Raw genomic sequence first — 55602 nt, 5'->3', positions numbered from 1 at the left:
GTGCCGGTTCAGCTGCGATCCCGCCTCGCCCGACCCCGCCTGCCCGGACGGTCCGCACGGGGACGGGGGTTCGGACGCGCGGCCCGCGCGGATGGTCGAGCTGCCCGTGGGCGCCTCCGAGGACCGGCTCGTCGGGTCGCTGGACATCGAGAGGGCGCTCGCCGACGGGGTGAAGGCGTTCGAGCCGGGCCTGCTCGCCGACGCCCACCGGGGGATCCTCTACGTCGACGAGGTCAATCTGCTCCACGACCACTTGATCGACGTGCTGCTCGACGCCGCGGCGATGGGCCGGTCGCACGTCGAGCGCGAGGGCGTCTCCGTGCGGCACGCCGCCCGTTTCCTGCTCGTGGGGACGATGAACCCCGAGGAGGGCGAGCTGCGGCCGCAGCTGCTCGACCGGTTCGGGCTCACCGTGGAGGTCGCCGCCTCCCGCGTGCCCGAGGAGCGGGTCGAAGTGGTGCGGCGCAGGCTGGCGTTCGAGGACGACCCGGCCGGCTTCGCCGCCCGCTGGGCCGGCGAGGAGACCGCGCTGCGCGAACGGATCGTCACCGCGCGGGAGTTGCTGCCGCGCGTGGTCCTCGGGGACGCCGTGCTGCTCCAGATCGCCGCCACCTGCGCCGCGTTCGAGGTCGACGGCATGCGCGCCGACATCGTGATGGCCAGGACCGCGACCGCGCTCGCCGCGTGGGCGGGCCGGGAGGAGGTCACGAGCGAGGACGTGCGGCAGGCCGCGCTGCTGGCCCTGCCGCACCGGCGGCGGCGCTCGCCCTTCGACGCGCCGGGGCTCGACGAGGACAAGCTCGACGAGACGCTGGAGCGGTTCAAGGGCGAGGAGCCGGACGACGATCCGGACCCGGGCCCGGACGGGCCGGGGGACGGCGGTCCCGGTGGCGGTGGCGGCGTTCCGCCGCAGGGCGGCGAGGGGCCCGCGCCCGAGTCCGACGGCGTACCGGAGGAGGCACCGGCGCCCGCGCCCGCCCAGGCGCCCGCGCCTCAGGGCGCGGCCGGTGAGCGGGCCGCGGTGAAGGCCGCCGAGCCGTTCCGTACGAAGATGCTCAGCGTGCCCGGCCTCGGGGACGGGGCCGCCGGGCGGCGCTCCCGGGCCCGTACCGAGCACGGCAGGACCACCGGCTCGACCCGGCCCCGGGGCGCGCTGACCAAGCTGCACCTGTCCGCGACCGTACGGGCCGCCGCGCCGCACCAGCGGGCGCGGGGCCGGTCCGGGGCGGGGCTCGTGGTGCGCCGGGACGATCTGCGGCAGGCCGTCCGGGAGGGGCGCGAGGGGAACCTCGTGCTGTTCGTGGTGGACGCCTCGGGGTCGATGGCGGCCCGGAAGCGGATGGGCGCGGTGAAGGGCGCGGTCCTCTCGCTGCTGCTCGACGCGTACCAGCGGCGGGACAAGGTGGGCCTGGTGACCTTCCGGGGGCGCGGGGCCGAGCTGGCGCTGCCGCCGACGTCCTCCGTGGACGCGGCCGCCGCCCGTCTCGAGGAGCTGCCGACCGGAGGCCGTACGCCGCTGTCGGCCGGGCTGCTGAAGGCGCACGACGTGCTGCGGGTGGAGCGGCTGCGGGACCCCTCGCGCCGGGCGCTGCTCGTGGTCGTGACCGACGGGCGGGCGACCGGGGGCGGGCCCGACCCGGTGGGTCTGGCGGCGCGGGCCGCGCGGCTGCACGCCGCCGACGGCACGGCCGCCGTGGTCGTGGACTGCGAGGCCGGCCCGGTGCGGCTCGGTCTCGCCGGGAACCTCGCCCGTGATCTGGGCGGCACCGCCGTCACCCTGGACGAGCTGCGCGCCGACGCGATCGCCGGGCTCGTACGGGAAGCACAAGTCAACCGTTCTGTCAGGAGGGCCGCTTAATGCCGCAGGGACAGCCGACCGTCGTGCCCGACGACGGTCTCACGACCCGTCAGCGCCGCAACCGGGCGCTGGTGATGGTGCACACGGGCGTCGGCAAGGGGAAGTCGACGGCCGCCTTCGGGATGGCGTTGCGCGCCTGGAACCAGGGCTGGCCGATCGGGGTGTTCCAGTTCGTGAAGTCCGCCAAGTGGAAGGTCGGCGAGGAGAACGCCCTCAAGGCGCTCGGCGAGACCGGCAAGGGCGGCACGGTCACCTGGAACAAGATGGGCGAGGGCTGGTCCTGGATCCAGCGCGAGGTCGCCGAGGGCGAGCAGTCGCACGAGGACAAGGCGCGCGAGGGCTGGGAGCAGGTCAAGCGGGACCTGGCCGAGGAGAGGTACAAGTTCTACGTCCTCGACGAGTTCGCGTACCTGCTCCACTGGGGCTGGATCGACGTGAAGGAGGTCGTCGAGGTGCTGCGGGACCGTCCGGGCCATCAGCACGTCGTCATCACCGGGCGGAACGCGCCGCAGGAGCTGGTGGACTTCGCCGATCTCGTCACCGACATGTCCAAGGTCAAGCACCCGATGGACGCCGGTCAGAAGGGCCAGCGGGGCATCGAGTGGTAGCACGTCTCGTCATCGCGGCCCCGTCCTCGGGGGCGGGCAAGACCACGGTGGCGACCGGCCTGATGGCCGCGTTCGCCTCCCGGGGTCTGTCCGTCTCGCCGCACAAGGTGGGGCCCGACTACATCGACCCGGGCTACCACGCGCTCGCCACCGGCCGCCCGGGCCGCAACCTCGACGCGTACATGTGCGGGACGGGGCTGGTCGCCCCGCTCTTCGCGCACGGGTCGCGCGGCTGCGACCTGGCCGTGGTCGAGGGGGTCATGGGGCTGTACGACGGGGCCGCCGACCAGGGTGAGCTGGCGTCCACGGCGCAGGTGGCGAAGCTGCTGAAGGCGCCGGTGGTGCTGGTCGTGGACGCGTCCTCGCAGTCGCGGTCGGTGGCGGCGCTGGTGCACGGCTTCGCGTCCTGGGACCCGGAGGTGCGGATCGGGGGCGTGATCCTGAACAAGGTCGCGACCGACCGGCACGAGCACCTGCTGCGGGAGGCGCTCGGGGAGTCGGGGGTGCCGGTGCTCGGGGTGCTGCGGCGGGCGCCCGCCGTGGCGACGCCGTCGCGGCACCTCGGTCTGATCCCGGTCGCCGAGCGGCAGGCGCAGGCCGTGGAGGCGGTGGCGGCGCAGGCGGAGCAGGTGCGGGCCGGGTGCGACCTGGACGCGCTGCTGGCGCTGGCGCGGTCGGCGCCGGCCCTGGACACGGAGGCGTGGAGCCCGGCCGTCGTGGCGGCGCCCCCGGCGGGGCGGCGGCCGGTGGTCGCCGTGGCCGGCGGGGCCGCGTTCACGTTCTCGTACGCCGAGCACACCGAGCTGCTGCGGGCCGCCGGGGCCGAGGTCGTCACCTTCGACCCGCTGCGGGACGAGGCGCTTCCCGAGGGGACGCGCGGGCTCGTCATCGGCGGTGGGTTCCCGGAGATGTACGCGGCCGAACTGGCCGCCAACGAGCCGCTGCGGAAGGCCGTGGCGGAGTTCGCGGCGGGCGGGGCGCCGGTCGCGGCCGAGTGCGCCGGACTGCTGTATCTGGCGCGGTCGCTGGACGGCACGCCCATGTGCGGGGTGCTGGAGGCGGACGCGCGGATGTCGGAGCGGCTGACGCTCGGGTACCGGGACGCGGTCGCGGTGAGCGACAGCGTGCTGGCTCCGGCGGGGGCCCGGCTGCGCGGGCACGAGTTCCACCGCACGGTGATCGAGCCGGGGGCGGGGGCGGTCCCGGCCTGGGGGCTGCGGCAGCCGGAGCGCAGGGTGGAGGGCTTCGTGCGGGGCGGGGTGCACGCGAGTTACGTGCACACGCACTGGGCGGGGTCGCCGGAGGTCGCCGCGCGGTTCGTGGCGCACTGCGGGTGAGGTCAGTGACCGGAGAGTCCCACCACGAGCCAGATGAAGCCGACGCCCGCGACCGTGCAGAGCAGGGTGGAGAGGGCGGGGTGTTCGTGGTGGGCCTCGGGCAGGATCTCGGCGGCGGCGAGGTAGAGCAGGGCGCCGCCGAAGAAGCCGAGATAGGCGCCGAGAAGTTCCTCCGGAAGGGTGAACAGGAGGGTGGACGCCGCGCCGACGACGGGCGCGGCGGCGTCCGCGACGAGCATGGCGATCGCCTTGTGGCGGGCGTTCCCGTAGAGGCTCGTGAGCGTGTAGGTGTTGAAGCCGTCGGCGAAGTCGTGGGTGATGACGGCGAGCGCGACGGTGGCGCCCATGCCGCCGCCGACCTGGAAGGCGGCGCCGAGCGCGATGCCGTCCATGAGGCTGTGCAGGACCATGGCGCCGGCCGCGGTGAGCCCGACCTGGGGGACCCTCCCGCCCGTCTCCCGGCCGCCGCCCTTCGGGGGAGCGCCCGGCGTCGCCCCGTCGCGGTGGACGCCGTGGGCGGCGCTGCGGACGGCGAGCACGCGCTCCACGACGTGGGCGAAGAGGAAGCCGCCGACGAAGAGCAGCAGGGCCTCGGGGACGCCGAAGACCTCCGCCCCCGCGGCCTCCAGGGCCTCGGGCAGCAGGTCGAGTCCGACGACGCCGAGCATGAGGCCGCCGGCGAGTCCGAGGACGAGGTGCCGGCGGTCGGTGACGCGCTGCGCGACCCAGCCGCCGAAGAGCGTCATGAGGAACGCGCCGAGCGCGACGACCACTGCCATGGCCCCTTGCTATCGGATGGGGGGCCCGGTGTGCACATCGGTGTCGGGGCCCGGTCGGGTGCGTCGGAGGACGAGGTGCTGACGCTGGTGCGGGCGGCGCTCGCGGAGGTGGAGGTGCCGGGGCACGCGCGCGTGGCGGGTCTCGCGACGCTCGACGCCCGGGTGGGCGAGCCGGGGATCGTGGCGGCGGCGGCGCGGCTCGGGGTGCCGGTGGCGGGGTTCGCGGCGGAGGTGCTGGCCGGGGTGGCCGTGCCGCATCCGTCGGAGGTGCCGCTGGCGGCGACGGGGACGGCGTCGGTGGCCGAGGCGGCGGCGCTGCGGGCGGCGGGTCCGGGGGCGGTGCTGCTGGTGCCGAAGCGGAAGTCGCGGCGGGTGACGTGTGCGATCGCCGGTTTCGTACCGTTCTGTCCGGACGAAGTGACGTCTGTCGCACGGTTGTTGCCCTTGACGTGCGGGTACATCGCTGGCAAGCCTGACTCACCCCACATCCCCACCCCCCACACGACGGCGGACATGGACACCCACACGGACAGCCCCCACATGGGCAGGCACATCCACGACCTGCGTCATCACGGTGACGCCGAGGTCCGGGACGAGAAACTCATCGACCTCGCGGTCAACGTCCGGACGGCGACCCCGCCGGACTGGCTGCGGGAACGGATCGCCCACTCCCTGACGAGCCTGGCGCAGTACCCGGACGGGCGTGCGGCCCGCGCCGCGGTGGCCGAGCGGCACGCGCTGCCCACCGGGCGGGTGCTGCTGACCGCGGGCGCGGCGGAGGCGTTCGTGCTGCTCGCGCGGGCGCTGCCGGTGAAGCGGCCGGTGGTGGTGCATCCGCAGTTCACCGAGCCGGAGGCGGCGCTGCGGGACGCCGGGCACGAGGTGGCCCGGGTGCTGCTGCGCGAGGAGGACGGCTTCCGGCTCGATCCGGCGGCGGTGCCGGAGGACGCGGACCTGGTGGTGATCGGCAATCCCACCAACCCGACCTCGGTGCTGCATCCGGCGGAGACGATCACGGCGCTGGCGCGGCCGGGGCGGTACCTGGTCGTGGACGAGGCGTTCATGGACGCGGTGCCGGGCGAGCGGGAGGCGCTGGCCGGGCGGACGGACGTGCCGGGTCTGGTGGTGCTGCGGAGCCTGACGAAGACCTGGGGCCTCGCGGGGCTGCGGATCGGGTACGCGCTCGCGGAGCCGGAGACGATCGCGCTCCTGGAGCGGGCGCAGCCGCTGTGGCCGGTGTCGACGCCGGCGCTGGTGGCCGCGGAGGCGTGCGTGTCGCGGGCGGCGCTGGCGGAGGCGGAGCACGCGGCGTACCGGATCGGGACGGAGCGGGCGCATCTGCTGGCGGGGCTCGCGGAGTTCGACGAGGTGCGGACGGTGGCGGCGGCCGAGGGGCCGTTCGTGCTGATCCGGATCGAGGGTGCCGACGCGATACGGGAGCGGCTGCGGCTGCTCGGGTTCGCGGCGCGGCGCGGGGACACGTTCCCGGGTCTCGACCGGCACTGGCTGCGGCTCGCGGTCCGGGACCGGGCGACGACGAATCGTTTCCTCCAGGCGCTTGACCAGGCGCTGCTGCTGGGCGGCTGAGGCTTCGGGGTACTGCCGGGGCCCGTACCGCTGGAAGGCGGCCGAGGCTCCGGCGTACGGCTGGAGGCTTTCGGCGTACCGCTGGAGCGTGAACGGGCAGGGCGGGCGGTGTCGGTGCACCGCCCGCCCTGCCCGGTTCCCCCTGTCTCCCCCTCGGGCCGTCAGCCGCGGGCGCGGGCGCGGGACCGGGTCAGGGCCACGGCGCCGCCGCCGGCGAGCAGGAGCGCGAGAGCGCCGCCCGCGATGTACGGGGTGGCGGAGCTGCCGCCGGTCTCGGCGAGGTTCTGGGTCGGGGTGGAGCCGCCGTTGTTCGTGGTGATGCCGCCGTCGTCCTTCGGCTCGGTGGGCTGCGGCGAGGGCTCGGCCGGCTTCTCGGTGGGCTTCCCGGTCGGCTCCTCTGTGGGCTCCTGGGTCGGCCGCTCCGTGGGCTTCTCGGTGGGCTTCTCCGTGGGCTTCTCGGTCGGGGCCGGGCCGTCGGGGGTCTCGCAGGTGGCCTCGGCGAGGGTCACGGTGCCCTTGACCTTGGCGACGCCGAGGCTGAGCGGGTTCACCTCGACGTCGAGCTCCAGGGCGGTGGCGGCCGCGGTGCGGGTGGTGGTGCTGGTGCGGGAGAGGTCCAGGGTGATCCGGCCGACGGCGGGCACGTCGAGCTGGGTGCGGCCGCCCGCGGTGAGGGTGACCTTCTTGCCGAGGGCCTGGACGTGGCCGAGGACGTTGGACTCCGCGACCGGCTTCTTCCCGGCCTCGCAGACCGCCTTGGAGGTGACCTTCTCGACCTCGATGATGGCCAGGGAGGGGAGGCCGGGGACGTGGACGCGGGCCTTGGCGAGGTTGACGTACCCCTCGGCCTTGCGCTCGTCGACCGTGGCGGTCGAGGTGGCGACGTCGGCGGCGAGGATGTCGATCGGCTTGTCGCCCTCCGCGCCCTGCACCTTCACGCTGAGCGCGGTCTTGTTCTCGCTCTCGGGCGCCTGGACCTCGTTGAGCGTGGCGCGGACCGGGATCTTCACGGTCTCGCCGAGCAGGGAGACGTCGAGTCCGGTGCGGAGCACCACGGCGCCGGCCTTGCCCTCGCGGCGCTCGCCGTCCGTCGCCTGCGCGGCCGGGGCGGCGAGGAGGACGGGGCCGGCGGCCAGGGCGACGACGGTCGCGGCGGCCGCGGTGCGGCGGACGGGAACGCGGAAGGTGTTGCTGTTCAAGATGGTGGAACCCCCACAGAAGACATGGCGTCGCCGGCCGCTCACCACGGGGACGGTGGGTCTGCGCGGCGGCGGCGACTTGAGACACCGGAATCTTTACGCACGGAGAGTGAACCGACAGTCGCCTGACGTGAGTTCACTCCAAAGGGGGGTTTCCGTGTTCATTTTCGATTCTTTACGACACAACCGTTCCCGGTCGTCCCGCGTGTTTCGTACGGGGAGGTGCGTCCGGAGCGCGGAAGGCGTCCGCGCGGGCAAAAGAAACGATCCGCGCCCCGGTGGGGTCACGGATCGTCAACAGCCTGCCCGGACGGAACGGTTCAGCTCGCCCGCCAGTAGCCGAGCGCGTGGACCCGGTCCTTCGGCAGCGCCAGTTCCTTGCGGGCGTACGAGGCCAATGCGCGGGTGGTTGCGGTGTCGCAGGCGATCCACACGTACGCCTCGGGCCCGGCGAGCGCGGGCAGTTCGGCCCTGACCCGCTCGACGAGGGCGGCGCCGGCCCGCTGCCGGGGCACCCGGCGCAGCTCGTGGCGGTCCGGGTCGGTGCGGAAGGGCAGCTCCTCGTCGGAGGCGTGCTGGGTCTCGAACCAGATGGTGGCCGGGAGGTCCGGGTGCGCGTCGAGCAGCGAGTTCACGGCCGGCAGCGAGGCCGGGTCGCCGATGACGAGCAGCCGCTCGGGCCGGGGCTCGGGGGTCTCGAAGCCGGTGCCCTGGAGGGTGGCCTCGACGGTGTCGCCGGGGGCGCAGTCGCGGGCCCAGTGGCTGGCGGGGCCGTCGTGGAGGGCGAACTCCAGGCTGAAGGTGCCCGCCTCCGGGTCGGGGTCGACCAGGGTGTAGCCGCGCTGGTGCGGCTTGCCCGCGTTCTCGAACCAGATCCGGACCCACATCGTCGGGTGGACCCCGGCGGCGGCGAGCAGCCCGCCGTCCGTGAAGTGGACCCTCCGGTAGTCCTCGGTGACCTGCTCGGCCCCCGTGACCGTGAACGTGAAGTCCTTGGCGCCCATCAGCTTCAGGACGGCGCCCTGCCACCCGTGCCCCACCGCGTGCTCCTCCCCCTGACCCATGGGTTACTTTGGGTCGGCGATCAATTTAGGTCAGCCTAACCTAACGGCATCGGGAAGCACAGGACGGGATCGGATCGGGTGAGCATCGAGGTCTACCGGGACGCGTACGGCGTCCCCCATCTGCGCGCCGGGGACCCGGAGGAGCTGGCCTTCGCGCAGGGCCGGGTCACCGCGCGCGACCGCGCCTGGCAGCTGGAGGTCGAGCGCCACCGGGCGCAGGGCACCACGGCCGCCTTCCTCGGCGCGGCCGAGGCCGGCTGGGACGTCTTCGTCCGGCGGGCCCGGCTCGCCGACACCGCGCGGCGCTGCCTGGCCCGCCTGGAGGAGACCGACCCGCGGACCGCGGACTGGGTGCGGGCGTACGCGGACGGGGTGAACGCCGGACTGGCCGAAGGGGCCCGCCGGGCACCCGAGTTCGCCGCGACCGGACTGACCGCGGGGCGCTGGGAGGCGTGGACGCCGCTGGCCGTCTGGCTCTCCACCCACATCCTCTTCGCCGGCTTCCCGACCAAGCTGTGGCGCGAGCAGGTGGCGACCGGTCTCGGCGAGGAGTGGACCGAGCTGTTCGCCGCCGACGGGCCGGCCACGGCGGGCTCCAACGGCTGGCTGGTGGCCGGCGAGCGGACCGCGAGCGGGGCGGCCCTGGTGGCCGGCGACCCGCACCGGTTCATCGAGGCGCCGGGCGTCTACCAGCAGATCCGGCTGGCCTGCCCGGAGTACGACGTCGTCGGGCTCGCCGTGCCCGGCGTCCCCGGGCTCGCCCACTTCGGGCACACCGGGCCGGTCGCCTGGGCGATCACCAACGCGATGGCCGACTACCAGGACCTGTACCGGGAGCGGCTGCGGCGCACCGCCGACGGCGGCGTGGAGGCGTACGGCCCCGAGGGCTGGCGCCCGGCCGCCGCGCACACCGAGACGGTCGAGGTGGCCGGCGGCGAACCGGTCCTGATCGAGCTGGTCGAGACCGGCCGCGGCCCGGTGATCACCGGCGAGGTGCCGGACCTTCCCGGCGCCGAGGGCGAGGGGCTGAGCCTGCGGTACGTGCCCCGGGTCACCGGCCGGCTGGGCTTCGAGGTCCTGCCGCGCCTGCTCGCCGCCCGTACCGTCGCCGAGGTCGACACGGCCCTCGACGCCTGGGTGGAGCCGGTCAACGTGGTGCTCGCCGCCGACACCGCCGGCGGGCTGCTGCACCGGGTCGCCGGACACGTCCCGGTCCGCGACCGGGCCAACTCCCTGCGGCCCGTACCGGCCTGGGAGCCGGGGCACGCCTGGGCGGCGGAGCCCGCGCCGCTGCCCCGCGCCGAGGTGACGAGCGGGTACGCGGTGATGGCCAACGCGCGCGGGCTCGCCGCCCCGCTCGGCGTCGAGTTCGCGCCGGCGCACCGGGCCGACCGGATCGCCGCGCTGCTCGACGCCTCCGCCGCATGGACCGCCGAGACGACCACCGCCGTCCACCGCGACACCGACAACCGCGCGGCGGCCCGGCTGCTCGCCGCCGTGGCGGCCGCCTCCGACGGCCTCTCCCCCGCCGCCGGGGACGTCGGGCGGCGGCTGCTCGCCTGGAACCGGCGGATGGACGCGGACAGCGCCGACGCCGGGCTCTACGCGGCCGTGCGGGGCGCGGTGGTGCGGCGGCTGGCCGCGCACGAGGTCTTCGCGGGGCTGCGGGAGCCGGCGCCGTACCCGGAGGTGTTCCGGCCCTGGCTGTACCTCGGGCCCCGGGTCGGCCTCGCCCTGGAGACGCTGCTGGTGTCCGGGCCCGTCCCGGCCGGCGACGTGGCCCGGATCGTCCGGGAGGCGCTGGAGGAGACCGCCGCCGGCGAGCCGCCCGCCGCCTGGGGCGCCACCCACCGGCTCGCGCCCTGGCAGGCGCTGCCCCATGCCGACGACTCCCGCTGGCCCGGCCTCGGCGGCGACCACGACTGCGTGCTCTCCACCTCCAGCGCCCCCGGCTACACCGACCGCAGCGCCCGGGCCTCCGCGGCCCGGTACGTGTGGGACCTCGCCGACCGCGAGCGCAGCGGCTGGATCGTGCCGTTCGGCGCGTCCGGGGTGGCCGGGGACCCGCACCACGAAGACCAACTCCCCCTGTGGCTGCGGGGCGACCTCGCCCCCGTCACCACCGACTGGAACCGCCTCACCAAGGAGCAGGAATGACCGCCCCCGTCCACGTCCAGGCCGTCGAGGGCCTCGGCACCGTCACCGTCAGACCCCTCGCCCCGGACGCGGACGCGCCGCTCATCCACGCGTGGGTCAACGAGGAGCGGGCCCGCTTCTGGGGCATGAACGGCACCACCGTCGAGCAGGTCAGGGACGTCTACGCGCACCTGGACTCGCTCACCACGCACCACGGCTTCATGGTGGAGCTCGACGGGGAGCCGGTCGCGATCCTCCAGACGTACGACCCCGAGGCGGACCGGGTGAGCGAGTGCTACGAGGTGGAGGAGGGCGACATCGGCTGCCACTTCTTCATCGCCCCGAGCACCGCCCCCTCCCCCGGCTTCACGGCCGGCCTGATCTCGGCACTGCTCACCTTCTGCCTCCGGGACCACCGGCGGATCGTGGTCGAGCCGGACGCGGACAACGAGAAGGCCGTCCGCCGCATGGAGCGGGCCGGCTTCGAGCTCGGCCCGGAGGTCGTCCTCCCCGAGGTCGACCTGCCGGAGGTGTTCATCCCGGAGAAGAAGGCGCGGCTGGCCTTCCTCCGGAAGCCCGCCTGACGGGCGGAGGTACGGCCGCCGGGCGGCTGTCCCACGGGTGGCGGCACGGCTGCCGGGCCTTCCGGCGGGCCGGCTGACGGGCCGGCTGACGGGCCGCCGCCCTCCGGCGAGGCGGCTCGCTCGGCAGCGCGGGCGGTCGCCTCAGGCGAAGCCGCTCGCCCGGCCGCTCGCCCGACCGCTCGGGCGGTCGGCTCAGGCGAGGATCCGGCCGTTGACCACGACCCGGCGCGGGGCCGCGAGGACGCGGACGTCCGCGCGCGGGTCCTGGTCGTAGACGACGAGGTCGGCGGGGGCGCCCTCCTCCAGGGCGGGCCGGCCGAGCCAGGCCCTGGCCCCCCAGGTGGTGGCCGAGAGGGCGTCGAGGGCCGGGATGCCGGCCTTGGTCAGCTCCTCGACCTCCTCGGCGACCAGCCCGTGGGCGAGGGAACCGCCCGCGTCGGTGCCGACGAAGACCGGGATGCCCGCGTCGTACGCGGCGCGGACGGTGTCGTACCGGCGCGCGTGCAGCCGGCGCATGTGCGCCGACCAGCGGGGGAACTTGGCCTCGCCGCCGTCCGCGAGGTGCGGGAAGGTCGCGATGTTGACCAGCGTGGGGACGATCGCGACCCCGCGCTCCGCGAAGAGCGGGATGGTCTCCTCGGTCAGACCCGTGGCGTGCTCGACGCAGTCGATGCCCGCCTCGACGAGGTCGCGCAGCGAGTCCTCGGCGAAGCAGTGGGCGGTGACCCGGGCGCCGAGCCGGTGCGCCTCCGCGATGGCCGCCTCCACCTCGGCGCGCGGCCAGGACGGCGTCAGGTCGCCGACCTCCCGGTCGATCCAGTCGCCGACCAGCTTGACCCAGCCGTCACCGCGGCGGGCCTCCCGGCCGACGTACTCCACGAGGTCGGCGGGCTCGATCTCGTGCGCGTAGTTGCGGATGTAGCGGCGGGTGCGCGCGATGTGCCGGCCGGCCCGGATGATCTTCGGCAGGTCCTCGCGCTCGTCGATCCAGCGGGTGTCGGAGGGCGATCCCGCGTCGCGGATCAGGAGGGTGCCGGCGTCCCGGTCGGTGAGGGCCTGCTTCTCCGCCGTCGCCTCGTCGACGGGCCCGTGCCGGTCCAGGCCGACGTGGCAGTGGGCGTCGACGAGCCCCGGCAGCGCCCACCCCTCGACGGCCAGGGCCTCCCCGGCGGGCCGCTCGAAGGTGATCCGCCCGTCCACGCACCAGAGTTCGTCCCGTACGTCCTCCGGGCCGACGAGCACCCGCCCCTTCACGTGCAACACCTCGTGATCGCTCATGCCAGCACTGTACGAGGGCGCGCCGGAGCGGTGGGCGTACGCTGGCCGGGCCCGCACCACCGACCTGAGAAGGCACCACCGTGACCGTGACACATCCGCTGCTCGACCTGGCCCCGATGACCGCCTCGCACTTCGCGTCCATCGAGCGGCGGGTCGCCGCGCTGCTCTCCACCGAGCAGGACGTCGTGATCACCCAGGGCGAGGCGCTGCTGCCGCTGGAGGGGTGCATCCGCAGTGGGGCGCGGGCCGGCTCGACCGCGCTGAACGTGGTCACCGGTCCGTACGGGCAGACCTTCGGGAACTGGCTGCGCGACTGCGGGGCGACCGTGGTCGACCTGGCCGTGCCCTTCCACACGGCGGTCACCGCCGAGCAGGTGGAGCGAGCGCTGGCCGAGCACCCGGAGATCGACTTCGTCTCGCTGGTGCACGCGGAGGCCGCCACCGGCAACACCAACCCGGTCGCGGAGATCGGCGAGGTCGTGCGGGCGCACGGCGCGCTGTTCTACCTGGACGCGGTGGCGTCGATCGGGGCCGAGCCGGTGCTGCCGGACGCCTGGGGCGTGGACATGTGCATCATCGGCGCGCAGAAGGCGATGGGCGGCCCGGCGGGCGTCTCCGCGGTGTCGGTGAGCGCGCGGGCCTGGGAGCGGTTCGCCGCCAACCCGGCCGCGCCGCGCCGCTCGTACCTCTCCCTCCTGGACTGGAAGGAGCGCTGGATCGACGGTGGCCGCAAGGCGCTGCTGCACGCCCCGGCGCAGCTGGAGATGCTGGCCCTGGAGGCGTGCGTGGAGCGGATCGAGGCGGAGGGCCTGGACCGGCTGATGGCCCGGCACGCGTCGGCCGCGGCGGCGACCCGGGCCGGCGCGGTGGCGCTGGGCGGTGGTCTGGAGCCGTACGTGTACGAGGCGGCGGACGCGGCTCCGGTGGCGACGACGCTGCGGGTCCCGGCCGACCTGGACGCCGCCGACCTGGTGGCGAAGGCGCTGGCGGCGGACCCGTCGCTGCCGCTGATCGCGGGCGGCGGGGCGCTGGCGAAGGAGATGGTCCGGGTCAACCACTACGGGGCGGACGCGACGCCGAACGCGGTGCAGTCCTCGCTGGCCGCGCTGGGCGCGGTGCTCGGCGAGGCGGGCCGCGCGGTGGACCTGGAGGGCGCGCGCCGGGCGGTCACCTCCGCCTGGGCGGTGTAGCCGGCGCCGTCACGCGGCGGGGGCGGGGTCCGGGGTCCGGACCCCGCCCTCTCGCGTATCCGGGACCGGTCACAGGGCGGGGTAGTCGGTGTAGCCGCGGTGGTCGCCGCCGAAGAAGGTGGCGGGCTCGGGGGTGTTGAAGGGGCCGCCGGAGCGCAGCCGCGCGGGCAGGTCGGGGTTGGCGAGGAAGAGGGCGCCGTAGGCGACGAGGTCGGCGGTGCCGTCCTCGATCAGGGCGAGGGCGTCGGGGCCGGTGGGGCCGTCGGTGGCCGGGTTGAGGATGAGGGTGCCGGAGTAGCGCTTGCGCAGGGCGAGGGTGAGCTCGCGGACCTCGGGCGCGGGCTCGGTGATGTGCAGGTAGGCGATGCCGAGCGGCTCCAGGGCGTCGACGAGCGCCGGGTAGATCGCGTCGGTGTCGGTCTCGGCGATGTCGTTGTAGGTGTTGGCGGGGGAGATCCGCAGGCCGGTGCGGTCGGGGCCGATGGCGTCGGCGACGGCCTTGACGACCTCGACGGCGAAGCGGATGCGGTTGCCGACCGGGCCGCCCCACTCGTCGGTGCGGTGGTTGGAGCCGGTGGCGAGGAACTGCTGGATCAGGTAGCCGTTGGCGCCGTGGATCTCGACGCCGTCGAAGCCGGCCTCGACGGCGTTGCGGGCGGCCCTGGCAAAGCCCTCGACGGTCTCGTGGATCTCCTCGGCGGTGAGCTCGCGCGGGGCGACGAAGTCGATCAGGCCGGTGCCGGCGAAGAGCTGTCCGGCCGGGGTGACCGGGGAGGGGCCGACGGGGTGCAGGCCCTCGCCGAGGACCTGGGGGTGGCTGATCCGGCCCGCGTGCATCAGCTGGGCGAAGATCCGGCCGCCGCGCTCGTGGACGGCGTCGGTGACCTCACGCCAGGCGGTGACCTGCTCGGCGGAGTGCAGGCCCGGGGTGCCGGGGTAGCCCTGGCCGACGGCGGTGGGCTGCACGCCCTCGGTGATGATCAGGCCGGCGGAGGCGCGCTGGGCGTAGTACTCCGCGACCAGGGCGGTGGGGAGGCGGCCGTCGCCCTGGGCGCGGCTGCGGGTCATGGGGGCCATGGCGATGCGGTTGGCGAGGCGGGCGCCGGCGAGGTCGACGGGGTCGAAGGCGGTGGTCATGACGGTCTCCCGGGAAATATGTGGTCGGCCAAGTATGTGGCGTGCCGCCACTGTAACCCATTCCTTGGCCAGCCAATCAAATATCCCGGTCGCGGTAACCTGGGGGCGAGGAACCGCCCCCGAGGAGCCCCCATGACCACAGTCGAGCCCGTCTGTACCGAGCAGTCCCCGTCCGCCGCGCGCGGCGGCCCGGTCGGCCTGACCCTGGCCCGGGTCTCCCGGACGCACCGGATCGCGATGGGACGGCGGCTGCGCGAGCTCGGCCTCTACCCGGGCCAGGAGCTCATGATGATGCGGCTGTGGGACTGCGGGGCGGTCCGCCAGTCGGAGCTGATCCAGTCGCTCGGCCTGGACCCGTCGACCGTGACGAAGATGCTCCAGCGCCTGGAGCAGTGCGGACACGTGCGCCGCTCCCCCGACCCCGCCGACCGGCGGGCCGTGCTCGTCGAGGCGACGGAGTCGGGGCAGGCCCTGAAGGCCGGGGTCGAGGGCGCCTGGTCCGACCTGGAGCAGAGCTCACTGGCCGGTCTCGCCCCGGCGGAGCGGGCGGAGCTGGCCCGCCTCCTCGGCGTCCTGGCGGAGAACCTGCGCGCGGAGGCGGGCGACGCGGGCGAGTGCCCGCCGCTGAACTGCTGAACCGCTGAACCGCTGAGCCGCGGGGCTCCGTCGCGGGTCAGCCCGCGAGGACGTCCAGGGCGCGGTCGACGTCCGCCGCCGTGTTGTACAGGTGGAAGGAGGCCCGCAGGTTGCCGGCGCGGGCCGACAGCAGGACGCCGGCGTCACGGAGGGCGTCCGCGCGGTGGCCGAGGCCCGGCACGGCGACGACCGTGGAGTCGTCCATGACCGGCTCGTGCCCGGCGGAGACCAGCCCGGCGCGGAAGCGGGCGGCGAGCCCCTTGTCGTGGGCCTCGATCCGCTCGATCCCGATCTCCTCCAGGAGCTCCAGCGAGCGGAGCGCGCCGTGGTATGAGAGGAAGGCGGCGGGCTCGTCGAACCGGCGGGCGGAGCGGGCGAGTTCGCGCACCGGGCCGTAGCTGTTGACCCACATCTCCTCGCCGGTCACCCAGCCCGCGTGGATCGGCAGCAGGCTGTCCTGGGCCTCCTCGGTGACGGTGAGGAAGGAGGCGCCGCGCGGGCAGAGCAGGTACTTGTAGGCGCCGGCGACCGTGTAGTCCCACTCCCCCGCGGCCAGCGGCAGCCAGCCCGCGGACTGGGTGGCGTCGAGCAGGGTGCGGGCCCCGTGGGCCGCGGCGGCGGCCCGGACGGCGGCGAGGTCGGCGGTGCGCCCGTCCGCCGACTGCACGGCGGAGAGGGCCACCAGCGCGGTCTCCGGGCGGACGGACTCGGCGAGCCGCTCCAGCGGCACGAACCGGGTCTTCAGGTCGCCGCGGACCGTGAAGGGCGTGATGAGCGAGGAGAAGTCGCCCTCGGGGAAGAGGATCTCGGCGCCGGACGGCATCGACTGGGCAATCATCCCGCAGTGCACGGCGACCGCGCTGCCCACCGCCACCCGCCCGGGCGCGACCCCGGCGAGCCGGGCGTAGGCGGCGCGGGCCTCGTCGACGACGTCGAAGCTGCCGGCGCCGTCGGAGCGCCCGTCGGCGGTCTCCTCGGCGAGGCGGGTGACCGCCTCGACGGTCCGGCGCGGCAGCAGGCCGCAGGCGGAGGTGTTCAGATAGGTCCGCCCGGGGGCGAACTCGGAGCCGCCGAGCGGCTGTTCGAGGGAGTCCATGGCCCCAGCCTGCGCTGCGCGTGACGGCCCGTCAATGGCCACCGATCATGGACCTCCCCCAAGCGCCGCTTATCCGCGCAGGTCAGAGCGGTGCGACGGCGCCCGCCGGTCGGTGCGGCGGCACTCGCCGGTCGGTTCGGCGGCACTCGCCGGTCGGTGCGACGGCGCTCGCCGGTCGGTGCGACGCCGCGCGTCAGGCGCGCGGCGGCACCTCGCAGCCGTCCGGGCCGCACGCCTCGGCGTCCGGCGCGGCGGCGCCGACCGGCTGGAGGGCGCGGCCCTGCCACGCCTGCTCCAGGGCCTGCGTGAAGACCTCGGCGGGCTGCCCGCCGGAGACGCCGTAGCGGCGGTCGAGGACGAAGAACGGCACGCCGGTGGCCCCGAGTTCGGCGGCCTCCCGCTCGTCCTCGCGCACCGCGTCGGCGTAGGCGGCCTCGTCGGCGAGGACGGCCCGCGCCTCGGCCTCGTCGAGCCCGGCCTCCACGGCGAGGGCGATCAGCGTCTCCCCGTCGAAGACCGACCGCTCCTCGGCGAAGTTGGCCCGGTAGGCGAGGTCGAGGAGCTCGTTCTGCCGGCCGCGCTCCCTGGCCAGGTGCAGCAGCCGGTGGATGTCGAAGGTGTTGCCGTGGTCGCGGCCGTCGGTCAGGTACTCCAGGCCCTCGGCGTGCGCGTTGGACGCGACGTGCGCCTCCATGGCCCGCGCCTCGTCGAGCGTCCGCCCGTACTTCGCCGCCAGCATCTCCAGGACGGGCCCGGTGTCCCCCTTGGCCCGGTGCGGGTCGAGCTCGAAGGACCGGTGCACGACCTCGACGTCGTCGCGGTGGGCGAAGGCGGCGAGGCCCTTCTCGAAACGGGCCTTGCCGATGTAGCACCAGGGGCAGGCGATGTCCGACCAGATCTCTACGCGCATGGGTTCCTTCTCCGGAGGGGGTGGCTCGTGTGGTCTGTCCTGGTACGAACGCCGTCCGGTCCGGATTTCATTCCGTTTCCGCGCCGGATGTGACCCGGATCCCCTTCCGGTACCGGCCGGGGGCCGTGCCGTACGCGCGCTTGAACGCCTTGGCGAAGGCGAACTCGGAGGTGTAGCCGGCCCGCTGGGCGACCGCCCGCAGCGGCAGATCGCCGGTGCGCAGCAGCCGGCCGGCCGTGGTCATCCGCCACCAGGTGAGGTACGCGAGCGGGGCCCGGCCCACCAGGGCGGTGAAGCGGCGGGCGAAGGCGGCCCGGGAGAGCCCGCCGAGCGCGCCCAGCTCCTCGACGGTCCAGCTCCGCGCCGGGTCGGCGTGGAGGGCGCGCAGGGCGCGGGCGACGGCCGGGTCGCCCAGCGCGGCGGACCATCCGGTGGAGCGGTCGGCCCGTTCGGCGAGCCACCAGGTGCGGAGCAGGTAGACGAGGAGGGTGTCGAGGAGCGCGGGGACGAGGGCGTCGGACCCGGCCCTGGGCTCCTCGAGCTCGGCTCCGAGCAGGTCGATGGCGGCGCGCAGCCGGGGGTGGGCACCGACCCGGGCGGGGAGGTGGACGTACGGCGGCAGTTCGGTGAGGAGCGGGTGGGCGCGGTTCCGGTCGAGCTGGTACGAGCCGCACAGGAGCAAGGTCTCCGCCGGGCCGACCGGTCCCCGGTCGGAGGCTCCGGGCCAAGAGCCGTCCGGGGCGGGGACGGCGTCGGTGAGCGGGGTGTCGGGCCGGTCGGCGAGGCCGTGGCCGGTGCCGTGCGGGAGCAGCACGACGTCGCCGGGGCCGAGCCGGACGGGGGCGGCGCCGTCGGGCGGGAGGAGCCAGGCGGCGCCCTGGAGGAGGACGTGGAACCCGGCGCCCTCGCTGGGCGGGAAGCGGAAGCCCCAGGGGGCGAGGCGGACCGTGCGGGAGGAGTGGGGGCGGCCGGTGCGCATGACGGCGATGGCGTCGCTCAGTACGTCCATGGCCGGCACCGTACCGCTCCGGGCGGTGGCGAGACGATCGGACATGACCGGGAGCGAGAGGGACATGGATCGTCTCCGGGGCCGCTCCTACGGTCGGGTCCATGGGAGATCACATGACGACGAGAGCGGTCCTGTTCCACGAGCTCGGCGGCCCCGAGGTGCTGTCCGTCGAGGAGGTGCCGCTGCCGGCGCCGGGCCCCGGCGAGGTACTGGTCCGGGTCGAGGCGATCGGCCTCAACCGCGCCGAGGCGCTGTTCCGGGCGGGCACCTACTACTACCCGGCGCGGCTGCCCGGTTCGCGGCTCGGTTACGAGGCCGCGGGCACGGTCGAGGCGGTCGGCGCGGGGGTGACGGCCTTCGCGCCGGGCGATCCGGTCCTCGCGGCGGCCAACTTCGAGTTCGGCGAGTTCGGCGTGTACGCGGAGTGGGTGGTGCTGCCGGAGGAGTACCTGGTGGCCCGGCCGGCCGGGGTGGACGCGGTGACGGGCGCGGCGGTCTGGCTGACGTACTTCACGGCGTACGGCGGGATGGTGCTGACGGGCGGGCTGCGGCCCGGCGACCACGTGGTGATCACCGGCGCGTCGAGCGGGGTGGGCACGGCCGCGGTGCAGACGGCGCTGCGGGTCGGGGCGGTGCCGATCGCCGCGACCCGGAGCGAGGCGAAGCGGAAGGCGGTGCTGGCGCTGGGGGCGGCCCACGTGGTGGCGACGGAGACCGGGGACCTGGCCGCGGAGGTGCGCCGGATCACCGGCGGGAGGGGCGCGGACCTGGTCTTCGACGCGATCGGCGGGCCCGGGTTCGCCCGCCTCGGGGACGCGCTGCGCCCCGGTGGGACGGCGGTGCTCTACGGCTGGCTGGACCCGCGGCCGGTGGAGCTGTCCCGGAACTGGCCGCAGACCGTCCACGCGTACGCGAACGGGGAGCTGGCCCGGACCGAGGAGGGGCGCCGGCTGGCCGCCGGGTTCATCGGCTCGGGTCTGCGGGACGGCTCGCTGGCGCCGGTGGTCGCCGAGGTCTTCGACGGCCTGGAGCGGATCGCGGACGCGCACCGGCTGATGGAGTCGAACGCCCACACCGGGAAGATCGTGGTGCGGGTCCGTCACCAGCGGCACTAGGGGCTGTGCCGGCACTGGCGGGGCGGTGGCGGCAGTGCCTGCCTGGGGGGCCGGGCCCCCGGTGGGGCCCGGCCGGGCGGGTCAGTGGCGGGGGACGCCGAGCGGGTTGCCGTCGCGCAGTTCCGGCGGGAGGAGGTGCTGGGGGGTGGACTGGTAGGTGACGGGGCGGAGCCAGCGTTCGATGGCGGTGGCGCCGACCGAGGTGGAGGTGGAGGTGGTGGCCGGGTAGGGGCCGCCGTGGTGCTGGGCCGGGGCGACGGCGACGCCGGTGGGCCAGCCGCCGACGAGGACGCGGCCGGCGAGCGGGGTGAGCGCGGCGAGCAGCCCGGCCGCGGCCGGGTCCTCGTCGGCGCAGTGCAGGGTGGCCGTGAGGTTGCCGGGCAGCCGGCCGAGGACGCCGGTGATCTCGGTCTCGTCGGCGTAGCGGGCGACGACGGTGACGGGGCCGAAGCACTCCTCCAGGAGCAGCGCGTGGCCGCCGTCGGCGAGCCGGGCCGCGTCGACGGTGAGGACGCCGGCGGTGACGGTGTGCTCGTCGGCGGCGCCGGGGGCGACCGGGGCCTCGACGCCGTCGAGCGCGGCCCGCTCGGTGACGCCCTCGACGAAGGCGGCCCGCATCCGGTGGTCGAGCAGGACGGCGGGTCCCGCCTGGCCGACGCCCTCGGTGAGCGCGGCGAGGAAGCGGTCGCCGTCGGCGCCGGCCGGGGCGAGGACGAGGCCGGGCTTGGTGCAGAACTGGCCCGCGCCCAGGGTCATGGAGCCGGCCAGGCCGCTGCCGAGCTCCTCGGCGCGCGCGGCGGCGGCGCCGGGGGTGACCACGACCGGGTTGAGGGAGCCGAGCTCGCCGTGGAAGGGGATCGGCGCGGGGCGGGCGGCGGCGGCGTCGAAGAGCGCCCGGCCGCCGCGCACGGAGCCGGTGAAGCCGGCCGCGGCGACCAGCGGGTGGCGGACCAGCTCGACGCCCGCGTCGAAGCCGTGCAGCAGCACGACGACGTCCTCGGGGAGGCCGGCCTTGGCGGCGGCCCTGCGCAGCAGCCCCGCGGCCAGTTCGGAGGTGGCCGGGTGGTCGGGGTGCGCCTTGACGACGACGGGGCAGCCGGCCGCGAGGGCGCTGGCGGTGTCGCCGCCGGGGACGGAGAAGGCGAGCGGGAAGTTGCTGGCGGCGTAGACGGCGACGACGCCGAGCGGGATCTTCCAGCGGCGCAGGTCCGGGCGGGGCGGCACGGCCGACGGGTCGGGCAGGTCGACGCGTACGTCGAGGAAGGCGCCCTCGTCGACGACGTCGGCGAAGGCCCGCAGCTGGGCGGTGGTGCGGGCGAGCTCGCCGGTGAGCCGGGGGGCGCCGAGGGCGGTCTCGGCGTCGGCGGTGGTCACGACCTCGTCGGCGGCGGCGTCGAGGAGGTCGGCGGCGGTCCGCAGGAAGGCCGCCCGGACCGTGCGGTCGGCGAGGGAGCCACGGGCGGCGTGCGCGGCGCGGACCGCGCGGTCGACGCCGTCCGCCGTGGCCTCCGTCCCGACCTGCTCGCGCCGCTTCCCCGTCCGGGGGTCCACACTCCACACTGCTGCTGCCGACACCGCTCCACCCCTGTTCGCTCCGGCTGTTCACCATCGCCGCCCACCAGGGCTGTTCACTATGATGAACGCTGTTCTTGTGCGTGAACGCTTCGGGGTGGACTCTATTGACGCCACGGGTGTTCCCACAAGGTGGTCCGGAAGTCAGGGAGAAGGGCGGGGTCATGGCGGGTGCCGACGCGAGCGGTGCGCAGGTGAAGTCCGCGGTGCGGACCGTGGAGCTGCTGGAGTTCTTCGCCGGCCGGCCCGGGATGCACACGCTGGCCGCCGTCCAGGAGGCCGTCGGCTACCCCAAGTCGAGCCTCTACATGCTGCTGCGCACCCTGGTCGAGCTGGGCTGGGTCGAGACCGACGCCACCGGCACCCGGTACGGCATCGGGGTGCGGGCCCTGCTGGTGGGGACCTCGTACATCGACGGCGACGAGGTCGTGGCCGCCTCCCGGGTCACCCTGGACCGGCTCTCCGACGACACCACCGAGACCGTCCACCTGGCCCGGCTCGACGGCACCAGCGTGGTCTATCTGGCCACCCGGCAGTCCCAGCACCACCTGCGGCCCTTCACCCGGGTCGGCCGCCGGCTCCCCGCCCACTCGACCGCGCTGGGCAAGGCGCTGCTCGCCACCCACGACGACCAGCAGGTCCGCGAGCTGCTCCCGAGGACGCTGCCGGCGGTGACCGAGCACACGATCACCGACCGCGAGCGGCTGATCGAGGAGCTGGCCGCCGTGCGCGAGCAGGGGTTCGCGGTGGACCGGGAGGAGAACACCCTGGGGCTGCGCTGCTTCGCGGTGGCGATCCCCTACCGGGACCCGGCCCGGGACGCGCTGAGCTGCTCGGTGCCGGCCGCGCGGCTGACCCCGGGCCACGAGCAGCTGATCAAGGACGCCCTGTTCGACGCGCGCGACCGGCTGACGCTGGCGACGCGGAGGCTGTGAGCGGGCGGCGCGGGGGTCCGGCGCGCGAGGCCCGGCGGATGCGTGCCGCATGAACGTTTCCTGAGAATCGGGCCGCACCCGGAACGGCGCCCGCCGCCCCGTTCGTCCCTCCAGGTGCCATGAACAAGACGATCAGGCGCACCTCGGTCTTCGTGCTGCTCCTCGTGCTCGCCCTCCTCGGCCGGGCCACCTGGGTGCAGGCGTACGAGGGCAAGGCGCTCGCGAACGACAGCAAGAACCGGCGGAAGACCATCGCGCAGTACGCGCAGCCGCCCGGGAACATCGTCGTGGCCGGCTCGCCGGTCACCGGCTCGAAGCGCACCGAGAGCGGTGATCTCGCGTACGAGCGCACCTACACGGACGGCGAGCTGTACGCGGCGGTCACCGGCTTCAGCTCGCAGGCGTACGGCGCCACCCAGCTGGAGGGCATCTACTCCGGGATCCTGGACGGCACCGACGACCGGCTGAAGAACCCGGTGGACGCGGTCACCCGCAAGCAGCAGGAGCCGGGCACGGTCATCACCACGATCGACCCGGAGGTGCAGGAGGCCGGCTACCGGGCGCTCGGGAACAAGAAGGGCGCGGCCGTCGCGATCGACCCCGTCACCGGCCGGATCCTCGGCATGGTCTCGACGCCCTCCTACGACCCCTCGGACATCGCCGGCACCACGGACGGCGAGGCGTGGCAGCGGCTCTCCGAGGACCCGGACAAGCCGCTGGTCAACCGGGCGCTGCGGCAGCCGCTGCCGCCCGGCTCCACCTTCAAGCTGGTGGTCGCCGCCGCGGCCCTGGAGGACGGCCTGTACTCCTCCGTGGACGTGCGGACGGCCAGCCCCGACCCGTACACGCTGCCGACCACCCGGACCGTCCTGAAGAACGAGAACCCCTCCGCGCCCTGCGAGAACGCCACGATCCGCACCGCGCTCCAGTACTCCTGCAACAACGTCTTCGCCAAGATGGCCGCCGACCTGGGGCAGGACAAGGTGAGGGCGATGGCGGAGAAGTTCGGCTTCAACGAGGACGAGCAGGACGTGCCGGTCCGTGCCTACGCCAGCGTCTACCCGTCCGGGATGGACCCGGCGCAGACCGCGCTCACCGGCATCGGGCAGTTCGACGTCACCGCCACCCCGCTCCAGATGGCGATGGTCTCGGCGGTGATCGCCAACGACGGGCAGCTGGCCGCCCCGCACATGGTCTCCGAGGTGGTCGACTCCGACGGGGACCCGCTGCGGACCTACGACGACGGTGACGCCACCCGGATCGTCTCCTCCGGCACCGCCGAGCAGCTGCGCAGCGCGATGGTGACGGTGGTGGAGAAGGGCACCGGCACCAACGCGGCGGTCCCCGGGGCCGAGGTCGGCGGCAAGACGGGCACCGCGCAGCACGGCGAGAACAACAGCAAGACGCCGTACGCCTGGTTCACCTCCTACGCGAAGGACCCGTCGACCGGGAAGCAGGTGGCGGTGGCCGTGATGATCGAGGACTCGGGCGCGGCCCGCTCCGAGGTCAGCGGCAACGGCCTGGCGGCGCCGGTGGCACAGAAGATGATGGCGGCGGCACTGAGGTGACGCCGAGGGGCGGCCACGCCCCGAAGTGACGTCCGCGGCGGCCGGCCCGGGACGCCCCCGTCCCCGAAGTGACGTCAGCGGGGGCCGGATTGGCCCCCGCGGGTCCTCACGCGATATGCAGGGTCACGCTCGCGCGTTCGAACGCGAGAGCGCGCTCTCGAACTGTCGACCTTGCTCGCCTCGCGGAGGACCGTCGTGCGTCGCCTGCCCCGTTCGCTGTCCGGCTGGACCATCGCGGTCTTCGGTCTGCTCGCCGCCGCCCTGGGAGTGGTGGGCCTGGTCGCCCCGGACGCCCTGCTCACGGTGATGGGCTTCGCACCGGTCCCGGACGGCGGGCGGGCGGACGGCGACCACACGCTGGTCTTCCTCACCGCCTCCTCGATGGCCGCGCTCAACATGGGCGTCTACTACGTGCTGGCCGCGCTCTCCGACTGGAAGGCGTTCTTCCGGTGGACGGTCCCCTTCCGCCTCCTCACCTGCGCGGTCTTCACCCTCGCGGTCGCCGGCGGGCGGGCCCCGGCCGGCTTCCTCGGCGTGGGCCTGTGGGAGGGGCTCGGTGCCGTGGTCACGGGGGCGGCCCTGTGGTACGAGCGGAAGCGGGCCGTGCGCCCGGAATAGGGCAGGTGCCCGATCCGGCCGGGCCTCCTCAGACGCCACGCTGCGGCCATGCGCTGGTATCTCACGGGTGTGGTCGTGTCCGGTTTCGGAACGACGGCGATGTGGCTGGTCTCCGGGATCTGGGTCAAGTCGCTGACGGGTTCGGACGGGCTCGCGGCCCTCACCTCCTTCGCCCTCTGGGCCCCGGCCCTGCTCGGGCCGCTGCTCGGCACCCTCGCGGACCGGGTGCGCCGCCGTCCGCTGCTGATCGCCCTCGACCTCGCGATGGCCGCCGTGCTGCCCCTGCTCCTGTGGGTGACCTCGGCCGACCGGGTGTGGCTGCTCTTCGCCGTCCTCGTGCTGTACGGGGCGCAGGGCGCCGTCCACGACGCGGCCGAGCAGGCCCTGCTCGCGACCGGCTCCGCCAAGGAGCGGCTCGGCTCGGTCAACGGCTGGCGGATGACCGCCAACGAGTCGGTGAAACTGATCGCCCCGCTCGCCGCGGCGGGGCTGTTCGCCCGGTACGGCGGCGGTCCCGTCGCCCTTCTGGACGCGGCGAGCTTCGCGCTGGCGGCGGGCGCCTTCGCCGCGATGCGGATCGGCGAGGAGCGGCAGGCGCCGGCCGCGCGGGAGCGGGGCGCCTGGCGGCGCGAGACCGCCGAGGGCGTGCGGCTGCTCGCCGCCTCGCCGGTGCTGCGGCCGCTGGTCGCCACCGGGGCGTTCACGATGCTGCTCGCCGGGGTGAACGGCGCGGTGGTGTACGCGGTGGTGGACGGGCTCGGCCGGCCGCCCGCGTACGCCGGGGTGCTCTACGCCGTGCAGGGCGCCGGTTCCGTCCTGGCCGGGCTGACCGCGGGGCCGCTGCTGCGCCGGATGCCGGAGCGGCTGTTCGCCGCCGCCGCGCTGGCGCTCTTCGCGGCGGCGGCCGGGCTGCGGGCGCTGCCGTTCGACGCGGCGGCCCTGGCCGCGAGCGCGGGGATCGGCCTCGGCCTGCCGTGGGTCCTCGTGGCGGCGATGACGGCGGTCCAGCGGGAGGCCCCGGCGGAGGCGGTCGGCCGGATCGCGGCCACCGCGAACACGGTGCTCTTCGTCCCGAACGCGGTGGCCCTGGCACTGGGCGCGGCCCTGGTCACGGCCGTGGACGTCCGGCTGCTGCTCCCGGCGCTCACGCTCGCCGGCCTGGCCTGGGCGGGCGTCACGGCGACGGGGCCCCGGCCACGCGCGCGTACGGCAGCCGGGACGCCGTAGCCCGGTAACCGCACCCGTAGCCCCGTACCCGCCCCGTATCCCTGTACCCGTATCCGGTCCCCGCCCCGTAACCCCGCCCCAGCCCCCGTAACCCCGTCCCGGCCCCAGCCCCCCCCCCGCTCCGCGCCGGGCGTTCTCGTGGTGCGTGCGGGCGGGGGGCCGGGGAGCATGGAAGGGGCGGCGGGCTCAGGGCCTGTGCGGGAGGAGGGCAGTGTGACGGCCGGATCCTTCCCGGAGACGGGCACGGGGACGGAGGAGGGCGGCGGCGGTGTGCCCGGACGCCCGGTGGGCGGGGCGGCCTTCGGCGCTCGGGGGCTGCTCGACGTACTCGGGGTGGCGGCCGTGGTCGTGGACGCGGCCGGGCGGATCGTGCTGTGGAGCCCGCAGGCGGAGACGCTCTTCGGCTACCGGGCCGACGAGGCCCTCGGGCAGTACGTGGCACGGCTGATCGTCGGCGAGGAGCACCGGGCCGAGGCGATGCGGCTGTTCGGCGAGGTGCTGGGCCGGGGCACCACCTGGGCGGGCACCTTCCCCATCCGGCACAAGGACGGGTCGACCCGCGAGCTGGAGTTCCGCAACATGCGGCTCACGGACGACGTGGGCGACCTGTACGCGCTCGGCATCGTCGCCGACCGGTCGGCCGTCGACCGGGTGGAGACCGAGCTGGCCCTCTCCGACCGGCTGGTCGACCAGTCCCCGCTCGGCCTGGCGGTCCTCGACACCGAGCTGCGGTACGTCCTGGTCAACCCGGCGCTCGAACGGTTCAACGGCCTGCCGGCCGCCCTGCACCTGGGCAAGCGGCCCTCCGAAGTGCTCCCGGGCGTGGACGCGGCCCCCCTGGAGGCGGCGGCCCGGCAGGTCCTGGAGACCGGCAAGCCGCTCCTGGACCTCCAGGTGATGGGCGCGACCCCGGCCGACCCCGGCGGCGGCGAGCACGCCTGGTCGGTGTCGTTCTACCGCCTGGAGGCGGCCGGGGACCGGGTCCTCGGGGTGGCGGCCTGGATCGTCGACGTGACGGAACGGCACCGGGCGGACGCGGCGGCCGACCGCTCCCGGCGGCGGCTCGCCCTGGTCGCGGACGCCTCGGCCCGGGTCGGCACCACCCTGGAGGTGGAGCGGACCGCGGACGAGCTGGCGACGGTGGTGGTTCCCGCGCTCGCCGACATCGCCGCCGTCGACGTCCTCGACTCGGTGCTGACGCTGCGCCGGCCGGACGCGCCCGAGCAGGGCCCGGCGCTCTTCCGGGCGCTCGCCGTGCAGGCCGGGCACGAGACGGAGGCGCTCGCGGCCGCCGACCCGCCCGGCTCGGTCGCCCTCTACGGCGCCGACCGGCTGGTCACCCGGTGCGTGCAGACCGGGCGGCCGGTCCTGGTGGCCCGGGTCGGGGCGGAGGACCTCCCCCGGATCGCGCGCGGCCCTGAGGCGGTCGGCCTGCTGGCGCGGGCGGGGGTCCACTCGTACCTGGCGGTGCCGCTGATCGCGCGCGGCGAGGTGCTGGGGGCGCTCGACCTGAAGCGGGACCGGCACAACCCGCTGCCGTTCGACGCGGACGACGTGCTGCTCGCCGTGGAGCTGGCCGCCCGGGCGGCGGTCGGCATCGACAACGCCCGCTGGTACCAGAACGTGCGGAACGCGGCCGTCACCCTCCAGCGCAGCCTGCTGCCCGGCGACCCGCCCGACCGCCCCGGCCTGGAGGCGGCCGCCCGCTACCAGCCGGCCCAGGCGTCCAGCGAGGTCGGCGGCGACTGGTACGACGTGATCGCGCTGCCCGACGAGAAGACGGCCCTGGTGGTCGGGGACGTCATGGGCAGCGGCATCGACGCGGCGGCGACCATGGGCCGGCTGCGGACCGCCACCCGCGCCTTCGCGGACCTCGACCTCTCCCCCACCCAGGTGCTGCGGCACCTGGACCGGATCGCGGTCGGCCTGGAGCACTCCATCGCCACCTGCCTGTTCGCCGTGCACGATCCGCGGCGGGGCCGCTGCCGCATCGCGAACGCCGGCCACCTGCCGCCGGTCCGGCTCCCGGCGGAAGGACCGGCCCAACTGGTCGGCCTCTCCACCGGCGTACCGCTCGGCGTCGGCGGCGGCACCTTCCGCACCGCGCGGGTGCCGTTCCTCCCGGGCGACCGGCTCGTGCTCTACACCGACGGCCTCATCGAGACCCGCGACACCTCCATCGACGACCGGATCGCCCTGCTCGTCACCCTCGTCGACGCCACCCGGGAGCTGCCCCTGGAGGAGAGCTGCGACCGGCTGCTGCGCGAGCTGCGCCGCCCCGGCGCCCCCGACGACGTGGCGTTGCTCATCGCCCGGAGCACGCGATGACGGCCCGCCGGGACAGGCCGCCGGGGCGCGGCTCCGGGCTGCGCAGCCTCGCCGGCCAGGTCCTCGCCCTGGAGGCGCTCATCGCGGTCCTGCTGATCGTGGCGGCGGTGCTGGTCACCTTCCAGCAGGCCCGGCAGGACGTCCTGGCGGACGCCCGGGTGCGGTCGCTCGCGGTGGCGGAGGCGTTCGCCAAGGCGCCGGGCGTGGACGCGGCGCTCACCTCGCCCGACCCGACGGCCGCGCTCCAGGAACGGGCGGAGCAGGCCCGGGTGGCGACCGGGGTGGACTTCGTCGCGGTGCTGGGCCTGGACGGGGTCCGGTACACGGACTCGGAGACCGGGCTCATCGGCCAGAAGGCGAAGGGGGACCTCTCCCGGGCGGTGGTGGACGGCGAGTCGTACACGGAGACCTTCCGGGGCGCGCCGAACGACGCCGTGCGGGCCGTGGTGCCGGTGGTCGACGACGAGGGGCGGATCGTCGGCCTGGTGACGAGCGGCATCGAGGTGCAGTCCCTCAGCGAGGCGGTCGAGGGCCGTCTCGTGGTGCTCCTGGCCGCGGGCGGCGGCGCGCTGGTGCTCGCGGTGGGCGGGGCGGCGCTGGTGTCGCGGCGGCTGCGGCGGCAGACGCACGGGCTGGGCCCGGCCGAGATGACCCGGATGAAGGAGCACCACGAGGCGGTGCTGCACGCGGTCCGCGAGGGGGTGCTGATCATCGGCGCGGACAAGCGGCTGCTGCTCGCCAACGACGAGGCGCGGCGCCTGCTCGATCTGCCGGCGGACGCCGACGGGCGGCCGGTCGCGGAGCTCGGGCTCGATCCCCGTACGGTCGAGCTGCTGGAGTCCGGGCGGACCGCGACCGACGAGGTCCACCGGGCGGGCGACCGCCTGCTCGCGGTGAGCGTGCGCCCCACCGTGCGGGCCGACGGCCCCGGCGAGGGCAGCGTGATGACGATGCGGGACACCACCGAGCTGGCCGCGCTGAGCGGGCGGGCGGCGGTGGCGCGGGGCCGGCTCCAGCTGCTGTACGAGGCGGGCGTGCGGATCGGGACGACGCTGGAGGTGGTCCGGACGGCGGAGGAGCTGGCGGAGGTGGCGGTGCCGCGGTTCGCGGACTTCGCGACCGTGGAGCTGCTCGAACCGGTGCTGCGGGGCGAGGAGCCGCCGCAGGACGCGACGCTCTCGGAGATGCGCAGGACGGCGCTGAGCGGGGTACGGGCCGTCCATCCGCTCCAGCAGGTCGGCGAGGTGATCCGCTTCCACGTGCCGAGCACGCCGATGGCGACGGCGCTGGGCGAGGGGCACGCGGTGGTGCAGGCGGAGCTGGCGGCGGCGGACGGCTGGCGGGCACAGGACCCGGAGGGGGCGGCCGGGGCGCTGGCGTACGGGATGCACTCGCTGCTCACGGTGCCGCTGCTGGCCAGGGACGTGGTGCTGGGGATGGCGAACTTCTGGCGGGCGGACACGGCGGAGTCGTTCGGGGAGGAGGACCTGGAGTTCGCGGAGGAGCTGGCGGCGCGGGCGGCGGTGGCGATCGACAACGCCCGCCGGTTCACCCGGGAGCACGCGATGGCGGTGACGCTCCAGCGGAGCCTGCTGCCCCGGGTGCTGCCCGAGCAGAACGCGGTGGAGGTGTCGTACCGCTACCTGCCGGCGAAGGCGGGGGTCGGCGGCGACTGGTTCGACGTGATCCCGCTGCCGGGGGCGCGGGTGGCGCTGGTGGTGGGCGACGTGGTGGGGCACGGGCTGCACGCGGCGGCGACGATGGGGCGGCTGCGGACGGCGGTGCACAACTTCTCGACGCTGGACGTGCCGCCGGACGAGATCCTGGGCCATCTGGACGAGCTGACCGGGCGGATCGACGAGGAGGCGGAGCCGGCGACCGCGGCGGGCGACGACGGCCGGGGGCGGCGGGAGGAGACCATCACCGGCGCGACCTGCCTGTACGCGATCTACGACCCGGCGTCCGGGATGTGCACGGTGGCGAGCGCGGGGCATCCGGGTCCCGCCGTGGTGGACGCGGACGGGCGGGTGGAGTTCCCGCCGCTGCCGCCGGGGCTGCCGCTCGGACTCGGGCTCGGGGACGTGCCGTTCGAGTCGACGGAGCTGCGGCTGCCGGAGGGCAGCAAGCTGGTGCTGTTCACGGACGGGCTCCTGGAGGACCACGGGCGGGACGTGGGGACGGGGCTGCGGCTGCTGCGCACGACGCTGGAGCGGCCGGACCGGAGCCCGGAGCAGACCTGCGCGGACGTGCTGGCGAACCTGCTGTCGCCCGCGCCCCGGGACGACATCGCGCTGCTCGTGGCGCGGACCCGGCGGCTGCCGGCGGACCGGATCGCCGAGTGGGAGGTGGCGCGGGACCCGGCGGCGGTGTCGCCGGTGCGGAACGCGGCGGCGGCCAGGCTGAGCGAGTGGGGGCTCGACGAGACGGTCTTCGCGGTGGAGCTGATCCTGAGCGAGCTGGTCACCAACGCGGTGCGGTACGGGGCGGATCCGGTACGGGTGCGGCTGCTGTACGACCGGACGCTGGTGTGCGAGGTCTCGGACGGCAGCTCGACCTCGCCGCACCTGCGGCACGCGGCGGAGACGGACGAGGGCGGGCGGGGGCTGTACCTGGTGGCGCGGTTCGCGGAGCGCTGGGGCACCCGGTACGGGCGGCGGGGGAAGACGATCTGGGCGGAGCTGCGGGTGGGCCCCGGCGACGACGGCCAGGAGACCGGGGGCCCCGGCCCGGCCCCGACGACGGCGCTGGACCTGGACGCGCTGGAGAAGCTGGCCTGGTGAGGGGTAAAGCCACCCGGTCAGCCGCCTCAGCCGAGTCCACATGGTATACCAAAAGGGTTGCGTCTGAGTCCGAAGGAGACCCCCCGTGAGCCCCACGCCCCGCACCGCGACCCTCTTCCACGACGTACGGCCCCTCGGCGGCCCCGCCCGCGACCTCGTCGCCGTCGACGGGGTGCTCGTCGCGGAGCTGCCCGAGGGCGTCGCCGTCGAGCGGGTCGACGGCGGCGGGCGGCTCGCGCTGCCGACCCTGGTCGACGCCCACATCCACCCGGACAAGACCTCCTGGGGCGAGCCCTGGTACCGCCGCCGCCCCGCGGACGGCATCGCCGACTACGTGGCCGGGGACGTGGACCTGGCCCGCTCGCTGCCCACCCCGGTGGGCGAGCGGGCGCTGCGCCTGATGTCCCACGCGGCGACCCGGGGCACCCGCGCGATGCGCGCGCACGCGGACGTGGCCCCCGCCTACGACCTGGCCGCGATCGAGGGCGTCGCCGAGGCGGCCGCCGAGCTGGCCGGGATCGTCGACGTCGAGCTGGTCGCCTTCCCGCAGCACGGCGTCGTCCGCGCCCCGGGCGCGGCGGAGCTGCTCGCGGAGGCGGCGGCGAGCGGTCTGGTCAGCCATCTGGGCGGCATCGACCCGACCGGTTTCGACGCCACCGGCGGCCGGGACGGCGACCAGCTGGGCCTGGTCTTCGGGCTGGCCGAGAAGCACGGCCTGGGCCTCGACATCCATCTGCACGACCGGGGCGAGCCGGGCCTGGCGGTGCTGCGGGACATCGCCGCCCGCACCCGCGCGGCCGGGCTGGGGGGCAAGGTGGCGGTGGCACACGCCTTCGCGGTGGCGGGTCTCGCCGGCCGGGAGCTGGACGAGACGGCCGACCTGCTGGCGGAGTCCGGGATCGCGCTGACCACGGTCGCGCTGGGCGAGACGACGATCCTGCCGTTCCGCCGGCTCGCCGAGCGCGGGGTGACGGTCGGCCTCGGCTCGGACGGCGTCCGCGACAGCTGGAGCCCGTACGGCGACGCCGACATGCTGCACCGCGCCTGGCTGGCCGGCTGGGCCGCGGACGCCCGTCTCGACGAGGAGCTGGAGGCGTGCTTCGCGCTCGCCGCCGACGGCGGCGCGGCGCTGATGGGTCTGCCCGCCGCGGACCTGCGCCCCGGTTCCCCGGCCGACTTCATGCTGGTCGAGGGCGAGTGCCTGCCGCAGGTCGTGGTGGATCTGCCGGGCCGCGACCTGGTGGTCCGGGCGGGCCGGGTGGTGGCCAGGGACGGCCGCCTGGTCTGAGCCTCAGGCGCTCCGGCCCAGCTCGGCCAGGGAGGCCCGGACCGCCGCCAGGTCGGCCGAGGAGGCCAGGCCCGCGTGGTAGAGCCGGAGTTCGGTGGCGCCGTCGGCGAGGGCGCGGCGGGCGTCCTCGGCGAGGCGGCGGGGGGCGCCGCCCATGCCGGTGACGACGGACAGGTTGGCGGCGAGGGTGGAGCCGGGCGGCCGGTGGGCGGCGAAGGCGGCGAGCCGGCCGGGCCGGGCGACCACGCCGTCGGCGAGCCCGAGGACGTGCCCGGGGTCGGTGCCCGCGTCGGCGCCGCAGCGGTACGGGTCCGGGTCGGCGTGCAGCAGGATCCGGAAGCCGGGCGGGGCGGCGGCCCGGACGGCGGCGACGGCGGCCTCCTGGAGCGAGCGGGCGGTCCCGGCGCGCCAGGCGAGGACGGGCGCGGCCAGGTCGCCGAGCTCGCCGGCGGGTCCGGTGCCGGTCCAGACGGGGGCGAGGGCGGCGCGGACGGCGGCGGCCACCGCGTCGGGGTCGGCGCCCCCGTCGGCGTACCCCTGGCGGCAGTGCGGGCAGAAGCAGAGCGACAGCAGCAGCTGGGCGCGGTCGTCGAGCGGCACGCCGCCGGTCTTGTCGTGGGCGTGCAGATGGGCGTAGCCGTACCAGCCGCAGGACTCCAGCTCGGTGCCGGCCGCGCCGGGGCGGACGGCGGCCTCGGCGGCGAGGTCCACAAGCAGCGCGCGGACCTCGGGGTGCGCGATGCAGGGGGCCCACGAGTAGCGGTCGCCGTGGGCGTTGACGACGGAGGTGTCCGGATGCTCGGCGCCCAGCCGGGAGTTGTGGGCGAGGACGACCCAGCTGTGCACGGCGAGACCGGTGCCGTCGAGGGCCGCGGCGGCGCGTGCCCAGGCGTCGCCGGGGGCCCAGTCGCCCGCCGGGTACGGGGCGAGCCGGCGGCCGTGCCAGCGGTCCGGGTCCGGCGGGTAGAGCACGGCGGCGTGCTCGGCGGTGACGACCCGGTGCTCCGGGTGGCGGGGGCTGAGCGCCCGGGTGGAGTGGTAGGCGGCGGCGAGGGTGACCTGCCGGACGCCGAGCCCGGCGAGGAGCGCGGGGGCGGCGGGGTCGCCGTCGACGTCCCAGGGGTAGAGGAAGGCTCCCGTACGGGGGCGGGCGGGGGTGGTCACGGGCGCTCCCGGAAGTACGCGTCACACGGCTCCACGGCCGTTCACATCCATGAACGACGCTCGCACGCTAACCGCGCCCGAGCCGCCGGTCAAGGCGAGGAAGCCCGGAGAGGCCCGGTGGAACAGGACCTTGACGCCCTCTCACCCCCTCCCTAGCGTGTCCACGTCCGTGAATGACGCTCTCCGGCCGAGGAGTACCGCCGATGCCCGCACCCCGCACCCTCCTGCTCACCGGCGCCGCCGGAGGTGTCGGCACCCTCATGCGGGGACTGCTCCCGCGGTACGGCTACGAACTCCGCCTCCTCGACGTCGCTCCCGTGCCGGACGCGCCGGACGCGATCGTCGCCGACCTCGCCGACCGCGAGGCGGTCCGGGAGGCGGTCCGGGGGGTGGACGCGATCGTGCACCTCGCCGGCATCTCCGTGGAGGCCGAGTTCGACGCGATCGTCGCGGCGAACGTCACCGGTCTCCACCGGCTCTACGAGGCGGCCCGCGCGGAGGGCGTCCGCCGGGTGGTCTTCGCCTCCAGCAACCACGCCGTCGGCTTCACCCCCGCCCCGCGCGACGGCGAACCCCTGGTGCCGATCACCGCCCCGCACCGGCCCGACACCTACTACGGCCTCTCCAAGTGCTTCGGCGAGGACCTGGCACAGCTCTACTGGGACCGGCACGGCGTCGAGACCGTCTCGGTCCGCATCGGCTCCTGCTTCCCCGAGCCGACGTCGGTCCGGATGCTCTCCCTCTGGCTGAGCCCCGCCGACTGCGCGCGCCTGCTGCACGCGGCGCTCACGGCGGAGCGGGTCGGGCACACGGTGGTGTACGGCTCCTCGGCCAACACCCGCGGCTGGTGGGACCTGGCCCCGGCCCGCGCCCTCGGCTACGCGCCCCAGGACGACTCGGAGCCCTACGCCCCCGGCCTCCTGGCGGCCCGGGGACTCCCGGCCCCGGGCAGTCCGGACGACCTCTACATAGGCGGCGGTTTCACCGCGCTCTGACCCCGCCGCCGCTCCGGCCTCAGCGGCGGCACAGCCGGTGGCCGGTCCAGCCGCCGAGGGGGACGACGGCACGCACCCGGAGGTCCGCGTCGCCGGCGAGCTCCTCCAGCTCCTGGGCGGGGACGTGCCCCGGTTTCCCCTGCCTCGGCGTCAGGACCCAGATCGGACCGCCCTCGGCCAGCGGCCCCGCGTCGTCCCGCAGCTCGACCGCCAGGTCCCCGTCCCCCTCCCGCCACCACCACACCACGGCGTCCGCCGTGTCCTCGGAGGTGTCGTCCAGCAGCTCCCGGCCGGTCACCCGCCGGATGTCGTCCCGGAGCTCGTCGTCCGTGTCGTCGTCCGCGCCGAGCTCCCGCACCGCCTGCCCCGCCCCGAGGCCCATCGTCCCGGCGTACCCCACTGCGCGCCCCTCTCCCTCGACAGCCCGGGGGCCGACCGTACGGCGGGGCCGGAGGAGGTGTCCAGGAATGCCACGGGCCCGGCCGGTGATACGGGGGAGCCGGCCGGGCCCGGTTCGACGGCGCGCGCTGGCAGCGCCGGACGCCCCCCACCGTAGGCCGCCACCAAGATCACCGCGAGCCGCGTAACGCGGCCTCTGTCCGGAATGCGCGGTCGGCAGGGGCACAGGGGCGCACCGCCCGCCTCAGGGCACAGCCCTCAAGGCGCCATCCTCGGCGCGCCGTCCTCAGGGCGCCGTCCTCAGGGCGCCGTCCTCAGGGTCCGGGACGGCGACTCGCCGAACCTCTCGCGGTAGCGCGCCGCGAAACGGCCCTGGTGCGCGAAGCCCCACCGCCAGGCCACCTCGCTCACGCTCACCTCGTCCGGTTCCGCCGCCCGCAGCTCCTCCCTGACCCGTTCGAGCCGGACCTCCCGGACGTACGCCATCGGCGACATCCCGACGTACTCCCGGAACGACTCCTGGAGCCTGCGGACGCTCACGCGCGCGTGGACGGCGAGTTCGGAGGTGGTGAAGGGGTGCTCGGGGCGCTCCCGCACCGCGTCCATGGCCCGTTTCACCGGTGCCGGGCGGCGCGGCCCCGCGGGGTGGGCGAGCTCCTCCCGCCAGGGGTGCTCCGCCGCGAGGAGCAGGCCGTTGAGCAGCGCCTCCTGGAGGGGGCGGGCGACGAGTTCGTGGTGGGCGAGCCCCTCCCCGGCGAGCGCCTCCGCCGCGACCCGGCGGGCGAACCGCACCCAGCTGAGGCCGGGGCCCCGGGAGATGTCGAGACCGGGCCGGAAGGCGAGGCCGCCCTGCGGCGGCCGGCCCAGCAGGTGCTCCAGGCGGTCGCGCAGCTCGGCCGCGCCCACCTTGACGGAGAGGATCCGCCCGTCGCCGCTCCAGCGGTCCAGGTAGGTGTCCCCGGCCGGGTCGAGGAGCAGCGCCTCGCGCGCGGAGGCGTACACGGCGGGTCCGCCGCCCTGGCGCATCTCCATGGTGCCGCTGAGCGGGGCGTTGACGTGGTAGGCGCCGAGCTCGCCGAAGCTCATCCGGACGTCCGCCCCGCAGCTGAGGTCGCCGATGACGAGCGGCCCGAACTCGACGATGTCGAAGCGGGCCGCGAAGGACCGGCGCTCGTCCACGACGTCCATGCGGCTCGCGTAGTAGCGCGCGTCGAGTTCCTGGCGCGCCTCGTCGACGTCCCCGGTCGTAAAAGAGCTCCCACCCACAGCACCCACGATGCGAAAGATAATTCATATGACCGACTGGCCCGGGACGGGCAGGATGCCCCCATGCCACGACCTCAGGGATTCAGCTACGAAGAGCGCGGGGACGGCTCCGTCGTCCTCACCCACCACGGCCGGCCCGCCGGGGTCCTGCGCGGGGCGCGGGCCGCGAAGTTCCTCGCCGAGGCGCAGTCCGGCGACGTCCAGATGCTGATGGCCCGCTGGACCGGGGCGTACCGTTTCGGCAACGAGCGCCAGGCCCGGAACCACCCCCGTAACCAAGGTGGCGCAACCCGCCGCGGGTAAGGGAACGGCAAAGCGGCCCGGATCGTTGAGCCTGGCATGACCGCAATGACCCCCGGCTCGAACCTCCCGCTCACCGGCCCCCGTGTGGCGGTGGACGTCGCCGCCCCCGTGCGGCTCGACGTCTCGGGCCTGCTGCTCGGCGCCAACGGCAAGGTGCGCTCGGACGACGACTTCATCTTCTACAACCAGCCCGCGGGCCCCGGTGTCACCTACCGCTCCGGCGGCGGCACCGCGCCGGACGCGATCCTGGTGGACACCGGCGGCCTGCCCGCCGGCATCGAGAGGATCGTGGTCACGGCCAGCCCGGACGCCGCAGGACAGACCTTCCAGGGCATCGAGCCCACCGCGACCGTCCGCGACGCCGACAGCGGCGCGGTCATCGCCACCTTCACCCCGCCGCAGCTGGCCACCGAGACGGCCCTGGTGGTCGTCGAGATCTACCAGCGCAACGGCGCGTGGAAGGTCCGCGCCGTCGGCCAGGGGTACGCGAACGGCCTGGCCGGCATCGCGACCGACTTCGGCGTCTCGGTCGAGGAGGAGCCCGCCGCCGCCCCCGCGGCCCCGGCCCCCGTCGCGCCCGCGCCGGTGGCCCCGCCCGCGCAGTCCGGGCAGACGCTCCCGTCCTTCACTCCCCCGCCGATGCCGCCGGCTCCCCCGGCCGACCCCCGGCTCGCCGCCGCGGCCCCGGCCGCCCCCGCCCCCGCCGCCGCTCCCGCGCCCACCGGCAAGATCAACCTGGACAAGGGCCGGGTCAACCTCCAGAAGAACCAGACGGTGTCGCTGGTCAAGGGCGGCCGGCCGCTGCTCTCCCAGGTGAAGATGGGCCTCGGCTGGGAGCCCGCGTACCGGGGCAAGGACATCGACCTGGACGCCTCGGTCATCGCGTACGGCCCCCAGCGCAACCACCTGGACAGCTGCTACTTCGGCAAGCTGACCATCCTGGGCGGTGCCGTCCGGCACTCCGGGGACAACCTGACGGGTGAGGGCGCGGGCGACGACGAGGTCATCACCGTCGACCTCGGCCGGCTGCCGGCCGACGCCACCGGCCTGGTCTTCACCGTGAACTCGTTCTCCGGGCAGAAGTTCACCGAGGTCGCCAAGGCGTACTGCCGGCTGATGGACGCGGCGACCGGCGAGGAGCTGGTCCGCTTCGACCTGACCTCCGCCGAGCCGCAGACCGGCGTGATGATGGCCAAGCTCATCAAGCAGTTCTCCGGCGAGTGGGAGATGACCGCGATGGGCGAGTTCGTGAAGTCCCGGACGGTCCGGGGCATGGTGAAGCCCGCCGCCCAGGCGCTCTGAGCGGCGGGACCCGGCGCGCTACGAGAAGAGCGCGCTGTAGGCGTTGAGGGCGGGCTGGCCGCCGAGGTGGGCGTAGAGGACGGTCGCGTCGCGGCCGATCTCGCCGCTGTCCACCAGGTCGATCAGCCCGGCCATCGACTTCCCCTCGTAGACGGGGTCGGTGACCATCCCCTCGGTGCGGGCGGCCAGCCGCATCGCGTCGAGGGTGGCCTCGTCCGGGACCCCGTAGACACCGGCGTGGTAGCGCTCGTCCAGTTCCACGTCGGCGCCGGTCAGCTCGCGCTCGACGCCGAGGAGCGCGGCGGTGTTCCGGGCGATCCGGGTGATCTGGCCGTGGGTCTCGGCGGGCTTCGCGGAGGCGTCGATCCCGATGATCCGGCGGGGCCGGCCGCCCTCCTCGGCGAGGGCGGCGAAGCCGGCGACCATGCCGGCCTGGGTGGAGCCGGTCACCGAGCAGACCACCACCGTGTCGAAGAAGACGCCGAGCTCGCGCTCCTGCTCGGCCACCTCGTAGGCCCAGTTGGCGAAGCCGAGCCCGCCGAGCGGGTGGTCGGAGGCGCCGGCCGGGATGGCGTACGGCTTCCCGCCGCCCTCCTCGACCTCCCGCAGGGCCTGCTCCCAGCTCTCCTTGAAGCCGATCCCGAACCCGGCCCGCACGAGCCGCACGTCGGCGCCGGCGAGCCGGCTGATCAGGATGTTGCCGACCTTGTCGTAGACGGCGTCGGGCCACTCGACCCAGCTCTCCTGCACCAGCACGCACTTCAGCCCGGCGCGGGCGGCGACGGCGGCGACCTGGCGGGTGTGGTTGGACTGCACGCCGCCGATGGAGACGAGGGTGTCGCAGCCCTGCGCGAGGGCGTCCGCGACCAGGTACTCCAGCTTGCGGGTCTTGTTCCCGCCGTACGCGACCCCGGAGTTGCAGTCCTCCCGCTTGGCCCAGAGCGTCGCCCCGCCGAGGTGGTGGCCGAGCCGTTCGAGGGGGTGGACCGGGGAGGGTCCGAAGAGGAGCGGGTAGCGGTCGAAGTCGGTGATGGGCACGGGCGGCTCTCCCTGGGGTGGCGGACGGGGACGGAGGGGGGCGTCACGGCCCCTGGGGCGCGGGGATGCCGGTGACCTCGGCGACCTCGATGGCGTCGTCGGCCAGCTGTTCCAGGGCGGCCCAGATCTCGCTGGTGATCCGCACGGCCTCGTCCGCGTCCCCGGCGGCGCAGGCGTCGATGAGACGGGCGTGCAGCTCGGCGGAGGCGCAGCTGCCGGAGTCGCCGAAGAGCCGGCGCTCGACGCGCCGGATCAGCGGCGTGTAGCGGTCGATGGTGGCGGCGGCCGCGTGGTTGCCGCTGGCGCCGACGAGGACCTGGTGCAGTTCGTCGTCGGCGTCGAGGGCGGCCTCGACGTCGGAGGCGCGGACGGCGGCGGCGAAGCGCTCGTTGGCCTCGCGCATGGCGCGGATGGCCTCCGGGCCGAGCAGCGGCACGGCGGTGCGGGCGGCGAGTTCGTGCATGACCCGGACCACGGAGGCGGCGTCCCGGACGATCCGGCTGACCGGGCGGGTGACCCGGGTGTAGCTCTGCGGCTTGGTCTCGACGAGGCCCTCGACGGTGAGCCGGGCGAGGGCGTCGCGGACGGGGGCGCGGGAGAGTCCGAGCCGGTCGGCGAGGTCGGCGTCCTTGAGGAGGGCACCGGGGGCGAGGTCGCCGCGCACGATCGCCTCGCGCAGCGACTCGTAGGCCCGGTCGCGCAGCAGGGTCCGGCCCACGGGCATCAGAACGTCGTCCATGGACTGACAGGTTAGATGTCAGTCCATGGAGCCGACAGAGGATCTTGCAACCTGGCGGGAACCCGTCGGGTTCCCGACGGGATTCCTCACAGGTTCCCCGGAGGGCCGTGACCTGCCCGGTGTCAGCGGCGGGGCTGGCGCCGCCAGGGGCCGGTGATCGCGACCATGATGCCCGGGTTCTGGATGCTGGCGTAGAGGGTGTCGCCGTCGGGCGAGAAGACGACGCCGGTGAACTCGCTGTCGTTGAGGTCGTTGCGCGCGATCGGGTAGGTCCGGCCCGAGTCGGTGGCGCCGAAGAGGTGGGAGACGCCCTCGCCGTCCTCGGCGAGGACGAGCCCGCCGTACGGGGAGACGGTGATGTTGTCCGGGCCGTCGTAGGCACCGTCCTGGTCCGGCGCGGTGTTGACGCCCAGCAGCACCTTCAGCGTGAGGGTGCGGCGCTTGGGGTCGTAGAACCAGACCTGGCCGTCGTGGGCCGCGCCGGGGCTCTCGTCACGGGCGTACGAGGAGACGACGTAGGCGCCGCCGTCGCCCCACCACATGCCCTCCAGCTTCCGGGCGCGGGTGATCTGGTGGTCGGTGAACTGCTTGCGCACGGGCGTGGTGCGGGCGTCGCGGTCGGGGACGTCCACCCAGTCGACGCCGTAGACGGTGCCGATGCGGCCGGCACGGGAGAGGTCGTCGACGAACCGGCCGCCGGAGTCGATGCACCGGGCGGCCTGGAGGGCGCCTGCGTCGTCGGCGAGCGGGCGCAGCCTGCCGCGGCCGTGCTCGAAGCCGCGCGGCGGGACCCAGCGGAAGAGGAGGCCGTTGGGGTTGGAGGCGTCCTCGGTGAGGTAGGCGTGGCCGCGCTTGGGGTCGACGACGACGGCCTCGTGGTCGTAACGGCCGAAGAACTTGAGGGGCTTGGGGTCGAGGTTGGCCCGGCGGTCGCGGGGGTCCACCTCGAAGACGCACCCGTGGTCCTTGGTCATGCCGTTCTTGCCGGCGAGGTCGGAGTTCTCCTCGCAGGTCAGCCAGGTGCCCCAGGCGGTGCGGCCGCCGGCGCAGTTGGTGGAGGTGCCGGCGATGCCGACCCACTCGGCGGTGGTGCCGTCGCGGTGCACCTCGACGACGGTGCAGCCGCCGGCCGCGCCCGGGTCGTAGACGAGGCCCTCGGTGAGCGGGACGGGGTGGGCCCACTGGGAGCGGGCGCCCTTGAGCTCGTGGTTGTAGACGATGTACGTGGTGCCGCGCGGTCCCGCGAAGGTGGCGGCGCCGTCGTGGTTCGACGGGGTGAACTCGCCGCTCTCCAGGCGGGTGACGCCGGTGCGGGTGACGACGCGGTAGGCGAAGCCCTCGGGGAGGGCGAGGATGCCGTCGGGGTCGGCGACGAGCGGACCGTAGCCGAGGCGGTCGTGGCAGTACCCGCGGTCGTCGCGGTCGTCGCGGTCGTCGCGGTCGTCGTCGCGGCCGGGGCCGCCGTGGGCGCGCTCGTCGCTCGCGAGGGCCTCGGGGGCGGTGGCGAGGACCCCGACGGCGCCGGTGAGGGCGAAGCCGGCGACGGCGGACTTCTGGGTGAACTCTCTGCGGTTGAGCGCCATGGTGTACGGACTCTCCCCAAGCTGAGGGCCGGATGTCGCGCACACCATGGCGCGCCCGCGGGAACGGCGGCTGAACGGCGCGGGAACGGCCGCGGAGCGCCTTCCCCGGTTCCGGGGAAAGGGCTCCGCGGCCCGCTGCCGAGGGATCAGGCGGAGCCGGCGCGGGAGCGCGCCTTGAAGGCGGCCTTGCGGGCCTCCTTGGCGGCGGTCTTGTCGGGGTGGAGCCGGCCCATCGCGTCGAGGACGTCGGCGGTGGCGGGGTGCTCGACCCGCCAGGCGGTCTCCAGGAAGCCGGTGTGCCGGCTCGTCAGCCCCTCGATGAGCTCCTGGAGTTCGGCGAGGTCGCCGACGGCGTCGAGCTGGGCGGCGATGGTGTCCACGGCGAGCCAGAAGATCATGGACTCCGGCGGCGGGGGCACGTCCGAGGCGCCGCGCTCGACGAGCCAGACGCGGGCGAGGCCGCCGAGCTCGGAGTCGTCGAGGACGGCGCGGACCACCGGCTCGGCGTCGGCGCCGACCAGGGCGAGGGCCTGCTGGCAGTGGAGACGGCGGAGCGGGGACCCCGGGTCGGAGCCGCGGGCGGCGGCGAGGAGTTCGGCGGCGGCGGGCACCGGCTCGCGGCCGGCGAGCCACGCCTCGGTCTCGGCGCGGGCGGCGGACTCGGGGTAGCCGGCCAGGCCGGCGAGGAGGGCGTCGGCGTCCTTCTCCGCGAGGTCGCCGACGGCGGGGGCGTCGACGCCGGCCTCCAGCATGCGGGTGCGGACGCCGTAGAGGCCGAGCGGGGTGAGGCGGACCATGCCGTAGCGGGAGACGTCCTCGTCGTCGACGGGCGGCGCGGGCTCCTCGCCCTCCTCGGCCATCAGGGCCTCGTCGACGGGCTGGTACTCGACGAGGCCGATCGGCTCCAGCAGCCGGAACTGCTCGTCGAGCCGCATCATCGCGTCGGAGACCTGCTCCAGGACGTCGTCGGTGGGCTCGCCCATGTCGTCGGGGACGACCATGGAGGCGGCGAGGGCGGGCAGCGGCACGGGGCCTTCGCCGGGACCGCCCTCGCTGACGGTCAGCAGGTAGAGGTTGCCGAGGACGCCCTCCAGGAAGTCGGCCTCCGCCTCCGGGTCCCAGTCCAGGGTGTCGAGGTCGAGTCCGCCGTCCTCGTCGAGCAGCGGCTCCAGGTCGTCGATGGCGGGCGCGACGGCGTCGGCGAAGACGGCGTCGAAGGCGTCGAGCCAGATGCCGAGCACGTCGCGGGGCGCGCCGCCGGTGACGACGGCCAGGTTCTCGCCGGGGGCGGCGATGCCGGGGGTGTCGTCGTCGGCGCCGTCCTCGACGTCGACCAGGCCGGTGTCGACGGCGAGCCGCCAGGCGTCGCCCGCCCAGTACTCGGCGTCCTCGTCACCGGCGAGGCCGAGGACCTCGGCGGCGTCCGGCAGCTGCTCGTCGGCGAGTTCGCCACCCGCGCCGACCCGGGTGCCGGGTCCCGCCCAGCGGGCGAGGCGGACGGCGTGGGCGAGGAGGGGGGCGGCCAGGGCTTCCCGAGCCAGCTCCGCGTCCGAGGGCAGCCGAACGGGGGGAAGGGTGGGGTGCTCCGCAGCCATGTGGGGGATCTCCTCGACGCGTGCGTGGATCGGTGGGGACGGGTGCGGTCCGGGGCCGGACCGGTGGGGGCCGGCGGGGCCGGCGTCCTCAGCGTAGACGCATCCGGGGGGCCGCCCGCGGGTTCATGGACCCGTCAGCCTTCGTACACCCGTCGACCCTTGACAAGTGGGGCGCTCTCACAAGAGATTGACGCGCGTAGATCTCTCTGCCGTTCCTCCAAGCACCCTCGGAGCCTCCTGATGTCTTCCTCCATACCGAGAACCGCCGCCGTCTCCGCGGTGGTCGCCGCCGCGCTCGCGGCCGGACTGCTCGCCGGCTCGCAGAGCGCCGCGGCCGAGGACACCGCCGCGGTCCGCATCCACGACGTCCAGGGCACCACCCGGGTCTCGCCGCTGGCCGGCAAGCAGGTCACCGGGGTGACCGGCGTCGTCACCGGCGTCCGGACCTACGGCTCGTCGCGGGGCTTCTGGATGCAGGACCCGCAGGGCGACGGCGACCCGGCCACCAGCGAGGGCCTGTTCGTCTTCACGGGCTCCGCCCCGACGGTCGCGGTCGGCGACGCGGTCAGCGTCGACGGCACGGTCACCGAGTACGTCCCCGGCGGCCTGAACTCCGGCAACCAGTCGCTGACCCAGCTGTCCCGCCCCAAGGTCACCGTGGTCTCGCAGGGCAACGCGCTGCCCGCGCCCGTCACCATCGCCCCCTGGTCGGTGCCGGACGCGTACGCCCCCGAGGGCGACCCGGCGAACGGCGGCTCGATCAACGCGCTGCCGCTGAAGCCCCGCGCGTACGCCCTGGACTACTACGAGTCGCTGGAGGGCACCAACGTCCGCGTCTCCTCCTCGCGGGTGGTCGGCGCCACCGACCCGTACTCCGAGCTGTGGGTCACGGTGAAGCCGTGGGAGAACCGCAACTGGCGCGGCGGCGCGGTCTACGGCTCGTACGCGTCCCAGAACACCGGCCGGCTCCAGATCCAGTCGCTGGTCCCGACCGCCCAGCAGCCCTTCCCGAAGGCGAACGTGGGCGACTGGCTGGTCGGTTCGACCGAGGGCCCGCTCGACTTCAACCAGTTCGGCGGCTACACCCTGACCGCCCGCACCCTCGGCACGGTCGTGGACCGCGGCCTGGAGCGCGAGGTCACGCGGAAGCAGCACAAGAACGAGCTGGCCGTGGCCACGTACAACGTGGAGAACCTCGACCCGAGCGACCCGCAGGAGAAGTTCGACGCGCTCGCGAAGGCCGTCGTCGAGAACCTCGCCGCGCCGGACGTGCTGGCCCTGGAGGAGATCCAGGACGACAACGGCGCCACGAACGACGGCACGGTCTCGGCCGGCCAGACGCTGAAGAAGTTCACGGACGCGATCGTGGCGGCCGGCGGCCCGGCGTACGAGTGGCGCTCGATCGACCCGGAGAACAACAAGGACGGCGGCGAGCCCGGCGGCAACATCCGTCAGGTCTTCCTCTTCAACCCCGAGCGGGTCTCCTTCGTGGACCGCGCGGGCGGCGACGCGACCACCGCGACCGGCGTCACCGGTGCGAAGGGCCGCGCCGCCCTCACCCTCTCCCCCGGCCGGATCGACCCGGCGAACGCCGCCTGGGAGGCCAGCCGCAAGCCGCTCGCGGGCGAGTTCAGCTTCCGCGGCCGCACGGTCTTCGTCATCGCCAACCACTTCGGCTCGAAGGGCGGCGACCAGGCGCTGACCTCGCAGTTCCAGCCGCCGAACCGTTCCTCCGAGGCCAAGCGCCTCCTCCAGGCGCAGGCCGTCAACGCCTTCGTGAAGGAGATCACGGCGGTCGACAAGCACGCGGACGTCCTCGTCGTCGGCGACATCAACGACTTCGAGTTCTCGGCGACCACCGAGGCGCTGACCGACGGCGACGTGCTCTACCCGGCGGTGAAGTCGCTGCCCCGCTCCGAGCGCTACTCGTACGTCTACCAGGGCAACAGCCAGGTCCTCGACCAGATCCTGACCAGCCCCGGCGTGCGCCACTTCGCGTACGACAGCGTGCACATCAACGCCGAGTTCGCGGACCAGAACAGCGACCACGACCCGCAGGTCCTGCGCTTCCGCCCGTAGGACGGCGGCCCCGCTACGCGCCCGCGCTCAGGCTGAGCGCGGGCGCGTACCTGCGCACCCGGCCGCCCGTCAGCGCCGGGTGGTGCTGCACCCGCGCCCACGCCTCGCTCAGCGGGGCGTCGTCCGCCAGCCACTTCTCATGGGCCCGCTCGCTCTCCCACTCGGCGTAGTTGAGGACCCGGCCGCCGTCAGTGGAGAGGTGGAACTGGCCGCTGATCCCGCCCGGCACGGGCCGCGTCGCCGCGTCCTCGTCCAGCGCGGCGAACACGCCGTCCACCCACTCCTCCCGGCGCCCCGCGTCCGCCGGGTCGAAGTCCGCCTCGACGATCACGACGACCCCGGGCAGCTCCCCCGTGCTCGTCGCGCCGCGGGCGGTGGAGCGGTGGATCGGGCCGTAGCGGCGGAGCTCCACCCGCTCGATGCCCGGCACGGCGGCGTCGATCTCGGCGTTCCGGTCGTCGCGGTAGGTACGGACGAAGTCGTCGTACGCCTGCTGCTCGGTCCACTGCGAGTAGTGCAGCAGCGTGTCCCCGTCGGTGCCGGCCAGGACGCTGTACGAGAGCAGGCCGAGGTCCGGCCACGCCCTGCTCTCCCACGCCTTCCGGACGGCCTCGACGGCGGCGCGCTGCCGCTCGGGGGTGCCGACCCGCCAGGTGCTGACGAGGACGGCGCCGACTCCGGGGCGGTGGAGGTCGGGACGGGCATCGGGGTGTGCGACGGCGTTCATGGGGTGTCTCCTCCTGCTCGGTGCGAACGGTTCGACCCTCCACCCTCAACCTTGGTCGAGGTCAAGGGGGTTCGGCATGGAAGACTGCGCGCCATGATCCTTCGCCCCGCCACCCGCGCCGAACTCCCCGCCGTCCTCGCCCTGCTCGCCGACGAGCACCGGGTGGTGGACCCCGCCACGGTCGCCGTCACCGAGGCGTACGAACGGGCCTTCGCGGCCATCGCGGGCGATCCGCGCAACGAACTCCTCGTCCTGGTCGACGGCGAGCTCGTCCTCGGCTGCCTCCAGGCCACCTACATCCCGGGGCTCGGCAAGGGCGGCGCCGAGCGGGCGCTGATCGAGGCGGTCCGGATCCGGGCCGACCGGCGCGGCGGCGGGCTCGGCCGGGAGCTGATGGAGCGGGCCGCGGCGCGGGCGAGGGAGCGCGGCTGCGCCCTCGTCCAGCTGACCAGCGGCAAGGGGCGCGCCGACGCCCACCGCTTCTACGCCTCGCTCGGCTACGCCCGCAGCCACGAGGGCTTCAAGCTCGCCCTCTGACCGGAGCTTCCGTTCACCTGAACTGAACGTTCCGGCGAAGCAGATCTAAGTGGACCTGAACGATGGCGTCCGCCCAGACTGCCTCCATGAGCACTCCAGGAACTCCCCGCCCGTTCGGCCGCGCCCTCTGCGCGATGGTCACCCCGTTCACCGACTCCGGCGCCCTCGACCTCGACGCGGCCGGGAAGCTGGCCGCCCGGCTGGTCGGGGAGGGCTGCGACGGACTGGTCCTCAACGGCACCACCGGGGAGTCCCCGACCACCACGGACGCCGAGAAGACTGCGCTGGTCCGGGCGGTCCGGGAGGCGGTCGGCCCGGGCCCGGCGCTGGTGGCCGGCGTGGGCACGGCCGACACACGGCACACGGTGGAGCTGGCCCGGGAGGCGGAGGCGGCCGGGGCCGACGGCCTGCTCGTCGTCACCCCGTACTACAGCCGCCCGCCGCAGGACGCGGTCGCCGCCCACTTCCTGAAGGTCGCGGACGGCGCCGGGCTCCCGGTGATGGTCTACGACATCCCCGGCCGCACCGGCACCCGCGTCGAGCCCGACACCATGCGCCGGCTCGCCGAGCACCCGAGGATCACGGCCGTCAAGGACTGCTCGTACGACCTGCTCGCGGCGGGCCGGCTGATCGCCGAGACCCCGCTCGCCTACTACTCCGGCAACGAGGAGCTGAACCTGCCGCTGTACGCGGTCGGCGGCGCCGGCTACGTCAGTACGGTGGCGAACGTGGCGCCGCGCCGGCTGGCCGCCGTCCTCGACGCGTACGACGCGGGCGACACCGCCCTGGCGGCCCGGCTGCACGCCCGCACGCTCCCGCTCGTCGAGCGGATGATGTCCGCCGGGCTGCCCGGCACGGTCACCGCGAAGGCGCTCCTCGGCGGCCCGGTCAGGGAACCGCTGCGGCCCGCCGGCCGGGAGACGGCCGACGGGCTGCGCGCGCTCCTGGCGGAGCTGGTCTCAGCCTGAGTCGACCGTGGAGGTCCGCCCCAGGATCGCCGCGTGCTCCAGCACGTCCTCCAGCGGGTCGTCGATCTGACCGGTGTGCAGGCTGAGGCTGGGACCGTTGGTCACGGTCGGTCCGTTGTGCGTGTGGGTCTCGTCCGCCCGGGCGGCCCCCGCCGGCAGCAGCACCGCCGCCGCGGTGAGCACTCCCGCGACCATCGGCCTCGTCCTCATGTCGACTCCTCGACTCGTCTCTCCGGGGAGCACCGCGCTCCCCGGAGACTCAACGCGTCGTGATCGCCGTCAGTTGTGGCTGTGCAGGATGTCGTTCAGGCCGCCCCAGACCGCGTTGTTCGGGCGGGCCTCGACGGCGCCGGTGACCGAGTTGCGGCGGAAGAGGATGTTCGAGGCGCCGGAGAGGTCACGGGCCTTGACGACCTGGCCGTCGGGCATGGTGACCCGGGTGCCGGCGGTGACGTACAGGCCGGCCTCGACGACGCACTCGTCGCCGAGCGCGATGCCGACGCCCGCCTCGGCGCCGACGAGGCAGCGCTCGCCGATGGAGATGACGACGTTGCCGCCGCCGGAGAGGGTGCCCATGGTGGAGGCGCCGCCGCCGATGTCGGAGCCGTCGCCGACGACGACGCCGGCGGAGATGCGGCCCTCGACCATGGAGGTGCCGAGGGTGCCGGCGTTGAAGTTGACGAAGCCCTCGTGCATGACGGTGGTGCCGGCGGCCAGGTGGGCGCCGAGACGGACGCGGTCGGCGTCGGCGATGCGGACGCCGGCGGGCACGACGTAGTCGGTCATGCGGGGGAACTTGTCGATCGAGGTGACCTGGAGGTGCAGGCCCTCGGCGCGGGCGTTGAGCCGCACCTTCTCGATGTCGTCGACGGCGACCGGGCCGAGCGAGGTCCAGGCGACGTTGGCGAGCAGGCCGAAGACGCCGTCCAGGCTCTGGCCGTGCGGCCGGACGAGGCGGTGGCTCAGCAGGTGCAGGCGCAGGTAGGCGTCGTGCGCGTCGAGCGGCTTCTCGTCGAGCGAGGCGATGACGGTGCGCACGGCGACCACCTCGACGCCGCGGCGGGCGTCCACGCCGAGGGCCTTGGCGGCGCCCTCGCCGAGGGCGTTCACCGCCTCCTCCGGGGAGAGCCGCGTGGTGCCGGCCGGGCCGGGCTCTTCGGTGAGCTCGGGGGCGGGGAACCAGGTGTCGAGGACGGTGCCGTCGCCGGCGAGGGTGGCGAGGCCGGCGGCGACGGCGCCGGTGGTGCGAGGAGCAGTGGTGGTCATGACGGAAAACCTAACGGTCGGGCCCCCGCGCGGGCCAACCGGTCTCAGGTGCCGGTCGGGCGTGCCGGAGCTTCCGACGAGTCCCGGGCCGGCCCCTTCGGGTCTTCGTTCAGGATCCGGGCGATCATCTCGCGCGCGTACGCCTCGTCGTACGGCGTCTCGGTGAGCAGCACCTGGAGGCCGATGCCGTCGATCAGGGCGACGAGGGCGCGGGCGGTGGCCGGCCCGGTGTGCGGGGCGAGGGCGGTGACGACCTCCTCGGCCCATTCGGCGGCGACGGGGCGGAGGGCGGGGCGGCGCAGGGCGGCGAGGTAGATCTCGTACTCCAGCTCCACCTGGCCCCGGTCGGCCCCGAGCCACCCGCCGAGCAGCCGGGCGATCCCTGCGGCGAGCTCCTCCCCCGCGCGCGGGGTCGCGCCGCGCAGTGCGCCGGCCCAGCTCGTGTTGAGCTTCCGCAGGGCGGCGACGAGGAGTTCGTCGAGGGAGCCGAAGTGGTACGTGGTGGAGCCGAGCGGCACGTCGGCCTCGGCGGCGACGGCGCGGTGGCTCAGCCCCGCGATCCCGTCCCGACGGACCACCCGCAGGGCGGCGTCCACGATCCGCTCCCGGCGCTCGGGGTCGTAGCGGCGGGCCCGGGCCATCAGTGCGCCCCGCCCAGGTTGAGCACGGCGACCCCGGCGACGATGAGGACGATCCCGGCGATCTTGGCGAGGCTGAGGGTCTCGCCGAGGAAGAGGATCCCGATGCCGGCGACGGCGGCCGTGCCGACGCCGGACCAGATCGCGTAGGCGGTGCCGACCTGGAGGGTCTTGAGGGCCTGGGCGAGCAGCGCGAAGGCGATGACGTACCCGGTACCCGTGAGGAGCGAGGGCCAGAGCCTGGTGAAGCCCTCGCTGTACTTCATGGAGGTGGTGGCGATGATCTCGGCCGCGATGGCCCCGGCGAGCAGTCCGTAACCCATGTGTACGAGGGTACACATCACTGTGTACGGGTGTACACAACGAGCGCGGGGCACCCTGGCCCCGGGCAGCCGGGCCGGGCCCCGGCCGGACGCGAAGAGGCCCCCGGCACAGTGCCGGGGGCCTCTCGCGTACGGGCGCCGATCAGACGTTGAAGCCGAGCGCGCGCAGCTGCTCGCGGCCGTCGTCGGTGATCTTGTCCGGGCCCCACGGGGGCATCCAGACCCAGTTGATCCGCAGCTCGTTGACGATGCCGTCGGTGGCCGCGCGGGCCTGGTCCTCGATGACGTCGGTCAGCGGACAGGCCGCCGAGGTCAGCGTCATGTCGAGCGTCGCGATGTTGGCGTCGTCGATGTGGATCCCGTAGATCAGGCCCAGGTTGACGACGTCGATGCCCAGCTCGGGGTCGACGACGTCGTACAGCGCCTCGCGGACTTCTTCCTCGGAGGCCGGCTTCGTCGTGGCCTCGATGTTCTCGGTCATGCCGACTTCCTCACAGACTTCTGGTCGTCTCCGCCCAGGGCCTGGGCGGTCGCGTCCTTCCACGCCATCCAGCTGAGCAGCGCGCACTTCACCCGGGCCGGGTACTTGGAGACGCCGGCGAACGCCACCGCGTCCTCCAGGATCTCCTCCATGGCGTCGTCCGGCTCGATCTGGCCCTTGGACTGCATCAGCTCCAGGAAGGTGCCCTGGATCTTCTGCGCCTCGGCCAGCTCCTTGCCGACGAGCAGCTCGTTGAGCACGGAGGCCGACGCCTGGCTGATGGAGCAGCCCTGGCCCTCGTACGACACGTCCGCGATCCGCTCGCCGTCGTACTTCACGCGGAGCGTGATCTCGTCGCCGCACGTCGGGTTGACGTGGTGCACCTCGGCGTCGCCGTCCCGCAAGCCCCGCCCGTGCGGGTGCTTGTAGTGGTCCAGGATGACGTCCTGGTACATCGAATCCAGCTTCACGAGCGTCCCCTAGCCGAAGAAGTTCCGTACGTGCTCCAGTCCCTCGACCAGGGCGTCGACCTCGGCCGGAGTGGAGTACAGATAGAACGACGCCCGCGTGGTCGCGGGAATTCCGTACCGCAGGCAGACCGGCCGCGCGCAGTGGTGGCCGACCCGGACCGCGATGCCCTGCTCGTCGAGGACCTGGCCCACGTCGTGCGGGTGGATGTCGCCGAGCGTGAAGGAGATCGCCGCGCCGCGGTCCTCGGCCGTGGTCGGGCCGATGATCCGCAGGTCCGGCACCTCCTGGAGGCGGCGGACGGCGTACTCGGTGATCGCGTGCTCGTGGCGCGCGATGTTCTCCATGCCGATCGCCGACAGGTAGTCCACGGCCGCGCCGAGGCCGACGGCCTGGGCGATCGGGGGCGTACCCGCCTCGAACTTGTGCGGGGCCGGCGCGTAGGTGGAGGAGTGCATCGAGACGGTCTCGATCATCTCGCCGCCACCGAGGAAGGGCGGCAGGTCCTCCAGGAGCTCCTGCCGTCCCCACAGCACGCCGATGCCGGTCGGGCCGCACATCTTGTGGCCGGTGAAGGCCACGAAGTCGGCCTGGAGCGCCTGCACGTCGAGGACCTGGTGCGGGGCGGCCTGGGAGGCGTCGATGCAGACGAGCGCACCGACCTCCTGGGCGCGCCGGACGATGGTCTCGACCGGGTTCTGGGTGCCGAGCAGGTTGGAGACCAGCGTGAAGGAGACGATCTTCGTCTTCTCCGTGATGACCTCTTCGATGTTCGACAGGTCGAGACGGCCGTCGTCGGTGAGGCCGAACCACTTCAGCTTCGCGCCGGTGCGCTGCGAGAGCAGCTGCCACGGGACGATGTTGGAGTGGTGCTCCATCTCCGTGATGGCGATCTCGGTCTCGTGGTCCACGCGGTAGGGCTCGTCGGCCCAGCCCAGCATGTTGGCCACGAGGTTGAGCGACTCGGAGGCGTTCTTGGTGAAGATCACCTCGTTGCGGCTCGGCGCGTTGATGAAGGCGGCGACCTTGTCGCGGGCGCCCTCGTACAGCGCGGTGGCCTCCTCGGCGACCGTGTAGACGCCGCGGTGGACGTTGGCGTTGTGACGCTCGTAGTAGGCGTTGAGCGCGTCGAGGACCTGCCGCGGCTTCTGCGAGGTGGCCGCGGAGTCCAGGTACACGATCTTCTTGCCGTCGTGGACCGTGCGATCCAGGAGCGGGAAGTCCTTGCGGATCGCCTCGGTGTCGAGGAGGCCGGTCAGCCCCTGATGGGCGGAAGTCACGCGGATGCGCCACCCTTCACGTACTTGTCGTAGCCCTCGTTCTCCAACTGGTCGGCGAGCTCGGCGCCGCCGGACTCGACGATGCGGCCGTTCGCGAACACGTGCACGAAGTCGGGCTTGATGTAGCGCAGGATGCGCGTGTAGTGGGTGATGAGCAGGGTGCCGACCTCGCCCGTCTCGCGGACGCGGTTGACGCCCTCGGAGACGATGCGCAGGGCGTCGACGTCGAGGCCGGAGTCGGTCTCGTCGAGGATCGCGATCTTCGGCTTGAGGAGCTCCAGCTGGAGGATCTCGTGGCGCTTCTTCTCGCCGCCGGAGAAGCCCTCGTTCACGTTGCGCTCGGCGAAGGCCGGGTCCATGGAGAGCTTCTCCATGGCCTCGCGGACCTCCTTGACCCAGGTGCGCAGCTTGGGGGCCTCGCCGCGGATGGCGGTGGCGGAGGTGCGCAGGAAGTTGGAGACCGAGACGCCGGGGACCTCGACCGGGTACTGCATGGCGAGGAAGACGCCGGCGCGGGCGCGCTCGTCGACGGACATCTCCAGGACGTCCTCGCCGTCGAGGGTGACGGTGCCGCCGGTGACCGTGTACTTGGGGTGACCCGCCAGGGAGTACGCCAGGGTCGACTTGCCGGAGCCGTTGGGGCCCATGACCGCGTGGGTCTCACCCTGCTTGATGGTCAGGTCGACGCCCTTGAGGATCTCGCGGGGGCCGTTCTCCGCCTCGACGGAGACGTGCAGGTCGTGGATTTCGAGCGTTGCCATGGGTGACTCAGGACTCCTGGGTGACGGAGACGAGCACATCGTCCCCTTCGATCTTTACGGGGTACACGGGGACGGGGCGCGTCGCGGGAAGGCCGGACGGCTTGCCGGTACGGAGGTCGAAGCTGGAACCGTGCAGCCAGCACTCGATGGCGCAGTCCTCGACCTCGCCCTCCGAGAGGGAGACGTTCGCGTGCGAGCAGATGTCGTTGATCGCGAACACCTCACCCTCGGTGTGGACGACCGACACCGGCGTGCCGTCGACCTCGACCCGCTTCGGGGTGTCGGCCTCCAGCTCGCTCAGCGCGCAGACTCGGACGAACGCGGCCATCAGACGGAAGCCTCCAGCTCGGCCTCGACCTTGGCGATCAGGCGCTCCTCGACGTCGGGCAGGCCGATCTGCTGGACCAGCTCGGCGAAGAAGCCGCGGACGACGAGGCGGCGGGCCTCGGTCTCCGGGATGCCGCGGGCCATCAGGTAGAAGAGCTGCTCGTCGTCGAAGCGGCCGGTGGCGGAGGCGTGGCCGGCGCCGGCGATCTCGCCGGTCTCGATCTCCAGGTTCGGCACGGAGTCGACCCGGGCGCCGTCGGTGAGGACGAGGTTCCGGTTGAGCTCGTAGGTGTCGGTGCCCTCGGCGGCGGCCTGGATGAGGACGTCGCCGATCCAGACCGCGTGCGCGTCCTGGCCCTGGAGCGCGCCCTTGTAGGCGACGTTCGAGGTGCAGTGCGGGGTGTTGTGGTCGACCAGGAGGCGGTGCTCCTGGTGCTGGCCCGCGTCGGTGAAGTACAGGCCGAAGAGCTCGGCGGTGCCGCCGGGGGCGGCGTAGCTGACGCGCGGGTGGAGGCGGACGACGTCACCGCCGAAGGTGACGACGACCGACTTGAAGGAGGCGTCCCGGCCGAGCAGCGCGTTGTGCTGGGCGACGTGGACGGCGTCCTTCTCCCAGTCCTGCACGGAGACGACGGTGAGCTTGGCGCCGTCGCCGAGGACGAAGTCGACGTTGGCGGCGAGCACGGCGTCACCGGTGTGGTCGATGACGACCACGGCCTCGGCGAAGGCGCCGAGCTCGATCACCTGGTGGCCGAAGGCGGTGCCGCCCTGGCCGTGCACGGCGATCCGGATCGGCTCGGCGAGGACGGCCTCCTTGGCGACGGTGACGACCGACGCCTTCTCGAAGGAGGAGTACGCCTGGGCGGCGACGCGGTCGACGGGCTTGCCGGCCTTGCCGAGGCGCTCGTCGTCGCGGCCGACGGTCTCCACGGTGACGCCCTCGGGGGCCTCGATCTCGACCCGCACGCCCTCGCCGGTGGCGACGGCGGTGCCGTCGTGCAGACCGCGCAGGCGGGCGAGCGGGGTGAAGCGCCACTCCTCCTCGCGGCCGTGCGGGATCGGGAAGTCCGCGACGTCGAAGGACGGCGGGGCGCTCATGCGGGTGGCGACGGTGGACTCGGCGGCCACCGCGATCGAGCCCGCGGTGGTGGAGCCCGCGGGGATGTTCTGAGCCTCAGCCATGGCTAACGTGTTGCTCTCTTCCTGCCTCGTCGTACGCGCCCGCTCGTGGGGGCCGGGCCGGCGGGCGCCGTGCGGCGCCCGTCCTTCCCTGCCGCCGTGCGGCGGGCTCGCGGGGCTCAGCGAGTGAGCCCTGGTCGTTTACCTGGTCTGCGGGGCGCTCTAGCCCACCGCGCCTTCCATCTGCAGCTCGATCAGCCGGTTCAGCTCCAGCGCGTACTCCATGGGCAGCTCCTTGGCGATCGGCTCGACGAAGCCGCGCACGATCATCGCCATGGCCTCCTGCTCGGTGAGACCGCGCTGCATCAGGTAGAACAGCTGGTCCTCGGAGACCTTGGAGACGGTGGCCTCGTGGCCCATGGTCACGTCGTCCTCGCGCACGTCCACGTAGGGGTACGTGTCGGAGCGGGAGATCGTGTCGACGAGCAGCGCGTCGCAGAGGACGTTGGACTTGGCGCCGGGGGCGCCCTCGCCGATCTCGATGAGGCCGCGGTAGGAGGTGCGGCCGCCGCCGCGCGCCACCGACTTGGAGACGATGGACGACGAGGTGTTCGGGGCCATGTGGACCATCTTGGCGCCGGCGTCCTGGTGCTGGCCCTCGCCCGCGAAGGCGATGGACAGGGTCTCGCCCTTGGCGTGCTCGCCCATCAGGTAGACGGCCGGGTACTTCATGGTGACCTTGGAGCCGATGTTGCCGTCGACCCACTCCATGGTGGCGCCCTCGTAGGCGACGGCGCGCTTGGTCACCAGGTTGTAGACGTTGTTCGACCAGTTCTGGATGGTCGTGTAGCGGCAGCGGCCGCCCTTCTTCACGATGATCTCGACGACCGCGGAGTGCAGCGAGTCGGAGGAGTAGATCGGGGCGGTGCAGCCCTCGACGTAGTGGACGTAGGCGTCCTCGTCGACGATGATCAGCGTCCGCTCGAACTGGCCCATGTTCTCCGTGTTGATACGGAAGTACGCCTGGAGCGGGATCTCGACGTGCACGCCCTTCGGCACGTAGATGAACGATCCGCCGGACCACACGGCCGTGTTCAGCGAGGCGAACTTGTTGTCGCCGACCGGGATGACGGTGCCGAAGTACTCCTTGAAGAGCTCCTCGTGCTCCTTCAGCGCGGTGTCGGTGTCGACGAAGATGACGCCCTGCTCCTCCAGGTCCTCGCGGATCTGGTGGTAGACGACCTCGGACTCGTACTGGGCGGCGACACCGGCGACGAGGCGCTGCTTCTCCGCCTCCGGGATGCCGAGCTTGTCGTACGTGTTCTTGATGTCCTCCGGCAGTTCCTCCCAGGAAGCAGCCTGCTTCTCGGTGGACCGCACGAAGTACTTGATGTTGTCGAAGTCGATGCCGCCGAGGTCGGAGCCCCAGGTCGGCATGGGCTTCTTGTCGAAGAGCCGCAGACCCTTGAGACGCAGCTTCAGCATCCACTCGGGCTCGTTCTTCTTCGAGGAGATGTCGCGGACGACCTCCTCGCCCAGACCGCGCTTGGCAGTGGCGCCGGCCGCGTCCGAGTCGGCCCAGCCGTACTCGTACCGACCCAGGCCCTCGAGCTCGGGGTGGCTGATCTCGGTGGTCATGCGGGGTTCCTCCCGGCCGTGCTTGCGGATGCTGTTTCGGTGGTCTGTGGGGCGCTGTGCGGGATGAACGTCGTACAGACGCCGTCGCCGTGGGCGATGGTGGCCAGGCGCTGGACGTGCGTTCCCAAGAGGCGGGAGAAGATCTCCGTCTCCGCCTCGCACAGCTGGGGGTACTGCTCGGCGACGTGGGCGACCGGGCAGTGGTGCTGGCAGAGCTGCTCGCCGACCGGCGCGTTGCGCGCAGTGGCAGCGTACCCGTCCGCCGTCAGGGCCTTGGCCAGCGCCTCGGCCCGCCGCTCCGGCTCCACCGACTCGACGGCTTCCCGGTAGCTCTCGGCCTGGGCCTCGAACCGGTCGCGGGCGAAGGCGGCGACGGCGGCCTCCCCACCGGCGTTCCGCTCGATCCAGCGGAGCGCCTCGACGGCGAGGGAGTCGTACGACTGGTCGAAGGCGTCCCGGCCGCAGTCGGTGAGAGCGAAGACCTTGGCGGGGCGGCCGCGGGTGCGGGCGCCGTAGACGCGCTTCTCGCGGGCCTCGACGACCTGCTCGGCGACGAGCGCGTCGAGGTGACGGCGTACGGCCGCCTGGGTCAGTCCCACCCTCTCCGCGAGGTCGGCGACGGTGGACGGCCCGTGATCCAGGATGGACCGCGCGACCCGGTTGCGTGTCGACCGCTCTCGGGTCGCGAGTTCCTCCACGGGAGCCGCGCCAAGGTTTTTCACAACGCCATTGTTGCGTAATTAATCAGGCAGTGACAAGCGACGCCG

The 55602-nt window shown here is 74.3% G+C and carries 51 protein-coding genes (1 of these 51 only partly in view); 22 read left to right on the top strand and 29 right to left on the bottom strand.

Annotated features, from left to right (window positions below; genetic code table 11):
- The 3 genes in view from ACIGHB_RS16090 to ACIGHB_RS16080 are tightly spaced (each overlapping or abutting the next) and all read left to right on the top strand, a layout consistent with a single transcriptional unit that may run on beyond the window.
- Positions 1 to 1858, top strand: the 3' portion of a protein-coding gene (locus tag ACIGHB_RS16090) for a putative cobaltochelatase (protein ID WP_399913526.1). Its footprint begins 182 nt before the window's first position; the window shows 1858 of its 2040 coding nt (coding positions 183-2040); the start codon falls outside the window, past its left edge; it ends in the stop codon at positions 1856 to 1858.
- Complete coding sequence (gene cobO, locus ACIGHB_RS16085) at positions 1858 to 2466, top strand: cob(I)yrinic acid a,c-diamide adenosyltransferase (RefSeq protein ID WP_043219477.1); 609 nt, start codon at positions 1858 to 1860, stop codon at positions 2464 to 2466. The genes ACIGHB_RS16090 and cobO overlap by 1 nt, the downstream gene beginning before the upstream one ends.
- On the top strand, positions 2460 to 3803 hold the full coding sequence (locus ACIGHB_RS16080) for a cobyrinate a,c-diamide synthase (protein ID WP_399913522.1): 1344 nt from the start codon (positions 2460 to 2462) through the stop codon (positions 3801 to 3803). Before cobO ends, ACIGHB_RS16080 begins: the two co-directional genes overlap by 7 nt.
- Before the next feature lie 2 nt (positions 3804 to 3805).
- Here the strand turns inward: ACIGHB_RS16080 and ACIGHB_RS16075 are convergent, their stop codons facing one another.
- Entirely contained in the window at positions 3806 to 4582 is a 777-nt protein-coding gene (locus ACIGHB_RS16075) for a ZIP family metal transporter (RefSeq protein WP_399913519.1), read from the bottom strand.
- 30 nt (positions 4583 to 4612) lie between these two features.
- On the opposite strand from ACIGHB_RS16075, the gene cobC reads away from it, so the two are divergent.
- Entirely contained in the window at positions 4613 to 6169 is a 1557-nt protein-coding gene (cobC, locus tag ACIGHB_RS16070) for an Rv2231c family pyridoxal phosphate-dependent protein CobC (protein WP_399913515.1), read from the top strand.
- A gap of 161 nt (positions 6170 to 6330) precedes the next feature.
- Here cobC and ACIGHB_RS16065 read toward each other — a convergent pair whose 3' ends face one another.
- Positions 6331 to 7368: an SCO1860 family LAETG-anchored protein gene (locus ACIGHB_RS16065; protein ID WP_360312920.1), complete on the bottom strand. Its 1038-nt coding sequence runs from the start codon at positions 7366 to 7368 to the stop codon at positions 6331 to 6333.
- Between the two features lie 320 nt (positions 7369 to 7688).
- Entirely contained in the window at positions 7689 to 8408 is a 720-nt protein-coding gene (locus ACIGHB_RS16060; RefSeq protein ID WP_360312918.1) for a siderophore-interacting protein, read from the bottom strand.
- A 102-nt stretch (positions 8409 to 8510) separates the two neighbouring features.
- Here ACIGHB_RS16060 and ACIGHB_RS16055 point away from each other — a divergent pair, with 102 nt between their 5' ends.
- Together ACIGHB_RS16055 and ACIGHB_RS16050 are read left to right on the top strand one after the other, a co-directional pair.
- Positions 8511 to 10589 carry a penicillin acylase family protein gene (locus ACIGHB_RS16055; RefSeq protein WP_399913511.1) on the top strand — a complete coding sequence of 693 codons (2079 nt, stop codon included), beginning with the start codon at positions 8511 to 8513 and terminating at the stop codon, positions 10587 to 10589.
- On the top strand, positions 10586 to 11152 hold the full coding sequence (locus ACIGHB_RS16050; protein ID WP_360312914.1) for a GNAT family N-acetyltransferase: 567 nt from the start codon (positions 10586 to 10588) through the stop codon (positions 11150 to 11152). The genes ACIGHB_RS16055 and ACIGHB_RS16050 overlap by 4 nt, the downstream gene beginning before the upstream one ends.
- 192 nt (positions 11153 to 11344) lie before the next feature.
- Here ACIGHB_RS16050 and ACIGHB_RS16045 read toward each other — a convergent pair whose 3' ends face one another.
- On the bottom strand, positions 11345 to 12430 hold the full coding sequence (locus tag ACIGHB_RS16045; RefSeq protein WP_360312912.1) for an amidohydrolase family protein: 1086 nt from the start codon (positions 12428 to 12430) through the stop codon (positions 11345 to 11347).
- 86 nt (positions 12431 to 12516) lie between these two features.
- Between ACIGHB_RS16045 and ACIGHB_RS16040 the strand changes: the two genes are divergently transcribed.
- Positions 12517 to 13620: a pyridoxal-phosphate-dependent aminotransferase family protein gene (locus ACIGHB_RS16040; RefSeq protein ID WP_399913639.1), complete on the top strand. Its 1104-nt coding sequence runs from the start codon at positions 12517 to 12519 to the stop codon at positions 13618 to 13620.
- Positions 13621 to 13689: 69 nt separating this feature from the next.
- Here the strand turns inward: ACIGHB_RS16040 and ACIGHB_RS16035 are convergent, their stop codons facing one another.
- Entirely contained in the window at positions 13690 to 14757 is a 1068-nt protein-coding gene (locus ACIGHB_RS16035) for an alkene reductase (protein ID WP_399913507.1), read from the bottom strand.
- Between the two features lie 132 nt (positions 14758 to 14889).
- On the opposite strand from ACIGHB_RS16035, the gene ACIGHB_RS16030 reads away from it, so the two are divergent.
- Positions 14890 to 15393 (top strand): MarR family winged helix-turn-helix transcriptional regulator, encoded by a 504-nt coding sequence (locus ACIGHB_RS16030; RefSeq protein WP_399913504.1) that lies wholly within the window; start codon positions 14890 to 14892, stop codon positions 15391 to 15393.
- Positions 15394 to 15430: 37 nt separating this feature from the next.
- Here the strand turns inward: ACIGHB_RS16030 and ACIGHB_RS16025 are convergent, their stop codons facing one another.
- From ACIGHB_RS16025 to ACIGHB_RS16015, 3 genes are all read right to left on the bottom strand, one after another.
- A complete protein-coding gene (locus ACIGHB_RS16025; protein WP_399913502.1) occupies positions 15431 to 16489 on the bottom strand; it encodes an aminotransferase class V-fold PLP-dependent enzyme in 1059 nt (352 codons plus the stop codon).
- Positions 16490 to 16682: 193 nt separating this feature from the next.
- Complete coding sequence (locus ACIGHB_RS16020) at positions 16683 to 17399, bottom strand: DsbA family oxidoreductase (RefSeq protein WP_360312904.1); 717 nt, start codon at positions 17397 to 17399, stop codon at positions 16683 to 16685.
- A gap of 67 nt (positions 17400 to 17466) precedes the next feature.
- On the bottom strand, positions 17467 to 18408 hold the full coding sequence (locus tag ACIGHB_RS16015) for an AraC family transcriptional regulator (protein WP_360312902.1): 942 nt from the start codon (positions 18406 to 18408) through the stop codon (positions 17467 to 17469).
- A gap of 113 nt (positions 18409 to 18521) precedes the next feature.
- Between ACIGHB_RS16015 and ACIGHB_RS16010 the strand changes: the two genes are divergently transcribed.
- Complete coding sequence (locus ACIGHB_RS16010) at positions 18522 to 19523, top strand: zinc-dependent alcohol dehydrogenase family protein (protein WP_399913497.1); 1002 nt, start codon at positions 18522 to 18524, stop codon at positions 19521 to 19523.
- A gap of 81 nt (positions 19524 to 19604) precedes the next feature.
- On the opposite strand, the gene ACIGHB_RS16005 is transcribed toward ACIGHB_RS16010, so the two are convergent.
- Positions 19605 to 21098 carry an aldehyde dehydrogenase family protein gene (locus tag ACIGHB_RS16005; protein WP_399913494.1) on the bottom strand — a complete coding sequence of 498 codons (1494 nt, stop codon included), beginning with the start codon at positions 21096 to 21098 and terminating at the stop codon, positions 19605 to 19607.
- 161 nt (positions 21099 to 21259) lie between these two features.
- On the opposite strand from ACIGHB_RS16005, the gene ACIGHB_RS16000 reads away from it, so the two are divergent.
- From ACIGHB_RS16000 to ACIGHB_RS15970, 7 genes are all read left to right on the top strand, one after another.
- Positions 21260 to 22030: an IclR family transcriptional regulator gene (locus tag ACIGHB_RS16000; protein ID WP_360312896.1), complete on the top strand. Its 771-nt coding sequence runs from the start codon at positions 21260 to 21262 to the stop codon at positions 22028 to 22030.
- Between the two features lie 119 nt (positions 22031 to 22149).
- A complete protein-coding gene (locus ACIGHB_RS15995) occupies positions 22150 to 23598 on the top strand; it encodes a penicillin-binding protein 2 (RefSeq protein WP_360312894.1) in 1449 nt (482 codons plus the stop codon).
- A gap of 195 nt (positions 23599 to 23793) precedes the next feature.
- The gene (locus tag ACIGHB_RS15990) at positions 23794 to 24216 is read left to right on the top strand and encodes a hypothetical protein (RefSeq protein ID WP_360312892.1); all 423 of its coding nucleotides are present in this window, start codon (positions 23794 to 23796) and stop codon (positions 24214 to 24216) included.
- 48 nt (positions 24217 to 24264) lie between these two features.
- A complete protein-coding gene (locus ACIGHB_RS15985) occupies positions 24265 to 25443 on the top strand; it encodes an MFS transporter (RefSeq protein WP_399913489.1) in 1179 nt (392 codons plus the stop codon).
- A 213-nt stretch (positions 25444 to 25656) separates the two neighbouring features.
- Positions 25657 to 27771 (top strand): SpoIIE family protein phosphatase, encoded by a 2115-nt coding sequence (locus tag ACIGHB_RS15980; RefSeq protein WP_399913486.1) that lies wholly within the window; start codon positions 25657 to 25659, stop codon positions 27769 to 27771.
- Positions 27768 to 30551, top strand: a complete 2784-nt coding sequence (locus ACIGHB_RS15975; protein ID WP_399913483.1) for a SpoIIE family protein phosphatase — start codon at positions 27768 to 27770, stop codon at positions 30549 to 30551. Before ACIGHB_RS15980 ends, ACIGHB_RS15975 begins: the two co-directional genes overlap by 4 nt.
- 85 nt (positions 30552 to 30636) lie before the next feature.
- Positions 30637 to 31839 (top strand): amidohydrolase, encoded by a 1203-nt coding sequence (locus ACIGHB_RS15970; RefSeq protein WP_399913480.1) that lies wholly within the window; start codon positions 30637 to 30639, stop codon positions 31837 to 31839.
- A 3-nt stretch (positions 31840 to 31842) separates the two neighbouring features.
- Here ACIGHB_RS15970 and ACIGHB_RS15965 read toward each other — a convergent pair whose 3' ends face one another.
- Entirely contained in the window at positions 31843 to 33003 is a 1161-nt protein-coding gene (locus ACIGHB_RS15965; RefSeq protein ID WP_399913477.1) for a hypothetical protein, read from the bottom strand.
- 203 nt (positions 33004 to 33206) lie between these two features.
- Between ACIGHB_RS15965 and ACIGHB_RS15960 the strand changes: the two genes are divergently transcribed.
- Positions 33207 to 33998 carry an NAD-dependent epimerase/dehydratase family protein gene (locus ACIGHB_RS15960; RefSeq protein ID WP_399913474.1) on the top strand — a complete coding sequence of 264 codons (792 nt, stop codon included), beginning with the start codon at positions 33207 to 33209 and terminating at the stop codon, positions 33996 to 33998.
- A 19-nt stretch (positions 33999 to 34017) separates the two neighbouring features.
- Here ACIGHB_RS15960 and ACIGHB_RS15955 read toward each other — a convergent pair whose 3' ends face one another.
- Positions 34018 to 34398 carry a DUF3052 family protein gene (locus ACIGHB_RS15955; RefSeq protein WP_399913471.1) on the bottom strand — a complete coding sequence of 127 codons (381 nt, stop codon included), beginning with the start codon at positions 34396 to 34398 and terminating at the stop codon, positions 34018 to 34020.
- A gap of 299 nt (positions 34399 to 34697) precedes the next feature.
- Complete coding sequence (locus ACIGHB_RS15950; RefSeq protein ID WP_360312876.1) at positions 34698 to 35672, bottom strand: AraC family transcriptional regulator; 975 nt, start codon at positions 35670 to 35672, stop codon at positions 34698 to 34700.
- 54 nt (positions 35673 to 35726) lie between these two features.
- Here ACIGHB_RS15950 and ACIGHB_RS15945 point away from each other — a divergent pair, with 54 nt between their 5' ends.
- Both ACIGHB_RS15945 and ACIGHB_RS15940 read left to right on the top strand, forming a co-directional pair.
- Positions 35727 to 35966: a hypothetical protein gene (locus tag ACIGHB_RS15945; RefSeq protein WP_388869603.1), complete on the top strand. Its 240-nt coding sequence runs from the start codon at positions 35727 to 35729 to the stop codon at positions 35964 to 35966.
- Positions 35967 to 36002: 36 nt separating this feature from the next.
- Positions 36003 to 37268, top strand: coding sequence for a TerD family protein (locus ACIGHB_RS15940; protein WP_399913468.1), 1266 nt, complete (start codon positions 36003 to 36005; stop codon positions 37266 to 37268).
- A gap of 18 nt (positions 37269 to 37286) precedes the next feature.
- Here the strand turns inward: ACIGHB_RS15940 and ACIGHB_RS15935 are convergent, their stop codons facing one another.
- The 4 genes from ACIGHB_RS15935 to ACIGHB_RS15920 form a co-directional block, all read right to left on the bottom strand.
- Positions 37287 to 38306: a 1-aminocyclopropane-1-carboxylate deaminase gene (locus ACIGHB_RS15935; RefSeq protein WP_399913465.1), complete on the bottom strand. Its 1020-nt coding sequence runs from the start codon at positions 38304 to 38306 to the stop codon at positions 37287 to 37289.
- A 43-nt stretch (positions 38307 to 38349) separates the two neighbouring features.
- Entirely contained in the window at positions 38350 to 39045 is a 696-nt protein-coding gene (locus tag ACIGHB_RS15930; RefSeq protein ID WP_360312870.1) for a GntR family transcriptional regulator, read from the bottom strand.
- Positions 39046 to 39167: 122 nt separating this feature from the next.
- Entirely contained in the window at positions 39168 to 40628 is a 1461-nt protein-coding gene (locus ACIGHB_RS15925; RefSeq protein WP_399913461.1) for an alkaline phosphatase PhoX, read from the bottom strand.
- A 146-nt stretch (positions 40629 to 40774) separates the two neighbouring features.
- Positions 40775 to 42223: a hypothetical protein gene (locus tag ACIGHB_RS15920; RefSeq protein ID WP_399913459.1), complete on the bottom strand. Its 1449-nt coding sequence runs from the start codon at positions 42221 to 42223 to the stop codon at positions 40775 to 40777.
- Between the two features lie 240 nt (positions 42224 to 42463).
- Here ACIGHB_RS15920 and ACIGHB_RS15915 point away from each other — a divergent pair, with 240 nt between their 5' ends.
- Complete coding sequence (locus ACIGHB_RS15915; RefSeq protein WP_360312864.1) at positions 42464 to 44302, top strand: endonuclease/exonuclease/phosphatase family protein; 1839 nt, start codon at positions 42464 to 42466, stop codon at positions 44300 to 44302.
- 13 nt (positions 44303 to 44315) lie between these two features.
- Here ACIGHB_RS15915 and ACIGHB_RS15910 read toward each other — a convergent pair whose 3' ends face one another.
- Entirely contained in the window at positions 44316 to 45029 is a 714-nt protein-coding gene (locus tag ACIGHB_RS15910) for an antibiotic biosynthesis monooxygenase (RefSeq protein ID WP_399913456.1), read from the bottom strand.
- A 93-nt stretch (positions 45030 to 45122) separates the two neighbouring features.
- Here ACIGHB_RS15910 and ACIGHB_RS15905 point away from each other — a divergent pair, with 93 nt between their 5' ends.
- Together ACIGHB_RS15905 and dapA are read left to right on the top strand one after the other, a co-directional pair.
- On the top strand, positions 45123 to 45566 hold the full coding sequence (locus ACIGHB_RS15905; RefSeq protein ID WP_399913453.1) for a GNAT family N-acetyltransferase: 444 nt from the start codon (positions 45123 to 45125) through the stop codon (positions 45564 to 45566).
- Between the two features lie 86 nt (positions 45567 to 45652).
- Positions 45653 to 46534: a 4-hydroxy-tetrahydrodipicolinate synthase gene (gene dapA, locus ACIGHB_RS15900; RefSeq protein WP_399913450.1), complete on the top strand. Its 882-nt coding sequence runs from the start codon at positions 45653 to 45655 to the stop codon at positions 46532 to 46534.
- Here dapA and ACIGHB_RS15895 read toward each other — a convergent pair.
- From ACIGHB_RS15895 to ACIGHB_RS15840, 12 genes are all read right to left on the bottom strand, one after another.
- A complete protein-coding gene (locus ACIGHB_RS15895) occupies positions 46526 to 46744 on the bottom strand; it encodes a hypothetical protein (RefSeq protein WP_360312856.1) in 219 nt (72 codons plus the stop codon). The genes dapA and ACIGHB_RS15895 overlap by 9 nt on opposite strands.
- Positions 46745 to 46813: 69 nt before the next feature.
- Entirely contained in the window at positions 46814 to 47800 is a 987-nt protein-coding gene (gene dapD, locus ACIGHB_RS15890; RefSeq protein WP_360312854.1) for a 2,3,4,5-tetrahydropyridine-2,6-dicarboxylate N-succinyltransferase, read from the bottom strand.
- Between the two features lie 44 nt (positions 47801 to 47844).
- Positions 47845 to 48441, bottom strand: a complete 597-nt coding sequence (locus tag ACIGHB_RS15885; protein ID WP_399913447.1) for a TetR/AcrR family transcriptional regulator — start codon at positions 48439 to 48441, stop codon at positions 47845 to 47847.
- Positions 48441 to 48761, bottom strand: a complete 321-nt coding sequence (locus ACIGHB_RS15880) for a multidrug efflux SMR transporter (protein WP_360312850.1) — start codon at positions 48759 to 48761, stop codon at positions 48441 to 48443. The genes ACIGHB_RS15885 and ACIGHB_RS15880 overlap by 1 nt, the downstream gene beginning before the upstream one ends.
- Before the next feature lie 142 nt (positions 48762 to 48903).
- On the bottom strand, positions 48904 to 49242 hold the full coding sequence (locus tag ACIGHB_RS15875; RefSeq protein ID WP_360312848.1) for a metal-sulfur cluster assembly factor: 339 nt from the start codon (positions 49240 to 49242) through the stop codon (positions 48904 to 48906).
- Positions 49239 to 49712: a Fe-S cluster assembly sulfur transfer protein SufU gene (sufU, locus tag ACIGHB_RS15870; protein ID WP_360312846.1), complete on the bottom strand. Its 474-nt coding sequence runs from the start codon at positions 49710 to 49712 to the stop codon at positions 49239 to 49241. The genes ACIGHB_RS15875 and sufU overlap by 4 nt, the downstream gene beginning before the upstream one ends.
- A 9-nt stretch (positions 49713 to 49721) precedes the next feature.
- Positions 49722 to 50990 carry a cysteine desulfurase gene (locus ACIGHB_RS15865; RefSeq protein ID WP_169085948.1) on the bottom strand — a complete coding sequence of 423 codons (1269 nt, stop codon included), beginning with the start codon at positions 50988 to 50990 and terminating at the stop codon, positions 49722 to 49724.
- Positions 50987 to 51751 (bottom strand): Fe-S cluster assembly ATPase SufC, encoded by a 765-nt coding sequence (gene sufC, locus ACIGHB_RS15860; protein ID WP_200428196.1) that lies wholly within the window; start codon positions 51749 to 51751, stop codon positions 50987 to 50989. Before sufC ends, ACIGHB_RS15865 begins: the two co-directional genes overlap by 4 nt.
- A 7-nt stretch (positions 51752 to 51758) precedes the next feature.
- Positions 51759 to 52079 carry a bifunctional 3-phenylpropionate/cinnamic acid dioxygenase ferredoxin subunit gene (locus ACIGHB_RS15855; protein WP_360312843.1) on the bottom strand — a complete coding sequence of 107 codons (321 nt, stop codon included), beginning with the start codon at positions 52077 to 52079 and terminating at the stop codon, positions 51759 to 51761.
- On the bottom strand, positions 52079 to 53260 hold the full coding sequence (sufD, locus tag ACIGHB_RS15850) for a Fe-S cluster assembly protein SufD (protein WP_360312841.1): 1182 nt from the start codon (positions 53258 to 53260) through the stop codon (positions 52079 to 52081). Before sufD ends, ACIGHB_RS15855 begins: the two co-directional genes overlap by 1 nt.
- A gap of 159 nt (positions 53261 to 53419) precedes the next feature.
- Entirely contained in the window at positions 53420 to 54835 is a 1416-nt protein-coding gene (gene sufB / locus ACIGHB_RS15845) for a Fe-S cluster assembly protein SufB (RefSeq protein ID WP_189850670.1), read from the bottom strand.
- A complete protein-coding gene (locus tag ACIGHB_RS15840) occupies positions 54832 to 55557 on the bottom strand; it encodes a metalloregulator ArsR/SmtB family transcription factor (protein WP_360312839.1) in 726 nt (241 codons plus the stop codon). Before ACIGHB_RS15840 ends, sufB begins: the two co-directional genes overlap by 4 nt.
- Between the last annotated feature and the right edge of the window lie 45 nt (positions 55558 to 55602).

Source organism: Streptomyces sp. NPDC085460, from assembly GCF_044541975.1.
Lineage (GTDB): Bacteria > Actinomycetota > Actinomycetes > Streptomycetales > Streptomycetaceae > Streptomyces.
This window is presented reverse-complemented; position numbering and strand designations above follow the sequence as displayed.

Bases quoted from the DNA above. Each gene is read 5' to 3' on its own strand.
- dapD (WP_360312854.1), bottom strand. From the start codon at position 47,800: ATGACCACCACTGCTCCTCGCACCACCGGCGCCGTCGCCGCCGGCCTC.
- ACIGHB_RS16010 (WP_399913497.1), top strand. From the start codon at position 18,522: ATGACGACGAGAGCGGTCCTGTTCCACGAGCTCGGCGGCCCCGAGGTG.
- ACIGHB_RS16015 (WP_360312902.1), bottom strand. From the start codon at position 18,408: ATGGACGTACTGAGCGACGCCATCGCCGTCATGCGCACCGGCCGCCCC.
- sufC (WP_200428196.1), bottom strand. From the start codon at position 51,751: ATGGCAACGCTCGAAATCCACGACCTGCACGTCTCCGTCGAGGCGGAG.
- ACIGHB_RS15940 (WP_399913468.1), top strand. From the start codon at position 36,003: ATGACCGCAATGACCCCCGGCTCGAACCTCCCGCTCACCGGCCCCCGT.
- cobO (WP_043219477.1), top strand. From the start codon at position 1,858: ATGCCGCAGGGACAGCCGACCGTCGTGCCCGACGACGGTCTCACGACC.
- sufD (WP_360312841.1), bottom strand. From the start codon at position 53,260: ATGGCTGAGGCTCAGAACATCCCCGCGGGCTCCACCACCGCGGGCTCG.
- ACIGHB_RS16050 (WP_360312914.1), top strand. From the start codon at position 10,586: ATGACCGCCCCCGTCCACGTCCAGGCCGTCGAGGGCCTCGGCACCGTC.
- ACIGHB_RS16000 (WP_360312896.1), top strand. From the start codon at position 21,260: ATGGCGGGTGCCGACGCGAGCGGTGCGCAGGTGAAGTCCGCGGTGCGG.
- ACIGHB_RS15875 (WP_360312848.1), bottom strand. From the start codon at position 49,242: ATGACCGAGAACATCGAGGCCACGACGAAGCCGGCCTCCGAGGAAGAA.
- ACIGHB_RS15885 (WP_399913447.1), bottom strand. From the start codon at position 48,441: ATGGCCCGGGCCCGCCGCTACGACCCCGAGCGCCGGGAGCGGATCGTG.
- ACIGHB_RS15945 (WP_388869603.1), top strand. From the start codon at position 35,727: ATGCCACGACCTCAGGGATTCAGCTACGAAGAGCGCGGGGACGGCTCC.
- ACIGHB_RS15995 (WP_360312894.1), top strand. From the start codon at position 22,150: ATGAACAAGACGATCAGGCGCACCTCGGTCTTCGTGCTGCTCCTCGTG.
- ACIGHB_RS16020 (WP_360312904.1), bottom strand. From the start codon at position 17,399: ATGCGCGTAGAGATCTGGTCGGACATCGCCTGCCCCTGGTGCTACATC.
- ACIGHB_RS15985 (WP_399913489.1), top strand. From the start codon at position 24,265: ATGCGCTGGTATCTCACGGGTGTGGTCGTGTCCGGTTTCGGAACGACG.
- ACIGHB_RS15855 (WP_360312843.1), bottom strand. From the start codon at position 52,079: ATGGCCGCGTTCGTCCGAGTCTGCGCGCTGAGCGAGCTGGAGGCCGAC.
- ACIGHB_RS15920 (WP_399913459.1), bottom strand. From the start codon at position 42,223: ATGGCTGCGGAGCACCCCACCCTTCCCCCCGTTCGGCTGCCCTCGGAC.
- dapA (WP_399913450.1), top strand. From the start codon at position 45,653: ATGAGCACTCCAGGAACTCCCCGCCCGTTCGGCCGCGCCCTCTGCGCG.
- ACIGHB_RS16035 (WP_399913507.1), bottom strand. From the start codon at position 14,757: ATGACCACCGCCTTCGACCCCGTCGACCTCGCCGGCGCCCGCCTCGCC.
- ACIGHB_RS15910 (WP_399913456.1), bottom strand. From the start codon at position 45,029: ATGAACGCCGTCGCACACCCCGATGCCCGTCCCGACCTCCACCGCCCC.
- ACIGHB_RS15960 (WP_399913474.1), top strand. From the start codon at position 33,207: ATGCCCGCACCCCGCACCCTCCTGCTCACCGGCGCCGCCGGAGGTGTC.
- ACIGHB_RS16045 (WP_360312912.1), bottom strand. From the start codon at position 12,430: ATGAGCGATCACGAGGTGTTGCACGTGAAGGGGCGGGTGCTCGTCGGC.
- ACIGHB_RS15880 (WP_360312850.1), bottom strand. From the start codon at position 48,761: ATGGGTTACGGACTGCTCGCCGGGGCCATCGCGGCCGAGATCATCGCC.
- ACIGHB_RS16075 (WP_399913519.1), bottom strand. From the start codon at position 4,582: ATGGCAGTGGTCGTCGCGCTCGGCGCGTTCCTCATGACGCTCTTCGGC.
- ACIGHB_RS16030 (WP_399913504.1), top strand. From the start codon at position 14,890: ATGACCACAGTCGAGCCCGTCTGTACCGAGCAGTCCCCGTCCGCCGCG.
- sufB (WP_189850670.1), bottom strand. From the start codon at position 54,835: ATGACCACCGAGATCAGCCACCCCGAGCTCGAGGGCCTGGGTCGGTAC.
- ACIGHB_RS16025 (WP_399913502.1), bottom strand. From the start codon at position 16,489: ATGGACTCCCTCGAACAGCCGCTCGGCGGCTCCGAGTTCGCCCCCGGG.
- ACIGHB_RS15905 (WP_399913453.1), top strand. From the start codon at position 45,123: ATGATCCTTCGCCCCGCCACCCGCGCCGAACTCCCCGCCGTCCTCGCC.
- ACIGHB_RS15895 (WP_360312856.1), bottom strand. From the start codon at position 46,744: ATGAGGACGAGGCCGATGGTCGCGGGAGTGCTCACCGCGGCGGCGGTG.
- ACIGHB_RS15925 (WP_399913461.1), bottom strand. From the start codon at position 40,628: ATGGCGCTCAACCGCAGAGAGTTCACCCAGAAGTCCGCCGTCGCCGGC.
- ACIGHB_RS15975 (WP_399913483.1), top strand. From the start codon at position 27,768: ATGACGGCCCGCCGGGACAGGCCGCCGGGGCGCGGCTCCGGGCTGCGC.
- ACIGHB_RS15930 (WP_360312870.1), bottom strand. From the start codon at position 39,045: ATGGACGACGTTCTGATGCCCGTGGGCCGGACCCTGCTGCGCGACCGG.
- ACIGHB_RS15915 (WP_360312864.1), top strand. From the start codon at position 42,464: ATGTCTTCCTCCATACCGAGAACCGCCGCCGTCTCCGCGGTGGTCGCC.